The 50,888-nt window shown below is 54.1% G+C and carries 44 protein-coding genes (1 of these 44 cut by a window edge); 19 read left to right on the top strand and 25 right to left on the bottom strand.

The window, feature by feature from the left end; genetic code table 11:
* Positions 1-116, top strand: a 116-nt coding sequence (locus tag EP166_RS13615; protein ID WP_164743938.1) for a transposase, incomplete at its 5' end; no start/stop codon positions are given.
* 357 nt (positions 117-473) lie between these two features.
* Positions 474-1,976, top strand: a complete 1,503-nt coding sequence (locus EP166_RS13610; protein ID WP_164743937.1) for a putative Ig domain-containing protein — start codon at positions 474-476, stop codon at positions 1,974-1,976.
* 133 nt (positions 1,977-2,109) lie between these two features.
* Here EP166_RS13610 and EP166_RS13605 read toward each other — a convergent pair whose 3' ends face one another.
* From EP166_RS13605 to EP166_RS13580, 6 genes are all read right to left on the bottom strand, one after another.
* On the bottom strand, positions 2,110-3,048 hold the full coding sequence (locus tag EP166_RS13605; RefSeq protein ID WP_127557837.1) for a hypothetical protein: 939 nt from the start codon (positions 3,046-3,048) through the stop codon (positions 2,110-2,112).
* 221 nt (positions 3,049-3,269) lie between these two features.
* The gene (locus tag EP166_RS13600) at positions 3,270-4,193 is read right to left on the bottom strand and encodes a ParB N-terminal domain-containing protein (RefSeq protein WP_127557835.1); all 924 of its coding nucleotides are present in this window, start codon (positions 4,191-4,193) and stop codon (positions 3,270-3,272) included.
* A 109-nt stretch (positions 4,194-4,302) separates the two neighbouring features.
* Positions 4,303-6,117, bottom strand: a complete 1,815-nt coding sequence (locus tag EP166_RS13595) for an ABC transporter ATP-binding protein (protein WP_127557833.1) — start codon at positions 6,115-6,117, stop codon at positions 4,303-4,305.
* Positions 6,117-7,277, bottom strand: a complete 1,161-nt coding sequence (locus EP166_RS13590; RefSeq protein WP_127557831.1) for a glycosyltransferase family 4 protein — start codon at positions 7,275-7,277, stop codon at positions 6,117-6,119. Before EP166_RS13590 ends, EP166_RS13595 begins: the two co-directional genes overlap by 1 nt.
* On the bottom strand, positions 7,274-8,221 hold the full coding sequence (locus tag EP166_RS13585; RefSeq protein ID WP_127557829.1) for a glycosyltransferase family 2 protein: 948 nt from the start codon (positions 8,219-8,221) through the stop codon (positions 7,274-7,276). Before EP166_RS13585 ends, EP166_RS13590 begins: the two co-directional genes overlap by 4 nt.
* Positions 8,214-9,311, bottom strand: a complete 1,098-nt coding sequence (locus EP166_RS13580) for a glycosyltransferase (RefSeq protein WP_164743936.1) — start codon at positions 9,309-9,311, stop codon at positions 8,214-8,216. The genes EP166_RS13585 and EP166_RS13580 overlap by 8 nt, the downstream gene beginning before the upstream one ends.
* A gap of 119 nt (positions 9,312-9,430) precedes the next feature.
* On the opposite strand from EP166_RS13580, the gene EP166_RS13575 reads away from it, so the two are divergent.
* Both EP166_RS13575 and EP166_RS13570 read left to right on the top strand, forming a co-directional pair.
* A complete protein-coding gene (locus EP166_RS13575) occupies positions 9,431-10,579 on the top strand; it encodes a glycosyltransferase family 2 protein (protein WP_127557825.1) in 1,149 nt (382 codons plus the stop codon).
* Complete coding sequence (locus EP166_RS13570) at positions 10,576-11,709, top strand: DegT/DnrJ/EryC1/StrS family aminotransferase (RefSeq protein ID WP_127557824.1); 1,134 nt, start codon at positions 10,576-10,578, stop codon at positions 11,707-11,709. The genes EP166_RS13575 and EP166_RS13570 overlap by 4 nt, the downstream gene beginning before the upstream one ends.
* 25 nt (positions 11,710-11,734) lie before the next feature.
* Here the strand turns inward: EP166_RS13570 and EP166_RS13565 are convergent, their stop codons facing one another.
* The 6 genes from EP166_RS13565 to EP166_RS13540 form a co-directional block, all read right to left on the bottom strand.
* Positions 11,735-14,401 carry a tetratricopeptide repeat protein gene (locus tag EP166_RS13565; protein WP_127557823.1) on the bottom strand — a complete coding sequence of 889 codons (2,667 nt, stop codon included), beginning with the start codon at positions 14,399-14,401 and terminating at the stop codon, positions 11,735-11,737.
* Positions 14,402-14,466: 65 nt separating this feature from the next.
* Positions 14,467-15,849 (bottom strand): PEP-CTERM-box response regulator transcription factor, encoded by a 1,383-nt coding sequence (gene prsR / locus EP166_RS13560; RefSeq protein WP_127557821.1) that lies wholly within the window; start codon positions 15,847-15,849, stop codon positions 14,467-14,469.
* A 16-nt stretch (positions 15,850-15,865) separates the two neighbouring features.
* On the bottom strand, positions 15,866-17,902 hold the full coding sequence (gene prsK / locus EP166_RS13555) for an XrtA/PEP-CTERM system histidine kinase PrsK (protein WP_127557819.1): 2,037 nt from the start codon (positions 17,900-17,902) through the stop codon (positions 15,866-15,868).
* A gap of 179 nt (positions 17,903-18,081) precedes the next feature.
* On the bottom strand, positions 18,082-18,456 hold the full coding sequence (locus EP166_RS13550) for a hypothetical protein (RefSeq protein WP_127557817.1): 375 nt from the start codon (positions 18,454-18,456) through the stop codon (positions 18,082-18,084).
* Between the two features lie 114 nt (positions 18,457-18,570).
* Positions 18,571-19,353 (bottom strand): PEP-CTERM sorting domain-containing protein, encoded by a 783-nt coding sequence (locus EP166_RS13545; RefSeq protein WP_164743935.1) that lies wholly within the window; start codon positions 19,351-19,353, stop codon positions 18,571-18,573.
* 504 nt (positions 19,354-19,857) lie between these two features.
* Complete coding sequence (locus tag EP166_RS13540) at positions 19,858-20,283, bottom strand: hypothetical protein (protein WP_127557813.1); 426 nt, start codon at positions 20,281-20,283, stop codon at positions 19,858-19,860.
* A 457-nt stretch (positions 20,284-20,740) separates the two neighbouring features.
* On the opposite strand from EP166_RS13540, the gene glmU reads away from it, so the two are divergent.
* The 4 genes from glmU (at position 20,741) to EP166_RS13520 (ending at position 26,454) form a co-directional block, all read left to right on the top strand.
* A complete protein-coding gene (glmU, locus tag EP166_RS13535; protein WP_127557811.1) occupies positions 20,741-22,099 on the top strand; it encodes a bifunctional UDP-N-acetylglucosamine diphosphorylase/glucosamine-1-phosphate N-acetyltransferase GlmU in 1,359 nt (452 codons plus the stop codon).
* A gap of 142 nt (positions 22,100-22,241) precedes the next feature.
* The gene (glmS, locus tag EP166_RS13530; protein WP_127557809.1) at positions 22,242-24,071 is read left to right on the top strand and encodes a glutamine--fructose-6-phosphate transaminase (isomerizing); all 1,830 of its coding nucleotides are present in this window, start codon (positions 22,242-22,244) and stop codon (positions 24,069-24,071) included.
* A gap of 153 nt (positions 24,072-24,224) precedes the next feature.
* Complete coding sequence (locus EP166_RS13525) at positions 24,225-25,289, top strand: DUF7151 family protein (RefSeq protein WP_127557807.1); 1,065 nt, start codon at positions 24,225-24,227, stop codon at positions 25,287-25,289.
* Positions 25,290-25,380: 91 nt separating this feature from the next.
* Complete coding sequence (locus EP166_RS13520) at positions 25,381-26,454, top strand: acyltransferase family protein (protein WP_127557805.1); 1,074 nt, start codon at positions 25,381-25,383, stop codon at positions 26,452-26,454.
* A gap of 66 nt (positions 26,455-26,520) precedes the next feature.
* Here the strand turns inward: EP166_RS13520 and EP166_RS13515 are convergent, their stop codons facing one another.
* From EP166_RS13515 to dinB, 10 genes are all read right to left on the bottom strand, one after another.
* A complete protein-coding gene (locus EP166_RS13515; RefSeq protein ID WP_127557803.1) occupies positions 26,521-26,931 on the bottom strand; it encodes an acyl-CoA thioesterase in 411 nt (136 codons plus the stop codon).
* Positions 26,928-27,959 carry a histone deacetylase family protein gene (locus EP166_RS13510; RefSeq protein WP_127557801.1) on the bottom strand — a complete coding sequence of 344 codons (1,032 nt, stop codon included), beginning with the start codon at positions 27,957-27,959 and terminating at the stop codon, positions 26,928-26,930. Before EP166_RS13510 ends, EP166_RS13515 begins: the two co-directional genes overlap by 4 nt.
* A gap of 143 nt (positions 27,960-28,102) precedes the next feature.
* Positions 28,103-28,612 (bottom strand): PEP-CTERM sorting domain-containing protein, encoded by a 510-nt coding sequence (locus EP166_RS13505; protein WP_127557800.1) that lies wholly within the window; start codon positions 28,610-28,612, stop codon positions 28,103-28,105.
* Between the two features lie 156 nt (positions 28,613-28,768).
* Positions 28,769-29,026, bottom strand: coding sequence for a DUF2061 domain-containing protein (locus EP166_RS13500; protein ID WP_342775634.1), 258 nt, complete (start codon positions 29,024-29,026; stop codon positions 28,769-28,771).
* 100 nt (positions 29,027-29,126) lie between these two features.
* On the bottom strand, positions 29,127-30,329 hold the full coding sequence (locus EP166_RS13495) for a DUF418 domain-containing protein (protein ID WP_127557798.1): 1,203 nt from the start codon (positions 30,327-30,329) through the stop codon (positions 29,127-29,129).
* Between the two features lie 56 nt (positions 30,330-30,385).
* A complete protein-coding gene (locus EP166_RS13490; protein WP_127557796.1) occupies positions 30,386-31,090 on the bottom strand; it encodes a DUF6064 family protein in 705 nt (234 codons plus the stop codon).
* Positions 31,090-32,025 (bottom strand): aldo/keto reductase, encoded by a 936-nt coding sequence (locus tag EP166_RS13485; protein WP_246026293.1) that lies wholly within the window; start codon positions 32,023-32,025, stop codon positions 31,090-31,092. The genes EP166_RS13490 and EP166_RS13485 overlap by 1 nt, the downstream gene beginning before the upstream one ends.
* Positions 32,026-32,139: 114 nt before the next feature.
* The gene (locus EP166_RS13480; protein WP_127557794.1) at positions 32,140-34,302 is read right to left on the bottom strand and encodes a TonB-dependent receptor; all 2,163 of its coding nucleotides are present in this window, start codon (positions 34,300-34,302) and stop codon (positions 32,140-32,142) included.
* A gap of 160 nt (positions 34,303-34,462) precedes the next feature.
* On the bottom strand, positions 34,463-35,077 hold the full coding sequence (locus EP166_RS13475) for a substrate-binding periplasmic protein (protein ID WP_164743934.1): 615 nt from the start codon (positions 35,075-35,077) through the stop codon (positions 34,463-34,465).
* A 222-nt stretch (positions 35,078-35,299) separates the two neighbouring features.
* Positions 35,300-36,352 (bottom strand): DNA polymerase IV, encoded by a 1,053-nt coding sequence (dinB, locus tag EP166_RS13470; RefSeq protein ID WP_127557790.1) that lies wholly within the window; start codon positions 36,350-36,352, stop codon positions 35,300-35,302.
* Between the two features lie 241 nt (positions 36,353-36,593).
* Between dinB and EP166_RS13465 the strand changes: the two genes are divergently transcribed.
* The 3 genes from EP166_RS13465 (at position 36,594) to EP166_RS13455 (ending at position 40,020) form a co-directional block, all read left to right on the top strand.
* Positions 36,594-37,076, top strand: coding sequence for a DUF3015 family protein (locus EP166_RS13465; protein WP_127557788.1), 483 nt, complete (start codon positions 36,594-36,596; stop codon positions 37,074-37,076).
* Positions 37,077-37,152: 76 nt separating this feature from the next.
* Positions 37,153-39,042 carry an Lnb N-terminal periplasmic domain-containing protein gene (locus EP166_RS13460; RefSeq protein WP_127557786.1) on the top strand — a complete coding sequence of 630 codons (1,890 nt, stop codon included), beginning with the start codon at positions 37,153-37,155 and terminating at the stop codon, positions 39,040-39,042.
* 93 nt (positions 39,043-39,135) lie between these two features.
* A complete protein-coding gene (locus EP166_RS13455; protein WP_220432560.1) occupies positions 39,136-40,020 on the top strand; it encodes a patatin-like phospholipase family protein in 885 nt (294 codons plus the stop codon).
* A gap of 5 nt (positions 40,021-40,025) precedes the next feature.
* Here EP166_RS13455 and EP166_RS13450 read toward each other — a convergent pair whose 3' ends face one another.
* The gene (locus EP166_RS13450) at positions 40,026-41,915 is read right to left on the bottom strand and encodes a monovalent cation:proton antiporter-2 (CPA2) family protein (protein ID WP_127557784.1); all 1,890 of its coding nucleotides are present in this window, start codon (positions 41,913-41,915) and stop codon (positions 40,026-40,028) included.
* 58 nt (positions 41,916-41,973) lie between these two features.
* Positions 41,974-42,153: a PLDc N-terminal domain-containing protein gene (locus EP166_RS13445; RefSeq protein WP_127557782.1), complete on the bottom strand. Its 180-nt coding sequence runs from the start codon at positions 42,151-42,153 to the stop codon at positions 41,974-41,976.
* A 467-nt stretch (positions 42,154-42,620) separates the two neighbouring features.
* Between EP166_RS13445 and rsgA the strand changes: the two genes are divergently transcribed.
* From rsgA to EP166_RS13410, 7 genes are all read left to right on the top strand, one after another.
* A complete protein-coding gene (gene rsgA, locus EP166_RS13440) occupies positions 42,621-43,679 on the top strand; it encodes a ribosome small subunit-dependent GTPase A (protein WP_127557780.1) in 1,059 nt (352 codons plus the stop codon).
* A gap of 342 nt (positions 43,680-44,021) precedes the next feature.
* A complete protein-coding gene (locus EP166_RS13435) occupies positions 44,022-45,881 on the top strand; it encodes a right-handed parallel beta-helix repeat-containing protein (RefSeq protein WP_164743933.1) in 1,860 nt (619 codons plus the stop codon).
* Positions 45,882-45,991: 110 nt separating this feature from the next.
* The gene (locus tag EP166_RS13430; protein ID WP_127557775.1) at positions 45,992-47,524 is read left to right on the top strand and encodes a glutamate synthase-related protein; all 1,533 of its coding nucleotides are present in this window, start codon (positions 45,992-45,994) and stop codon (positions 47,522-47,524) included.
* Positions 47,525-47,788: 264 nt separating this feature from the next.
* Positions 47,789-48,190: a GerW family sporulation protein gene (locus tag EP166_RS13425; RefSeq protein WP_127557773.1), complete on the top strand. Its 402-nt coding sequence runs from the start codon at positions 47,789-47,791 to the stop codon at positions 48,188-48,190.
* A gap of 54 nt (positions 48,191-48,244) precedes the next feature.
* Positions 48,245-48,508: a hypothetical protein gene (locus EP166_RS13420; protein WP_127557771.1), complete on the top strand. Its 264-nt coding sequence runs from the start codon at positions 48,245-48,247 to the stop codon at positions 48,506-48,508.
* A gap of 144 nt (positions 48,509-48,652) precedes the next feature.
* Entirely contained in the window at positions 48,653-49,105 is a 453-nt protein-coding gene (locus EP166_RS13415; protein WP_127557769.1) for a GerW family sporulation protein, read from the top strand.
* Positions 49,105-49,707 carry a DUF2953 domain-containing protein gene (locus EP166_RS13410; RefSeq protein WP_127557768.1) on the top strand — a complete coding sequence of 201 codons (603 nt, stop codon included), beginning with the start codon at positions 49,105-49,107 and terminating at the stop codon, positions 49,705-49,707. Before EP166_RS13415 ends, EP166_RS13410 begins: the two co-directional genes overlap by 1 nt.
* A 126-nt stretch (positions 49,708-49,833) precedes the next feature.
* On the opposite strand, the gene EP166_RS13405 is transcribed toward EP166_RS13410, so the two are convergent.
* On the bottom strand, positions 49,834-50,619 hold the full coding sequence (locus tag EP166_RS13405) for a helix-turn-helix transcriptional regulator (protein WP_127557766.1): 786 nt from the start codon (positions 50,617-50,619) through the stop codon (positions 49,834-49,836).
* Between the two features lie 200 nt (positions 50,620-50,819).
* On the opposite strand from EP166_RS13405, the gene EP166_RS13400 reads away from it, so the two are divergent.
* Positions 50,820-50,888: the beginning of a chitobiase/beta-hexosaminidase C-terminal domain-containing protein gene (locus EP166_RS13400; RefSeq protein WP_127557764.1), read on the top strand. Its footprint extends 2,379 nt past the window's final position; only the first 69 of its 2,448 coding nucleotides appear in the window; it begins with the start codon at positions 50,820-50,822; its stop codon lies off the right edge, out of view.

Below are 50,888 nucleotides of genomic sequence, written 5' to 3'. Positions count from 1 at the left end.
CCTGGATGACGGAATACAACGATGAGCGTCCCCACGATTCACTGGAAGACCTGACACCATGGGAATACTTGGCTAGACATCAACGGGCAGAGAACTCTAATTTACAGTGCAACTAAAACAGGGGTGTTTACAACTAAAACATGCATTAATTGTCTACAATTAGAGCGCTAGTGTCGGTTCTTAATCCAAATTCCAAGTCAAACGATGGTAGGGTACAAATTCCGAAACCAAACGATGGTAGGGTACAAGTTCCCCAATCAAACAATGGTAGGGTTGTGACGTAAGTAGCTACTTAGCAGTAAAAGAGTGATATTTGTCATATCTCAGCGAGGCTTTGATATTTAAGTTCAACCAAGTGATGTAGGATAGCTTTATTCCATTAATTAGACACTTAATATGAAGTCTGAGGTGGTTTAAAGTTACGAATTGTAACTAAATATTAGTACTATTGAATTCAATGCGGGGTAGTAACCATGGCGGTCGTCAATTCTATTGGTAACATATGTTGTAGCATTGCAGTAAGCCTGCTGTGTTTGGTTCCGATTACTGGGGTTGCAGGTAATTTACCTTTTGAAATTGTTCAACCTCAAGAAGGTCTTGATACAAATAGCCGATTCTATAAGGCATACCCAGGGCTAGAGTATAGGGTCAGGCTAGCTGTAATGGGAGGATCCTACCCATACGCGTACGAGCTACAAGAGAACCCTGATGGAATGACTATCAATAGACTAGGGGAAATTGTTTGGCCAGAGCCTAGTGCAAGAACGAATCCATACGCCATTTCGGTATTAGTGACAGACACTGAAGGGCTCACGGAAGAAGTTAGTTGGCAAGTCACAGTTACAAAAGCTGGTTTCTTCTTTGTTGATGCTGAGAATGGTAGGTCGACTAGTAGCGGGGGACGTGGAACATTGGAGAACCCATGGCGCTCTATGGGCGATGTTTATGGAGATGGTGGGAAGTTTCAAGCGAATAATCCAGACGGTTTTGTTTATTGGAGAAACGGAGAGTATAGCCTTGAAGGTGAGTTTGAGGACTGTAATTCAAGCGAAGGGTGCCGCCTTGCTTGGTATGCTGGGAAAAAACCATCAGTATGGCTGGCCTATCCAGGTGAGCGACCAACGATCAACTTCAATAGGAACGGTGTAGACGGGTATATATTATTTGATCAAGGTACGGACAACCTATACATAGACGGCTTTAGATTAGATAATAACAGCAATACTCGGGGTAAAAGTCTTTCGATTGTCAATAATGGAAATATTACGATCCGGAATAATATTTTCGAAGGTCTGACGAACTGTGAGTCAGGTGGTAACAACTCACACCTATTTTTTCCCGGCGGTGATGGCAGGTATTTGGCTGTACAAGACAATTTGGTCTCGGACTCATGTGGCTATTGGTTACTAGGTTATTCCTCTCCATATGCAGTTGTAGAGAGCAATGACATATATTCAGATATTCCCCTACCAATTGGTCCAAAATCTAATATCGAGAATTGGACTATAAGAGCCAATCACATTAAAGGCCAAACATCACTAGGCGCGATTTGGAATCAGGAGTATGGATATTCTGGCAGTATAGAAATTAACTACAACCTAATTGAAATGGAAAATTCCAATGGTGTAGCTGTTAAATTATTGTCATCAAACCCTGGAGGTGAAATATTCGTTAATAGAAACACACTGATAGGTCATGTAGTAGTGCAATCCCTTCAAAGTACAAAAGGGCCGTGGTACTTTGAAGAAAATATAATAATTAACGATAGCTCTAATTCCGATAAAATATCAAGGTCAAGTACTGTAGATGAAAGTAGACTGATAGTTAATAATAACTTAGTGGGTAACGGAGCTGACGGTATTATTGGTGATAATGGACAGCTAACTGAAGAGTATAGTGAGTATTTAGGTCAGCGTGGACATCAGCTTGGAACCGAGCCTAGAGGTCCTGCTCCAGCAAGAGCTGTTTATCAATAAGGTAATAGCTTAACTGGAATTATAGAATTGGATTTACGTCGCTACTTATAAGCTAGCGACGTAAACAATTCTTATGTTTGGTATTATACATTAATTAGTCTTTGCTTGGTAAAATATAATAATCTTATTATGACTACCTGCTATTATCTACCTCATGATTTTGAGTTTGATTTAAAATTCTATGCGACTGCATGGCTGGACTATTTACGAGCATTAGCATTGCATTATAGCACGAATTAGCCAATCTTTTTATTAGGGATATTTTGCGTTTTAAAGGGCTCATTTTATTTTTTGCCATCAACTGCCTGACTTTATAATAGTTATGTTCAATTGGTGTCGGGTTGCCTGAATTACCGATTTTAGATTCAAAGTAGAGGTCTTTAAAGAGCCATTCATCTAAATCAACTATTTTGTAAGTTGTCAAATTTGCTTTTTTTGCAGCCAACCCTATAGCTCTGCCTTCTCCCCAGCTGAAACCTCTTAGTTGAAAAAAGTTTGCGAGCCTATCCCAAGACCTAAGAAATTGATACGCGTCTCTCTCATTTGAGTTAACTATTATAGCCACCTCCTGGATATACATAGCATCGTTAATGCTGACTTTTTCCTGTCTAGCTGCTAGATTTGTAATGTTTCTAATTCTTTTTGCTGAATTGAAGCTGATTAAGGCTGTATCGCTTTGCTCTGAAATATCTTCTTCTAATTTTTTTTTCATGGAATACATCCAAAACCCATGGATTCCTGGATTTAAATTTTCCCAAAAGGTGATGGGCGGTGGACATATAATTCTACAGTCAGCATCAACATAAATGCAATTAGTATTCCTTTTTAAAGCACAAGCAATCGCAAACCTTTTGTCATGGAAGCAATGATATATACCTCTATTCTTATGTAGTACCGGAATTACATTTTTAAAATCTTTAAATGCCTCTACATTATCTGTTAATACAATTAGCTCCATGTTTGGACAGTTAACCATAATGTCATTGGCTAAGAGTTTTGCTAGTTCTTGATATTGAGAGCCTAACGCAAGTGTGGTAAAGCAATATTGAGTCTTGAAATTCTTAGCTGGCATTGCCCTTTACCTTATAGTTGATATTATTTTGTTCAAGTCTACTTAATAATTTGAGCTTATCTGTCTACTTTTGAAGATGCCTTTATTATCCGTAAGCTAGATTAAGCGGCCATAAGTAGCCGGTTATCCGATCTGACCAGCTATGGAATATAAAGAAAAATCTTGATTAGCGTCTCCTTGATGTAATTGAAGTTAGTATGTAGATGCTAGAGGCTTGAGTTTCATAAAGAAAATATATCCGGCTTTTGCTTACTAAGATCTAATGTTAGTTGCATTTCTTTTGCCCAATCAGAGCTACAAAATGAGAATAAATGGTGTACATAATTTTTAGCTTGGCTTTCAGTCCAGAGTCCATTTCGAACTTGAGGCCAATATTGAGCGTCATCTATGTTTACGGTAGATATTCTATGATGGGTTGCGGGAATCTCTTTATAGCCAAGCGCACTAAGTACTGCTGTTCGATGATAACCGCCACCTCCAATTAGGTATATGCTACTACTGTTTATTTTCAGTTGTGTAACTCCGATATAGCCTAACTGAGTATTATAGCCGTTGGCCTTGATATTTTTATATAGCCTAATTATTCGATCAAATTCCAGTTTGCCTTTTTCATGATGTGTTGGTCCCGAATAAGCCCAGCCGTGTGTTGGATAACTCAGATCGCTTCTACCATGTTCTGTGTTATCTTTTTGATTCCACCATTTAACGTCTATGTCTATTTCTTTCGCTGTTAATGAAGACCAAGGTGATAAAAATAGGTAGTGTGGAGGGTATGATCTGAATGCTTTTGGAGAGTCCTTGAAGCCTGGGATTGCTTCTGCCGCATTACTTGGAGTCCATCTAGAATAGAAGAGTTTTAGAACTGATTCATCATATGATAAAAGAGGGTTTGCGCGATATTGCTTAATAGTTTCTACAAAAGGGTGCCAGTCTGAACTTGAAAACCCAATTCCATTTTGGTGAGTGCATATTTCGATTGGGCATGGGAATGCAGATTTTTTTCCTCCTTGGTTGTAAAGCAAAGCTTCATACTCATCTTTAAAGAAGGCGATATCCTCAGCTTCTGCTCCTGTGCGCCTAACATCTACACCTACTGAAGTTAGAGCATTTTTAACAAACTGTTTGCATTTTTCTTGGATCTTCAAGAAGATACCCCCAGAAATTCCTAAACCTTATAAATAGAGCTAGCTAACAATAGAAATACTAAAAGCATGGCATCTTTTCATGTATGCTTTAGTCGTACTTCATGTTGATTCAAAGCTCTACAGCTTCTATTGAAGAGCTGGCTCCAGCGGTCAATAGAGCCTGAAATTCCTTTGAAGAATTAGCTAACTCTTCATATGACCCTTGAGCTTCGACCTTACCATTTTTGAATAGTAGAATGCTGTCTGCTTTTTCTACCGTCGTTAGCCTGTGAGCTATCATAACAATTGTTCGAGAACTGGCGAGGCTTAGAATATCTTTCATAATTAACCTTTCAGTAACGTTATCAAGTGCGCTTGTTGCCTCATCAAATACAAGAATAGAAGGGTCTTTATACAATGCCCTTGCTATACCTATACGTTGTTTCTGACCCCCACTTAATTTAGCTCCTCGCTCTCCAACTTTAAACTGGAACTCACCCTCACACTGGGTTATAAAATCATAAATGTTTGCCATCTTTGCAGCTAATATCAATTGATCTATGTTAACTTCCTCTTTGGGAATTCCAAAGGCTATATTCTCCTCAATAGATGCATCTAATATAAAAATATCTTGGGCTACATACCCTATTCTTTGGCGCCAAGACTTGATGTTTCTTTGGTCTAGAAGTTTATTTCCAACTGCAATTTTTCCGTGTTGAGGAAGCATCAAGCCAAGAACCAAATCTACGGCTGTGCTTTTCCCAGCTCCAGACTCCCCGATAAATGCAGTTATTTTGTTAGAAAGAATTGAAAAGCTACACTCTTGAAGAGCTGGTGTTACTGTGCCGGGATAGGTAAATGAAACGTTATCAAACGTAACATCTCCCTCTGGAGCGGGTTCATTACCAAGAGTCTTAAGTGGGCTTATATGATTTCTACTTTCTTCAATTTCGTTATCTAAGTCAGTTACCACTGATCCGTTTGCTTTGATTTGTGAATAGGCTTTGTATATTGCTTGTGCTGCAGGAAGCAATTTATAACCGGCCATGGCATATAAACTTATGATGCCTAAAGCTTCACTTGCTGTCCCTGATGTCAATAGTATGAATATTGACAAGCCAAGTATCGAAGAAAAAATAACAGTTTCCACTACATACCTAGGCAGGTCACCTGCAAGCGAAATATATGCAGTGGCTGAAAGTCCTTGTTTAGTTACTTGGTCAACCTCCGAACAGTAGAAGGATTCATTTCCTTTAAGCTTAACCTCTTTGATCCCTGCGATGCTTTCATCAAGAAGCTTTAGTTTGGTTTGGTTCAACTTGGTAAGTAGCTTGCCATACTCGACTACCTTAGCCCTGATAATTTTGAAAATTAAGAAGTAAACGGCCAATACAATTGCCGTTGCTATCAAAGCGATTTTTATATCTATTAGAAGAAGTCCAATGATAATAAGCGTGGCGATAAATAGTTGAGAAATTAAGTTTAGCAAAGGCTGAACAACCATATAGACCATTCTAGGAATCTCTTGGGTTATTTGAGATATGAGCCTGTTGCTATTGTTCATTGCAAAAAAAGTATAGTCATTGTTGAGATAGCTATCATATGCATTTTTTTGAACGTAAGCGCCCAAGCGAACAGATACCTGAAACAGCTTCCAAGTACTAAAGGATGATATAGCGTTGCCAATAAGTAGTAGAAATACTACGCCAATTGCATATGTTATCATAAATTGAGTGTTTGATTGAAAGTCATAAGCATTGAAAAGTATACTCAAAATTCTATTGTTATTAATCGCATTTGTATCACTGACCATTGCAATAAATGGAGCAATTGATGCGATACCCGCAACTTGGAAGAGTGCGGTTACTAGAAATATAATCTGGAGGAGTGCCAATTTTACTTTGTTTTCTCTTCCAATTATTCTAAAGAGTGATCTATATAACATCAGGGGTGGCCTTTTTTCATAAGCTTTTTGGTTTTTTTCTCGAGATGATGAGGAATTAGATGTTGGCTAATATTTTCTATCTGTTTTTTAAGAGAGAAATTCTCCTCGGCTCTTAGCCTAGCACTTCTTCTATGAGCATTGTATTTTTCTGGGCTGTTCAAATACTCAAGTGCATACTTTGCCAATGCTTCCGAGCTACCGGGCTCTATTAATTCACCACAATACCCTGGCAGAATTGTTTCCTTCAATCCTTGCAAGTTCGAAACAATTAGAGGTAATCCGGAAGCGAGCATTTCTACGCTAGACATTGTAAAAGAGTCCCACCCAGTAGATGCAATCGTGCCTATAAAAGAAGCCTGCATAAGTTGTGGAATGTCATCTCTATACCCAGCAAACGTAATATGCTCGCCCACGCTGCTGTTAGAAATTAGTGCTTCGTAAGGAGTGCTCTCATTGTCCTTGTTACCACATATAAGCAAATGAAACTCTTCAAGTTTGTTAAGCCGATATAGGAGATTAATAGCTTCGATAAGTACTCTTATTCCTTTTCTTTCTTCCATGTGTCCAGAATAAAATATTATTTTACGATTCTCCGGGATCCCCAGTTTCCGGTGAGCATAGTTGGAGTCCTTAACGGGCTTGAATTGTTCTAAATTAACACCTAGTGGTATGACGACTGTGCGACTTTTGGGAACCCCTCTTCCCTGTGTAGCAGTTAGTCTCATTGCTTCGGATTCGAATATGAAACGAGTTGGAGCTGAAGCTCTTCTAAGAGCCCATTCAGTTTTCTTGGCTAGCCATTTGAACCCGCTATTAATAGAGCTCATACTGGCACCCCAGTAAGAGACTATATTTTTTATACCGAGTCTGTGAGCTTGCCGCCCCACACTGGTTGGGTATGGCATGTCAAATGCTAGTATGGTTTCTATTTTGTGTAGCTTATGGATTCTATCGAGTTTATCTGCATCTTCATTTGTGTGATAACCAAGTTCGAATATGTTCTTTGATGGCGCTATAACTTTACTGTAAGACCATAAGATCTGACTCGGCTGGTACCCTGCTAGAAGTGCAGCAGATTCAAATGCTTTTTCGAGCGGGCCGATCGCGTAGCCAGTATCTTGTTCGCAATGCAACATTATCAAAATAGAATTCTGTCTCATGGTGTCATTGTCCACAACCAAATCATCCGAACAGACCGTTTGAGTTGTAAAGTCTGGTAAAAGGCCTCACGTTTTGCCTTTTTGGTCATCGGTACTATGGAAATCGGAATTAGTAGCAATGACTTAACAGTGTTTTTAATCGCCATTTTCAAGGGGTACGTCGGTCGTCCGAGGACGTAATTATTTGAAAAGCACTGCGCAATTCGCAGAGAAGAACTGGCACCATCGACAAATTTTTTCTCTATATTTCGAGAAGTGTATTCAATGGGCTTTAGCCTATGGCCAACTATCGCATCGGGGAAGTAAGTAACTTTAGCGCTCATGGCTACGAGGCGCCTGTAAATTATGGTTTCTTCACCAGCAGCAAGTGACGTTCCATTGCGCCCCAGTTTTTCATCAAAGCCGCCCATCGCAGCGAGAACAGGTTTTCTGCAACAAAAATTCTTACCAAAGAATTCGTGGTGTATATCGGTAATCTCCATTGGCGAGTCGCCATAGTCCAGTTGCACAAAATAGGGGTTATAGCGCTGGTCAAACCACCAGGGAGGTGTTCTGTCCCAATTCACTTCTATTTTGCTGAACAGGCAGTCAGCCTGTGTCGACTCTATTTTTTGCAGATAGCTTGAGAGCCAGTTGGTAGGTATATCGGCGTCGTCGTCTGTAAAGAGCAGGTACTCGCCTCTGGCTTTTTCCACACCCAGGTTTCTGGCGATTGAAAGCCCTTGCTTCTGTTCAAAATAGTACTGAAGCTGTGCTTCAGAAGACTCGGATACTTTGCGTACAACCTCTTCTGTGTTGTCTGGCGAATTGTTGTCGACAACGAGAATCTCGACATCGCTCCACCTCTCCACTTCACATTGAACGAGTTGACCAAGCGTAACGGCGAGAGAGTCGGCGTTGTTGTAGGTACAAAGAATAACGCTGAGCGTAGGTGTGTTACTCATAGCTGTAAATACCCAGTGTTTTTTGTGCGCATATGGTGCTCGTAAGGCTAAACCGTGATGCGGTTGTGTTTTTTGAAGTCGATGGATTGCCCTGCAGGCTTAGAAGCGCAGTGGATAGTCCAGCTGGCGTTTGGGGAGCAGGGTCGAAGCCCGGGTCTATGCCATTCTGGAAGAGCCGCACGGTGTCGGTTGAAATCAACGGTTTTGAAAGCGCCAGTGTCTCCAGGGCAACCATTGGCATGCCTTCATGGTCTGAACACAGCACTACGGCATCGCATGCTTTAATAATAGCGGGAATGTCGTTTCGGTGGCCATGGAATTGAACCTGAGGTTCGGCGAGGTTAAGTGTGTCGGCCTGAGCTTTCAGGGTGGCTTCTAGCGGGCCATTGCCCACAATGTGAAAGCGGTATTGATTTGATTGATCCAGAACAAGCCTGGCGGCTTCCAGGAACAGGTCTACTCGTTTTACTTGCACCAGGCGGCCAATGATGGCGATGTGGGTGCAGCCGGGTTCAAACACCAGGTCGGTGCCGGCGGTGGCCTTTTCGGTCAGCTCTTCCAGGTCGACGCCGTTGGGTACGCAATAGAGGCGTTGCGCGCCGTACTGGCCCTTGAGCTTGTCCATCAGTTCCCGGGAAACAACGATAACGCCGTCTTGCAGCCAGCGGCCGCAGGCGTGGTCTACCCAGCGTTGAATGCCAGTTTTCAGGCCGCCATTGAATTCGCTGGCGCCGTGTACGGTGCGCACGCATCGGGCGCGCCGGGTGGTCAGGTTGGCCAGGCTGCCGAGAATGTTCTCTTTTTGGCGGTGGGTGTGAATAACGGTGGGTTTGAATGCCTTTATGGCCCGGCGAATGCCCTGGAACAGTTGCCAGGCGGAACAGCGTGTTTCGTCTAATACGGTAATCGGAATGTCGATGGCGCGCAGGCGGGAGGCTAATTCGCCTTCGTTCATCAGAACGGCGGCTACAGTGCAGTCTTTATTGAGCTGTTTGATCAGGGCATAGGCCTGGGCTTCGGCGCCCGCCCAAAGGTCTCCTGAAACAATATGCAGGACCCGGATCTTTTCTGTGGATCGGGAAATCGACATGTACTCAACATCCGTGTTGGTTATACTGTGTTGCATTATGCATCAGGGAGGGCTGTGTTTAAAGCGCCTTTCCCGGTCTTTATGGCTAATCGTTACCACCCTGGTCCAAGGAGTTGACCATGTTACCTGCCCTGTTCTGGATTCTGGCGGTCTGCGCCGTTTACAGCTACTTTCTCTACCCGCTGGCGCTGATCGCGCTGCGCGCCATTACCCGCCCCGAAGCCATAGCGCCGCCCGAAAGTCACACCGGCGAACCCCCATTTCTGAGCCTTATCGTCACCGTTTACAATGAAAAACACCGCATCGAGCAGAAAATTCAGAATGTGCTAACGCTGGATTACCCGGCCGATCGGTTGGAGCTCATTGTCGCGTCCGATTGCAGCGATGATGGTACCGATGAACTCGTGCAAGGCTATGCCGAACAGGGCATCCGGCTGGTGCGTGCCGAGCAGCGTCTGGGTAAGGAAAACGCCCAGCTCGCAGCCATTCAGGCTGCGAAAGGCGAGGTGCTGGTTTTTTCAGACGTCGCCACTCAGATGGACCCGGAAGCCTTGCAGAACCTGAGCCTGTATTTCGCCGATGCCCGAGTCGGCGCCGTCTCCAGTGAAGACCGCTTCATCAGTAAAGATGGCAAGGTGGCCGGTGAAGGCGCCTACGTTAAATATGAAATGTGGTTGCGCCAGCAAGAGAGTCAGCTGGGTGGCCTGGTAGGGCTGAGTGGCTCGTTCTTTGCCGCCCGGGCAGAGGTGTGTGAACAATGGGACATCCATTCCCCGAGTGATTTTAACACCGCCCTGAATTGCGCACGCCTGGGGCTGCGCTCGGTCACCGCGCCCAATGTTCTTGGCTATTACGAAGACTTGAAAGATGCCTCCCGAGAGTACGCCCGCAAAGTTCGCACTGTATTGCGGGGTATGACTGGCCTGGCACGCCACCCGGACGTATTGAACCCCGTTCGGTTTGGCTTGTTTTCATTCCAGGTGTTCAGCCACAAGCTAATGCGCTGGGGCGTGCCCTGGTTTTTGCTGGCGTTGCTCGTTGTTACCCTGGTGCTGGCGAATGATGGCTGGATATACACCCTGGCTCTGGTGGCGCAAGCGGTATTCTATGGTATTGCAGCCTGGGGGCATTGGGGGCGTGGTGGGCGCAAAAATGGCGCTGTGCGCTTGGTGTACTTTTTTGTTCAGGTCAACCTGGCCCTGGCTGATTCCGCCATTCAGTACTTCAAAGGCACGCGCATGACCACCTGGAAGCCATCAGCCCGATGAGTTGGGTCGTGTATCCGCCAGCCGGTAATCCCGTTGTGTTGCGGTCGTCGGGCATTGACGTTGCCAGCCTGTTTCCCGCGCATCATCTGGTTTGGTTGCAATCGGGAACCGCGGCACTGGCGTGGTGTTTGTGTCAGCACCGGTTGCGGCACCCCGAGGTTACACAACCAGAAGTATTGATACCGGGCTATGGCTGCCCCGATCTTGTCGCCGCCGCCGATTACGCGGGCTACACCCCCCGCTTGGTGGACCTGGCAGAAAGCACCAGTGAATACGATGCGGCTGCCCTGTTGGCCGCGGTCAATGAAAACACCCTGGCGATACTGGCTGTCAACTTTTTGGGGCTGGCAGCCAACGTGAGCGCTATTCGGGCGCTGCTGCCCGAAGCCTCGTCAATTGCAATTATTGAAGACAACGCTCAGTGGTTTCCAGAGCCGGATCGGCCTGCAACAACCGAGGCCGATTACCTCACCTTCTCGTTTGGTCGTGGCAAGGCCATCGGGCTACTGGGCGGCGGGCTGGTTGCTGCCCGGGCTCAGCCGGTGCCGATGGATGCATTGGCGTCCTCTACCGACAAACGCTGGCCGATAAAAGCCCGGCTCTATAACGCCTTGTTGCACCCGGCTTTGTACGGTTTGGTGACGCGGCTGCCTGGCTTGTCGTTGGGCCAGACTCGTTATCACGCACTGGAAGCGCTGCAGGAAATGGGTCCGCAACCGAAGCGTGTTCTAGCGGCGAATGTTGAATGTTACCAGCAGTTCGATACCTGGCGGGAAGCCTGTTTCGACGAGGCTTTTACTAACATCAGTGCAGTTCAGGTGCCAGGGCTGACAACCCAGGGAAGGCACACCGCTAACCGGGGGCGCTTGTTGCGTTACCCGGTGTTGCTGGCGAACCGTGAACAGCGGGATGCAGCGCTGGCTTCACTGACCCAGGCAGGGCTGGGCGCTACGGCCATGTACCGGCACGCTTTGCCAGACATAGCCGGTTTGGAAGGGCGTTTCGAGCGATCGTTGGTGCCCAATGCCCGGCAATTTGCCGACCGGTTGGTGACCTTGCCGGTTCACTCAGGTATTACCCGGCCGGTTATCGAGCGCATTGTAAACACGCTGTCCCGGGCGTTGGAGTAACCAGCCCGGACAGTTCTGTCTGGCCTTAGGCCGGCGCCGCGTTACTCGCCTCGGCTTCTTGCAGGTGTTGTTCAATGTCGGCATTGTTCGGTGCCAGCTGACGCGCCCGCGTCAGTACGGTAACCGCTTGCTGATGCTCCCCGTTCAGGTGCAGTAACCAGCCATAGGTATCCAGAATGCCTGGGTTTTCAGGGGCGATGTCTGCAGCCCGGGCGGCAAGATCTAACGCTTCCGTCGGGCTATCTTCGCGCAGCAGCCAGGCCAGGTTGTTTAATGCGGCAACGTGGCTTGCATCCCGCCGAACGGTTTCGCGATAGGCGCTGATGGCTTCGGCATGGGCCTGCTGATTCAAGTAATGGTTTCCTTTCATGAACCAGGGGGCAGCTGCGTTGGCATCGACCTGATGCCATTGCTCCAGTGCAACGACCAGTCGTTCTGGTTCCAGATCACTGATCAGCGCTGTATAGATGGCGGCTAACTCGCGGCTGGGGGAACGAGTCCAGTAGGGGCGTACAAAATCGAGCGCGTCGGCGCGATTATTGTTAGCGGCCATCAATCGGGCTTTCTGCGCCACTATGTTGAGATTGTCGGGTCGGCTGGCCAGCAAGGTGTCGAGCCGGGCCTGGGCGTCTTGGCTGTTGCCCTGGCTGTTATCGATTTGCGCAGCGAGAAACTGCGTCGGCAAGTCGTTCGGCTGGCGCAGTTCAGCCTGTTTTATCCAGCGATTGGCATCGGCCCAGTTACCCTGACTGGCGGCTTGTTGCGCTCTGGCCTGAAAGTACTGGCCGGTCATGGCACGCGCTCTTGGTTGCTCTGAATCCTGATACTGGCTCGCCAGTTCTCCTGCCTGGTTCCATTCACCCAGCGCGAGTAACCGGTTCATGGCAACCGAGTTTAACTCCAGTGCAACGTCTTGTGGGCTGGCGGCGGCTTGCTCCCTTAGCCAAGCCAGGGTATCGGTAGCCGAGGTGGCATCGGTACGCCATTGCAACGCGGCTTCCAGCAAGTCGGGCCGCTCAGGAATAGCCTGATAGCCGCGCATCAGCAAGTCGGTTGCAGCCAGCGTTTGACCTTGCTGGCGCATCAGTTGTGCGGTGGTCGGGTAGGCTTCGGTGAATTCAGGGTGGTCTTCCAGCAGTGAGGTCATTTGCACCAGGGCCCGGTTGGCGTTGCCTGCACGATAGTCAAGCATGCTGCTTATCCAATAGGGGTTAGGCTCTTCGGGATAAGCCCCGGTGAGTTCACTGGCAATGCGCTGAGCCTCCTCAATTTCGTCTTCAGCCACAAGGGTGGATACATAGAACTGCGTGGTCAGCCAGTCGGCAGGATTAATGGAGTAGGCTTTGCGCAGGTGGCCAAGGGCAAGCTGGGGTTGATCGCGGTCGGCATAATATTGCGCCAGCATGAGCATCAGTCGGGTGCGGTCTGGCTCCAGCTCGAGCGCTTTACTCAGTGTCTGAATACCCAGTTGGCTGCGCCCATCGCGCAACAGCAGGGCGCCGTATAACGCCAGCAGGTCAGCATCGTCTGGGCGGGCCAGTAACGCGGTGCTGAGTACATCGAGTGCTTCCTGGCTGCGGCCGAGTTCGACCTGTGCCAGTGCAGCAGCTTGCACAAAGGTTGCCGGTGCGGTTTCAGGGTCTAGGTGCTCCGAAAGCAGCTGTTCGCCTTCGGTGACTTCGCCGTCTTGCAGGGTCAGCAGGCCCAGCATCATGCCGGCGTTCCGGTTAGCCGGGAACTGGTTCAGAATATCCTGAAAGGCGTTTTTGGCGCTCAGCACGTCACCGCGGCTGGCGGCGGTGATGGCTTCCCGGTACTGCTGCTGGGCGGAATAGGCTTCGGGATTCGCCTCACGCACGATGTTGTTGTAGGCCGTCGCCTCTACCGGGCGGCCCAGTTCTGTCAGCACCGACGACAACAACTCCAACACCTGTATCCGCTCCTGAAGCATCATGTCGGTGGAGGGCAGGTCGATCAGCGCCTGGGTGAGGTGCGCTTCGGCCTGAGTCAGTTGGTTGTTCTGGTAGTCCACCCGTGCTGCCAGGTAATTAACCTCGGGCAAGTCTTTTTGAGCTTCAGGCAACCGGTCGATCAGTGCATTGGCTTGCTGGTAGCGGCCGGTATCGGTCAGAGTGGTAATCAGGTCCAGAGTTATGTCGGAATTTTCCGGGTAGTCTTCATGCAATTGAGTCAGGCGTTGCACGGCTGCCTGGGTGCGGCCATTCTGGAAATCGACAAGCGCCAGCAGCCGGCCCTGGGTCGCCGGGTTTTCATCGGGTGATTCCACGCTGGCCAGCACGGTTTCTGCAGAAACAAACTTGCCTTGTTTTAAATACGCCTGTGCCAGTAACTGCCGGGTTTCATCGGTGTGTCGGTCGCTGACTGATTCCAGCAGCGTCTGGGCACTGCTCGGGCTGCCAATGGTCAGCAGTAAGCGGGCATAGCGATGGGTCTGTGCAAGGTCGCCGGGATTAGCCTGTATGGCGTTGCGTTGCTCAATCATCGCTGCGCGGTATTGGCCTTGCTCTTCATAAGATTGGCTGCGTTGCACATGAGTGCTGCTGACTTCGTTGCCGGGCGTATCGTTGCAGCCGGCCATCAGCAGGGCAACGGTGAAGCCCGCAATCCACCATAGGGGCCGTTGTATCACCACGGGTGTTACCGGGTTTTCAGATTGGGAAATCCTGTTCATGGTGTTGCTGTCCTTGTTTTTTTTGTGGCAGACGGATGCGCCGGTGTCAATCGGTGTCGCGGTATTCACAGCGAATCTTCCTCTGTTTTTTTGTCGGTGCTCAGAGAATATTTCCGGATCAGGTCGTAGAGTGTCGGGCGGGTAATGCCCAGCATTTTAGCGGCCATGGAGACATTGTATTCACTCAGTGCCAGCGCCTGTTCTATGGCTTCCACTTCTGCTGACTGACGAATTTTTCGAAGGTTAAGGTTTAAAACACCGTCCCCGTCGCTTTTCAGGTCGAGGTCTTCGGCATTCAGAATGTGGTTGTCGGCCAGCACCACCGCGCGTTTGACTTTGTTTTCCACTTCCCGAATGTTGCCAGGCCATTCGTAGGCGTCAATGCCGGCCAGGGCATCGTCGGAAAAGCGCAGGCTGCGTTGTTTCATTGAGCGACTGTATTTTTGCAGGAAGAAATTAGCCAGTAAGCGCGCGTCGGTTCCGCGGCTGCGTAAGGGTGGTATGTCTACAACGATCTCGCATATCCGATAATACAAATCTTCCCGGAATTCGCCGTTGCTGACCATGGTTTTAAGATCTTTGTTGGTTGCGCAGATCACCCGGGCATCGATACTAATGGCCTTGCGTCCGCCGACCCGTTCTATCACCCGCTCCTGCAGAAAGCGCAACAATTTGGCTTGCAGTGGCAGTGGCATGTCGCCAATTTCATCAAGAAACAGGGTGCCACTGTTGGCTTGTTCAATGCGGCCCTCGGTGGTTTTTCCCGCTCCGGTAAAGGCCCCTTTTTCATAACCAAACAGTTCACTCTCAATCAGGTTTTCAGGCACCGCTGCGCAATTGATGGCCACAAAAGGGCGATCTTTGCGGTCGCTCATGGTGTGGATGGCGCGCGCCAGTACTTCCTTGCCGGTGCCACTTTCGCCCAGCAAGGTTGAGGTGACTGGCGACTGGGCAATCTTTTCCGCCATGCGGCAGACCCGTTTCATGGTCGAATCGGCCGTTACCAGGCCGGCTATGGGTTCAAAAAAGGCTTGTTGGGTGCGGTTTTCGTGTTCAAGCCGGGCTATGCGGAAGGCTTGGTCTACCACCAGGCTCAGCCGTTCCGGGTCGACTGGTTTCAGATAAAAGTCGAACGCCCCGGCGGCAATGGAATCGAGCGCGTTCTTGTGATCGTTTTTTCCAGTCATCACAATAATCTTGCTGTCTGGCGCAATGGTAAGGATGTCGCGTATGCAGGCAAAGCCTTCACTGACGCCTTCGTCATCCGGCGGCAAACCCAGGTCCTGAATGATGATGCTGGGGCTATACATGCGCACGGCATTCAAGGCTTCGGTTCGGTCTTTCGCGGTAATCAGCGTCGACTCGAAGTCATCGAAGTGCCATTTCAACTGGCTTTGCAGGCCTTCATCGTCTTCTACGATCAGTATGGTCCGATCGAGCGCTTCCATGGGCTCTCCTCCTGGTTTACTGGCCATTGTCACTGAACACAATGGCAAATTCGGTACCCTGAAATGGCTCACTGTTAACACGTACGTGGGCACCAATATGTTCAAGATACGTTTTGGTCAGGTAGGCGCCAATGCCTACGCCGGTATCGGTTTTGGTGGTGCTGAAGGGTTTGAACAGATGGTCCTGTATAAACTCGAGCGGCATGCCGGTGCCGGTGTCTTTAATGCTGAGCATGGGCGCACCGGTTGGCGATAGCCCGACCGACAGCGTGATGCGACCATCTGGCAGGGTGGCATCCTGGGCGTTGCGAATCAGGTTTTTGATCGCCAGCATGAACTTCTGCCGGTCGGCATCGATGGAGAAGTCTTCGTCCGTCAGTAGCTCGGGTTTCGGGTCCCGGTCGCTGCATTCGCTGACCAGCTCGCGCAGCAACTCATGAACCTGCAGTTGGCGGCGGTCTTCTTTTCCGGTCGGGTTGAACTTTGACATCAGGCCTTGCATGCGTCGTACTGAGCTGGCGACGGTCTTGATCATGTCGTCAATGAAGGCCGGATTGGCTTTATGACGTTCGGCGTTGCGGTGCAGCAAGTCGAGCTGGGCCACTACGTTGTTCACATCGTGCATGATGAACGCCGACAGCCGGTGGTAGGTTTCCATTTGCTGGCCCTCACTGATCAGTTTTTCCTGCTCGTGCAAACGGATGTGGCTGGCGATCTGGGTGCAAACGTTGGTCAACAAATCCAGGTCTTCAAAGGTGATGTTAGGAGCGGCGATGGGTTGCTCCAGAATCACAAAGCCGGTCATCTTCATCTGGTTAAGCAGTGGCGCCATGATCCAGATGCGTGAATCGTCCCGCACCCAGTCTGGTAAGGTGTCGTTGTACATGGCCAGACTGGGGTTGTCGGTATGGGGAACGAAGATCCAGGCGTGTTTGACCATGGTACGAACAAAGGGCTCGCCCAACGAAAGCTCCCGTGGCAGTGATTCCCGCCGCATGGTCGAGGCTTTGAAAGACAGTGTTGGGCCTGTGTTGATCCACAAGGCACCGGCGTTCGACTTTACCGCCGTGCAGATTACCGACAACAGCTGTTGGTGGTAATGCCGGTGCGAGGGATCAAGTTCTGAAAGCCGGCGAATAAGGGTTAGCCACTCTTGGCGGTAATCGTATTTCTGATTAAAAAAGTGCTTGCTGGCCATGACTTCGAAGCGCTGTCTCAGCTCTTTGGAGATGAACAGCGCGGCGGCCAGCAAGAGTACGATCAGGGTGAAGAGGGTGTAGATATAACCGCTCCAGAACCCCCCCAGTATTTTAACGTAAGACCCGCCAATGGCCGCCAGTGCCATGAACCCCAGCGTAAACACAACCGAGGCGGAATAGAAGAACACCGGACGCGACAGCTGCAATTGCGGCCGGTGGTTCTGGTAGTCCCGAAACAACAGGGTGCCGATCAGCAACACCACCGCCAGTAACCAGGCAGCGGCGGTGCGCGTTTGCCAGGCCAGGGTGGAGATGCTGCCGGAGAACAGTTGCTGGCCATACACCAGTACATCGGCCGCCAGGGAAAGAGAGAGACAAACGGCAAGCAGTTTGATCAGCCGGTGCGGCCGAACGTTACGCACCGTTTGTTCCGTCATGATCAGAATTGAAATGGCCATGGCGATATACAGCGAGGCCGTCAGCCAGGTGGCGCCGCTGAACCGCCAGATCACCAGCAATGCCGTTATCACCAGCGCAATAAACACCAGAGCAAGCCCGAGTGTGGCGCGTGGCCATTGCGACCATTGGGCGTGCCGTTGCAACAGCCAGCCCATGGCGGCAAACCAGCCTGCGAAACGCAGCACTTCAGCGGATAATAACCAGGTGGTGACGTTACTGGAGAGGGAATAACTGCCCAGCAGGGCGATCAGCCAGGCAAGTTGTGCCGCGACGCCAAGTGACAACGACCATTGCCAGCGTTGGGTGCGAGACCGATAGGCCATAGCCATGAGCAAACAGGCCGTAATAAGAGTGGCCGTGCTGATGACCGTATAGGTGACCGAGAGGTAGTTCATAGTCCGTTATAGCATTCCCTGAGCGGTTCTTGGCAGAACACTGTTCATCCTTGATAAGGCGACAGTATAGCGCTAAGTCGGGTCAGGGTCAGGCAGGTAGACGAAAAACTTTACAATTTGGGGCGATTGTGCAAAAGGAGAGGGCAGATTGGCGTGGGCAGGGAGAGCCATTGCGCTTTTCAGCGTGCCCGAACCCAGTTGCTGTAGATGCCTTCGTGGTCAAATGCGGCGACTTCAATAATGGCCGACTCGGGGTTTCTGATGTCTTTCAGTAAATACTGGTCGATGCCATTGTCGCGAATCAGCACGACGGTAAACCGGTTGTCGTTGGCCTGACGGTATCGAATCTCAAAGCCACCGAGTTCTTCTGGCGGAAGCGGGTCACCATTGGTGCGTTCTTGCGGGGTTTCCCAATACAGCATGACGTCGCCCTGGCTGAACCCCTGGGGCGACATGCAGCCGGCTAGAGATAACGCCAACGCAAACAGGCCCAGGTGCAATACCCCGGGCCGTCGGTTCAGTACAGCATGTTTCAATGGGTCGGTTACTGCCATTACTGCTTCCGGAGGAGGGCTGGCACACCACACGGTAAATGCCAGCTCTGAACAGGATTAACTCCCGGATCTGTCTAAGCGCTGGTCTTGTTCAGACCAAACCGCCAAACACCTTTATTGGTGGCGCAGCCGACGACGCGCTGCTCCAACACCAATCAGGCCGAGGCTCAACAGTGCCAGCGTGGCTGGCTCCGGTACCGGAAGCGAGCCGACGGTGATGGTATCGATACCCCAGCCATCGTTCTTGTTGGTTCCGTTGTCGAACAGCAAGGAAGCGCTGCTGATCGCGACATCGGCCATCAAGGAAACGTACATCAGATTGCCATTACTGAGCGAGCTGTTCAACTGTGTTGTGTGCTCGGTACCGTCATCGAACACCAGTTTGAGCGATGCGCCCTGGTCGTTGACGTCTGACAGGTAGAAACCAAGGCTGTCAAAAAAGCCGACACCTGAGATATCCCAGCTGACGATATCCGCATCGTTGCTGTCGAGCCAGTTGGTCGCGTGTGAGGGAGAACGTCCGAATTCGCCGGTGCTGCTGTTTTCAATCATCAGCAAGTCTGGGCGAACATCGCTGCGGTTGGCGGCGCCGTCCGATTTCACCATGGTGAAGGTACCAACCGCCGTGCTGAACTGTTCAGAGGCCATCACCCAGCTGCTTTGCTGGTTGCCGGTTTGCACCGCACCAAGAGACGTAGCTCCAATAGCGGATACCGTGCCCAGATTATCGAAGGTTTCCTGCTGATAGCTGGCCAGGCTGCTGAGGTAGTCGGCTTCGGCCTGCGTTGCTTGTACCGACCCGTAGCTGACGTTGGAGTAGATGATGGCAGCCTGAGCGCTGGAAGCGGCAACCAGAGAGGCTATGACAACCGTAAGTGAGATCGTTGATTTACGCATATTCATTCCCTGAGACAAGACCGACTGAAGACACTTCAGCGCTCTTACGGCGTAGCCAATAGACACCAAATGGTTGACTACGCCCGGTCATGGTCGCCTTGCAGCGACGTATGGCAGACTCATAGCGATTATCGTGCCAGACTTTAATGGTGGTCTTAAACCGGTAGGGAGACAGAGGCGTTCGCGACTGTTTGCCGATGTCTCAACGGACTGGTTGGTTGTCGCCAGGCCTTATTGTATGGGAACAATCCTGTGGTGCAGCGGGCACAGACCGGGCATTGTAAAAACCTCTGCCATTGCTCAGGCTGAGAATGCATTGCCTTAGGTAAACAGCGGTGTGTTAAGAATATCGACACACCGGTTTCTTGGTTGTGCAGGTATTAGGCTGGCTGGGACAGAGCAGGAGTGGCGGGGCAACGCTGGCTCGGTTTAGGTGACCAGGTCCCTGGTCCTGTGATGAATTAATGCCTTTTAAATCGGGTCATTCCCCACAAGCAGAATCGGTTAACTGCCCTGGGCAACGACAAACTCGCTATAGATGCCGTTAGCATCAAAAACGGCCACTTCGAACACCAGATCATTCACATTGGTCAGCGCATCGAATGAGTATTGCTCAACCGCGGGGTTGTCGATCACGATGTTGGTATAGTCGTTAGAGTTCATGGCGCGATAGCGGATTTCATAACCCCCGATGTCTGTGAAATCCATCGGCTCGCCGTTAAGGCGCTCTACCGGGGCCGACCAGTACAGTGTCAGTGCGCGGGCGACTGAGTCGTCACTGTCATCTCCGCCACCACCAGAACCGGCATTGTCGCTGTTAGAGCTTCCATTGTTGGCTGTGGTATCGGGAGAGCCAAAGTCGGCGGGTTCAATCTGGCAACCGTACAGCGCCAGCAATGTGGTGCAGATAATGAGCAGTCGTGCCGTCATATAGAGGAAGCCTCTGACCTGGTGCAGTGAGTAAATTGCAGTGAGAGCACTATACGGAGTCTTGATGGTCCCGCCTGTGACGGAGTTCATAAGCTGCATAACGCTGACAAAAGTACTGATGTCTGTAACAAAAATGGCGCGTTTTCGAGGTTTTTCCGTGGTTAATTTGACGTAGTCGATGATATTTAGGGAACCAGTTCACGTTACTCGGGGAACAAATACCGCCTGTCGGAAAACTGACGGTATCGCATTGCGATCCGGCGGCCTTAAACCGAGTAGTTGGGCTCATAGCCCGGTGTGTTGGTGGTGCAGTGCGGGGCGGTGGCAGGCGGGCTTGTCGTGTGGTTGCGGGGGTGAATTGCCTGTCAGGAAAATCCTGACAATTGCTCACTTGCGACCTGAAGACTTGGCGCTAGAATGCAGCGAATCGTTAATGATCGGGTAACAGGAGAAAGAAATGGATGTCAGCGTAGTTATTTTAGCGGCGGGTCAGGGCTCAAGGATGAAATCCCGCCTGCCCAAGGTGTTGCACCGAGTTGCCGGCGTGCCCATGGCCCGCCACGTCTATCAGACTGCATGTCAATTCAGCAGTGACATTCACCTGGTCGTTGGCCATGGCGCCGACCAGGTTCGGCACGAGTTCAGTGACACCAATGCCCGGTTCTGGCTGCAGGCAGAACAACTCGGAACCGGCCATGCGGTCGCCCAGGCAATGCCGGGCGTGCCGGAGACCGGCGCCGTGCTGGTGTTATACGGCGACGTGCCGCTAACCCGCGCCGAGACACTCAAAACCCTTATTGACCAAGTCACCGAACACACCATGGGGCTGCTGACCGTGCAGTTGGAAGACCCGGCAGGCTATGGTCGTATCGTGCGCGATGCGAACGGGCAAGTGGCTGCCATCGTTGAACACAAAGACGCCTCTGCCGAGCAACTGGCCATCACCGAAGTCAACAGCGGCATTATGGCGTTGCCCGCCTGGATGCTTCATGCCTGGCTGCCCCGGCTGCAAAACAACAATGCTCAGGGCGAATACTACCTGACCGATCTGATCAGCATGGCAGTGAGCGAGGGGATAGCGGTTCAGGCGGTACAGCCACTGGACGTCGAAGAAACGCTGGGGGTGAATAATCGGCAGCAACTGGCAGTGCTGGAGCGCTGGTTCCAGCAGCGGGCGGCGAATGCACTGATGGCGGAAGGCGCGACCCTGATGGACCCGGGCCGGGTAGACATTCGTGGCACCGTGCGGATCGGCCAGGATTGCCTGATCGACGTTAACGTAGTGTTTGAAGGCGAGGTCGAACTGGGCACCGGTGTGCGCATCGGGCCGAACTGCGTGATTCGCAATGCCCGGCTGGGCGACGACGTTGTGGTTGAGGCCAACACCCTGATCGATGGCGCCCAACTGGGTGCTAACGCCACGGTCGGCCCTTTTGCCCGGCTACGCCCGGGCACCGAGCTGGATGAGGGCGCCAAGGTGGGTAACTTTGTTGAAACCAAGAAAGCGCGCCTCGGTGCCGGTAGCAAGGTGAACCACCTCAGTTACATTGGCGATGCGGTGATTGGCGAAGGGGCCAACATTGGCGCTGGCACCATTACCTGCAATTACGACGGCGTGAACAAGTTCGTAACCGAGATTGGCGCCGGTGCCTTTGTTGGCTCCAACAGCACCCTGGTTGCGCCGGTTACTATTGAAGCCGGTGCCTTTGTCGGTGCCGGGTCGGTACTGACCAAAACCGCACCGGCCGACCAGTTGACGGTTGGCCGGGCCCGCCAGGTGACGGTGAAAGGCTGGACGCGTCCGGCCAAGCAGTAGCGGCAACGCACAACGAATTTGTACGCAGAAGAGACCGACTAACTTTGAATTCAGCCTGGGCGGTGCCATCACGGCCCGGGCACTCACAACCGATTCATGACGGCCCAAAAGAAAAGGGCGACGAATCACAAGGAGCAAAACTATGTGTGGCATTGTAGGCGCAGTAGCACAACGGGACGTGGCAGAAATTCTGGTCGAAGGCTTGCGTCGTCTCGAATACCGGGGCTATGACTCGGCGGGCGTGGCGATCATTAGCGACGAGCAAATGCACCGGGTGCGTCGTGTCGGTAAGGTCAGTGAATTGGCGGCGGCGCTTGACGAGTCACCACTTACCGGCGGTACCGGCATCGCCCACACCCGCTGGGCCACGCACGGCCAGCCAAACGAGCGTAACGCTCATCCGCATGTGTCTGGTGACAACGTGGCCGTGGTGCACAACGGCATTATTGAAAACCACGCCCGTTTGCGTCGTGAACTGGAGCAGGAGGGGTTTGTTTTTGCCTCGGAAACCGATACCGAAGTCATCGCCCACCTGATCGAAAAAGAACTGCGCACCGCCGACTCCCTGTTACAAGCCGTGCAGCGCGCGCGCAAACAACTGGTCGGCGCTTATGGCACGGTGGTGATGGACCGGCGTGACCCGTCTCGCCTGATCGTCGCTCGCTCCGGCTCGCCGCTGGTGATTGGCCTGGGCATTGGTGAGAACTTCATTGCGTCTGACCAACTGGCCTTGCTGCCGGTAACGCAGCAGTTTATTTTCCTGGAAGAAGGTGACGTTGCCGAGATTACCCGGCGCAGCGTGCACATTGTGGATGCAGACGACCAGGTGGTCGAACGCGCCAGCCAGACCAGCGACATCACGCACGATGCCGGCGACAAGGGCCCGTTCAAGCATTTCATGCTGAAAGAAATTCATGAACAGCCCGACGCCATCAACAACACCCTGGAAGGCCGCATTACCGATACCGATGTGGTTACCGAAGCCTTTGGCGCGGGGTCCAACGACATTCTCGCCGGTGTTGAAAACGTTCAGATCGTCGCCTGTGGTACGTCTTATCATGCTGGCCTGGTGGCGCGTTACTGGTTTGAAGAAGTCGCCGGTGTGCCTTGCCAGGTTGAGATCGCCTCTGAGTTTCGGTATCGCAAATCGGTTGTCGCGAAGAACGCCCTGTTTGTCACCATTTCCCAGTCGGGCGAAACCGCCGACACCCTGGCCGCGTTGCGGTTGGCGAAAGACCTGGGTTACACCTCTACGCTGGCCATTTGCAATGTGCCGGGTTCATCGCTGGTGCGCGAGTCGGACCTGGCGTACATGATGCGGGCCGGTGCTGAAATTGGCGTCGCCTCCACCAAAGCCTTCACCGTTCAGTTGATTGGCTTGATGTTGCTGGTGCTGAGTGTTGCCAAGCACCGGGGTGTGGACCAGACCGTGATCGGCCGAATCGTTCAGGGCTTGCGTGGCTTGCCCGCCCAAATGAAGCAGGCGCTGACTCTGGCGGAGACCATTGAAGACCTCGCCGAAGACTTTGCCGATAAACACCATGCGCTGTTTCTGGGGCGCAGTACACAATACCCGATTGCGATGGAAGGTGCGCTGAAGCTGAAAGAGATCAGCTACATTCACGCCGAAGCCTATGCCGCCGGCGAATTGAAGCATGGCCCGCTGGCGCTGATCGACAGCGACATGCCGGTGATCGTAGTTGCGCCGAATAACGACCTGCTGGAAAAACTGCACAGCAATATGGAAGAAGTGCGCGCCCGGGGCGGCCAGCTCTATGTGTTTGCTGACAAGGGCGCGCATTTTACCGCGGGCGAAGGGCTCAAACTGATCGAACTGGAACCGATCGACGACATACTGGCCCCGGTTCTGTATACCGTGCCACTGCAGTTGTTGAGCTATTACGTTGCCATCATCAAGGGTACCGATGTCGACCAGCCCCGTAACCTCGCCAAGTCAGTCACCGTCGAGTAGGGCAATCAGCCATCGCCCCTTTTGGGGTGATGGCTGGTCAGTTGTGTAAATAGATGGTATAAACCGGGGCCAGAAAGGGAATCTGGGTTGAGTGGTAGGAAACATCGTTACCACCGCCCCGGTAGACTGTTTGAATCAAAAAGGAATTTGATAATGCTTCCTGCTGTATTTTTTTCACGGTTAGTGTTTCTTGCCCAGCGCGTAACCACCAAAGCTCCCTCTGTTTTATTCGCCATCTGTGGCCTGGTTCTGCTCGCCACCGGCTGTGCAGGAGGCTCCGGCTCCGATTCTGGCGGCAGCGTCAACAACCAGTCCCAATCGCCCGGCACTGCCCTGCGTACCTCCTCGTTTGAGTCGTCGACACTGTGTCCGAGCGGTGGTGTGTTGCTGGAGCTCGGTTTCGACACCAACAAAAACGACATCCTCGATGAGGACGAAGTGCAGACCACACAGGAAGTGTGCCATGGCACAAATGGTACCGATGGGTCCAATGGCACTGACGGTGCGGATGGTGAAGATGGAACCGACGGCGTAAATGGAACTGATGGCGTAGATGGTACACCCGGGCTGGTAAATCTGGTCGAACTGAATGTTGAATTACCTGGCCCGAATTGTCCCTATGGCGGAACCCGTATTGACAGTGGCCTGGATGCTGACGGTAACGGCAGCCTGTCAGAAACTGAAATTGGCAGCCTGACCCAATATGTATGCGAGCAACAAAGCTGCCTGTGGACAGACAACGACGATGGCACAACAACCATCAGTTGTGATGGTGAAGATGACCGGGTGGTGTTGAACCCGGATGCGCTCGGTTTTACCTCTCGTACCAGCTGTGGCGTGTCTATTGATCACCCAGAGGTTGATGACGCTACGATCCCATTGATTTATACGATTGATGCCATTGGCGATTACCTGAAATTCGCTACGCTGAATGTTCTGGATGGTGATCGACAGGTCTCCAATTCCCGACTGCTCACAGCAACGATGGCTAATCCAGCCGAATTCACGTTTGGTGCCATTACGGTGTACTTCGATACGTATGGTATGGCAACCGGTGGCCGATACCAGGCATCGCTGAACAGTACAGAAAATGAGTTTTCCATTCTTTATTTTGACAGCGAACTTTCTGGCGGAGGCCCGGTTGGCGCAATTTTCAAAGCGTTTACTGACGAAGGTGGACCCGGCGTATGCAACCGGGTGTTATCGGTCGCCGATTAAACGTTGAAATTTGGCTAACAAAACTTGTTAGCAAGGACGAACACAATACCGGGTAACTGGTATTAACCACAACCGTTACCCAGGGACGTGTATGAACAATCTAGGCCGTAGCTTGCATATCGATGTTGCAAAAGGCATTTCCATCATTTTGGTGGCCTTGTCGCACAGCAACTTCATTTATTTTGCTCCCAAATTTTCATCTGCCCTGGCCTTGTTCCGGATGCCGTTGTTTTTTTTCCTGTCGGGCATTTTCTTCACCACGGCGGTCAGTTTCAGGCCGTTTCTCCTGAAGAAAGCGGATGCCCTGTTAAAACCTTACGCCATTACCATGCTGCTGGTGTTGCTTGTGCTCTTCATGGCGGACTCCGGAGCCATGCTGTACAAAATAAAGGTCGTTCTTTATGGCAATGGCCAGATCACCAAGTGGGAACCCTTATGGTTTTTGACACACCTGTTTGCGTTGCATGTCTTGATGTATCTGAGCTTCCGGCTCATGCGAATCAGTGCCTGGCCCTCCTACCTGAAAGTCGTGTTCGTGGTCGCTTTGCTGGCGGCAGGTAGCCTGCTGATCGATGTGTTCTGGAACAAAACGATCTCGATTCTGGGTCAGTCGGTTGAATTTCCTGGCTTGCCTTTTAGTCTGGATCTGGTGCTGATCAGCAGCGCCTTTTTCTCGATGGGGTTCTTTTTGAAAGACAGGGTCGTTGAATTCAGGCCCGTGCTGCCAGCGCTGGTGTTTGCAACGCTTGTACTGGTGGGTGTTGCCTACTTTACCCAGGCAGAACTGGTGTTGTTCAAGCGCATACTGAATGAACCGGTATTCGCCTTGCTCGGTGCATTCAGTGGCATATACATCGTCTTGTGTGTGTCCTGGATGTTATTAAAAACCGACAGAGTCAGCCGGTTGCTGATTCTGTATGGCCAGAAGAGCCTGTTTATTCTGATCTTTCATATGTTCATTGGGCGAAGCCTGTTCGAGGCCATGATGCGCTATTGGGGTGACCAATATGAGCTGTATTATGCGTTGCTGTCTTTCGTGGTGAGTATCGTTGTACCAATCTACATCGCCAGACTGGTAGTACTCAATAAAGTGCTGACGTTTCTGTACCTGCCACATACCGGTATTAACCCCACCGGACCGGCATTAAAAAGCAAGGTCGTCTGAGCCAACCACACAGGATGAGACTTGTGTCACAACTGAAGGTTCAGACTGTAAAGTAATTCGACACGACTATTGCTCTGGCCGGTGTGACAACTGCGCAATCAGGCCCCCGGGTATCGAGGGCCGACCGCGCTGATTGAGCGCCGTTGCGATTATTTTTGCATCCAGGCAGAGGGCATTGTCCGACTGCCGGATCACACTTTGTTCAAAGACAAACCGAATTCTGTCCATCATGCTGAAATTCAGGCCAATGTAGAACTCATCCTGGCTGGTGAGAGAGCGTTTGTAATCCAATTCGGCCCGCACGACCACCAGGTTGATGCCCTCGCGGGCCAGGGCGGCGAAGTCGACCCCCCGGGCCAGCAGGAACTCGTGCCGGCAATGCTCCAGGTAGTTCTGGTAGACCGCGTTGTTGACGATGCCCTGCAGGTCGCATTCATAATCACGGACTTTGAAGTCGAGTCTGTACTGATAGCTCATTGGTTCGATTCAAACCCTTCCAGCACATTAACGGCGTTAATGCCGATGGCGTCGACATCGTAACCGCCCTCCATGGTGAACAGTGTCGGGAGGTTCAGGTTGGCGATGCGCTGCCCCATGGTCAGGTAGTCGGCCGAGGTCAGTTTAAAGAAGGAGATCGGGTCGCCTTCAAAGGTATCGACCCCCAGCGCCACGATAACGGCATCCGGCGCGTACCGTTCAATTTCCCGACAGGCCTTCTCCAGCCCTTCCTGCCAGACGCTAAATGGGGTGTTGGGTGGGTAGGCAATGTTCAGGTTATACCCCTCGCCTTCGCCCTCACCGGTTTCGTCTTCAAAACCGAGGAAATGCGGGAAGGCAAAGTCCGGGTCGCCGTGCAGGCTGATGGTGAGCACATCGTTGCGGTCGTAAAAGATGCTTTGAGTGCCATTGCCGTGGTGGAAATCGACATCGAGAATCGCCACGCGCTGTGCGCCCTGGTCCAGAAACGCCTGGGCAGAGATGGCGGCGTTGTTGAAAAAGCAGTAGCCGCCGTACATATCAGAGGCGGCATGATGGCCGGGCGGGCGACACAGGGCGAATGCTGCCCGGTCGCCGCTGGCGACACGCTTCTGCGCCGTTAACGCCACCTGAGCGGAGGCATAGGCGGCATCCCAGGTGCCTTCGGTAATGGACGACTCGGCTGAGAAGCTGAAGTAACCAAGGCGGCCATCAATGTCTTTGGGTTCGCGGTGTCTCATACCCCGCCCGGCCCAAATGGCAGGTATGGCCTCGCCGGGCTTGCCAGCGGCGGTCCATTCATCCCAGCATTGCTTGAGAAAGTCGACATAGTCGGCGCCGTGAATGCGCAGGATCGGGTCGAGACCGAATTCTTCGGGCTCGATGACATCACCCAGCTTCTGATGAATCACTCGCGCCAGTATGGTCTCGGCCCGGGAGGGTTTTTCGTAGGGGTCGACCAGAATGCCGCCATCGAGTTCAGACTTGACCGTACGGCGATGATGCAGGGGCGAGAAAACGGTTTTCATGGCGGTTGAGATCCGTGAATTTGGGAAAGCGCACTTTCTCACAGCAGAGCGGATCTCTCAATGCTTTGGCGCGGCGTGGGGCCTGAATGTCAGGCATAAAAAAACCCACCAAAAGGTGGGTTTCTTCACGACTGCCAGTTGGATCAGGCGTTGGCGTCTTTACGACGACGAGCAACAAACAGACCGAACAGGCCAGCACCTACAAGGGCAATGGTACCTGGCTCAGGCACTTCGGTGATGACCGACAGCACTGAGTTGCCAACGTAGAAATCGCCCAGCAAGGACTTTACAGTTACGTCCAGCATGCCGTCGGCGTTCAGAGAGGCCAGGGCTTGGAGCTGCAGTTCACTGTTGAAATCGTTGGCGAGAAAAGTAACACCGCCAGTGTCGAAGTCGAAATCTTCAACGGTCACCAGAGTCCACTCAAAGCTGTTCCACCACTTGTCTTTATCGTCACGGATATCGATGCTCAGGGTACCGCTTACGGCTGTGCCCAGAGTGAACGCATCGTCGTTCAGATCGTGTGTGTAGGAGAATGTCTGCGAGGTAGACAGATACTGGTTCTGTTCGACGGTGTCAACGATCAGGCCAGCGTGAGCAATGGAGACGCTCGCTACCAGACCGATCAGAGTCAAACCTATTTTTTTTAACATGAAAGAACCCCTTCCTTTGTGAGATGTAACATTTCCATTTTCATGGCTGTCGTTACTATAGCAAGGGTCGGGCCAACCCTGCGGAAGCCCGCTATTCAGGGGTTTGGTGCTGGTTGAGCCGGCTGATCGGTTGAACTCTGTAAAACTTGCCGACACTCAGGCGCGAAGTGTCTCAAGGTCTGCGTTGCTGCCCTCAGGGTTTTTAATTCGGCGCCAGACTTTTTCATGAAAATAAAACGCCACGGTGTTGATGGCCGGTTCCACCATGGCCACCAGGCTGCCGATCAGTATGTCGCCGGTCAGTGCCCAGGTCACCAGGAAGGCAACGGTGAAGTGCATGACGGCGAAGGTAACGGTTTTGACCAGATCGCGATTCCGGGTCAGGGCTTTGGTTTTTTGCAGTGCTAGGTACATGAGAGCGATTGCCTGTTATGTTCGGTAATACCGCAAATGATAAACACTTTCATTTGATAATTAAGACTATCGATTTTATACGTTTGATAGTCTTGGTATATCAGTTGCTATTCATCCGCCGGAAGGCCAGCCAGCGCCACAGGCGTTCCAGTGGCCCCTGGCCAATGCGGGTAATCCAGACGTGGGCAATGCCTATCTGTAATACCGTGATCACAGCGACGATCAGTAGGGTTTCGAGCCGGTTCAGGGTACCCCAGAGGCCGGGTGCAATTTGTGAGAAGAACAACACCGTCAGTGTCGACTGGCTGAGATACAGCGTAAAAGCCATCTTGCCGGTGTTTCTGAGCGCGGTGATCAGCCAGTGCCCTGATTTTGCCAGGGGCACCAGCAGCGACGCATAACCGATCGCCATGGGCGGGCCCGCTATCATCATCAGGCTGATGGTCGATTGTGCCGCGCTGGATTCCGGCCCCCACCAATACCGCAACCCCGTAACCCCGGCCCCCCAAAGGAACCCGAGCGCCCACAACGGCAGCGCCCAGCGCCAGGCATTCGGGTTGTTAAAAAAGCCGACACGGTACAGTGCGATACCGATCATCATCAGCCCGGTACTGAACCAGAAGGTGATGAACGGCATCACCATCAACATGAAGGCGTTTTCCGTGATGTTGTTTAAGGTTCGTTCGCCCAGATCACTGTTGGCCGCGCGCAGTTCTGCGAGCGCTTCCTGGCTAAAGGGCAGGTCGGGTACCTGCATCAGGTTCTCGCCAGTCATCAATGAGCCAAAGAGGGTATAACCGAGGAGCAACTGGCCGATCAGCAGAAACACAATGCCGGTGCTGACCAGACGGCGCACGGAGTCTCCGATGTGGCGAATCACGAAGAACCCACAGAGTGCATACAACGCCAGCACATCGCCAAACCAGATGAAAAATCCGTGCAGCAGGCCAATGACCAGCAACCAGCCAAGCCGACGCTTGACCCAAGGTTTGGGTGCGGTTCCGCGTTGCGCCATTCGGTCCCATTGCACCGCCAGGCCAACGCCGAACAATAGGCTGAACAGGCTCATGAACCGGGATTCAACAAACAGCGACTGAAACAGATACACCCAGTCGTCGACCGGGCCACTCGCCTCATGCCAGCGCGGCACCGAGTAGGCGATGTCTGGCGCGGTCATCGAGTAGATGTTCATGATGTAGATGCCGAGAATGGCAACACCGCGTATCAGGTCGAGGCTGTCGATCCGGTTCTGTGCGCTGGTCGGTTGCATGGCGGGCGGTCGGCCAAATTGGGAAGTTGCCATGCAGTTTGCCAGAAAAACCACGGGCGGGTTACCGCCGTCAGTCACGGAAAAGCGTTTCAGGGGCGGGCGGGTGGTGCCGTGTTAGTGGCGTCGGCCAGGGGTTTGGTTGAAAACAGCGTTGCCAGGGTAACCAAAAGTGCAATCGGAATAACCCAGGCCTCCGGTGTGCCCAGGGTATACAGTGTTAACCCGCTTAAGGCCAAAGCGATTACAGAAATGGGCAGCAGTAACCAGAGGGCTTTGTTGCTGGCAACCATCAGCGCGTACCCCAGAGTGGCCAGTGCCGTTGCATCGGGTGCCAGGCCGACAAACTCTGCACTGCCCAGCGGGCGGCCAAACATCAGGCTGGTAAAGGGGTGAGCAATAACGGCATAAACCAACATCACAAACCCCACTGACCCTCTTGCATCCCACCGGGTCAGAGGCCGATTCAATTGAGGGTTAATACCGACCAGCAGGATCAAACCCGCTTCCAGCAAAAAGAACGGTACCGCGTACCGCGCTGCCCAGTTCACCGGTGCGTAATGAAGCCACAGAAATAGACAGGCACTGCTGATCCAGAACGCAGCGAGCAGCAGGGCCGTCGCGATTTGAACCGCCCGGTGGCGCGACCAGACGCCCACCAACAGCAAACACCCCAGTGCAATTACCGCAGGCAGAAACGCACCGACCAGTGAATTAATCTGATCAAACAGGCGCCAGTAAACCCGTTCTGAGAACAGCATAAAATCACTCAGGTGGTAGCTGAGCCAAGTGTCCATTACAGATCTCGCACGTAAGCGGCCATGCGCTCGCGCTGTGTGGCATCGGGCAGGGGCCCGGCGGCGCAGGCCATGTTTTCCCGCACGTGATCGACCCGGGTGGTTGCCGGTATGGCGCAGGTGATGGCCGGGTGGGATATCACGTATTTCAACAGGAACTGGGACCAGCTTGTGGCGTCGAATTCCTGGGCCCAGGGTGGCAGGGGTTTGCCTTCCAAGTGGTGGATTAACCGCCTTTGCTGAAACGGGCGGTTGGCGATGACCGCAATGCCCTTGTCCATTGCCAGTGGCAGAATGCGGTTTTCGCTATCGCGGTTGAGTATGTTGTAGGAAACCTGAATAAAATCGAGCGGCTGTCCATGCATGACGTTTTCAAATTCGGCATGACGGCGGCTTTCCGAGGTGGTAATGCCAATGTAACGGACCTCGCCCGCGGCTTTCATCCGTCGCAGCAAACGCAGGTGCGATTCCCAGTTCACCAGGTTATGCACTTGCAATAAATCGAAACGCGGCACGCCCCAGCGTTGTTCAGAGGTTTCTATTTGGCTGGCGCCGTTATTGGCGTTGGATGTCCAGACTTTATCGGCCGAAAAAACCGGCGTCGACTCGCCGAGTTTGTTGAGCCCGAAACCCAGGGTGTTCTGAGACGAGCCGTACATGGGTGATGAATCGATCATGCGACCGCCCGCTTCAAAGAATGCCGCCATTACAGCGGCGCTCTCGTTCAGCAAGGTGGTGTCGTTACCGACGTTAAAGGTGATCCAGGTACCCAGACCAACGATGGGCATGGCCTCGCCAGAGGAAGGAATGGCTCGGCTTCGCACGGCGGGCGCAACATCCGCCCAACCACCGAGCGGCAGCATCGATGCCCCGGCCAGTGCCAGGCTTTGCTGTAACAGGTGGCGGCGGGTGAGAGTCGGTGTTATGTCGGTCACGGCTTACCCCGGCGATTAAACAATGGCAGGGGTAAGGGTAGTAGAACTTCAGGTGCTGTGGCGCCCTGGCGAATGCGAGCTCCTCCCGGCGGCTGGCCGGGAGGGAGGGAGTCATTAGAAACTCAGGTCGACTGAGAGGGCTGCTGTTCTTGGCTGACCCTGGGTTAAATACCCGCCTGCCGCTGACGCCCAGTACTGCTCAGCGGTCAGGTTTTCGATGTCGGCGCGCCAGGTGATGCCGACGTTGGTCAGTGTCATGCGGTAGCGAGCGCCCAGGTCCAGTTGCGTCCAGGCATCCACTTCGAGGGTGTTGGCGATGTCGGCGTATTGCGGCCCGTTGTGTTGCACATTGGCCCGCGCAGTCAGGCCATTTACGACCGGAAGATCCCACTCGACACTGGCGACATAGCGGTACGCAGGTACGCCGACGGCCTGGTTGCCTTTATCGGCCGGGTCTGCGGTGTCCAGCAGTTCGGCACTGACCCAGGTGGCACTGCCCAGCAGACGCACGGCAGGGGTGGGTTCACCGTACAGGCTCAGCTCCAGGCCCCGGTTCTGCTGTTCGCCGTAGTTGCCGTAGAGGGTGGTGTCCGGGTCGATGTAAGCCGTCGGCTTGTCGATCTGGTAGAGGCTGACGCTGCCACCAAGGGTGCCCAAATCCACTTTGGTACCCACTTCTATTTGCCGGCTGGTGAAGATTCCGGTGACTTCACCTGCGTTGCCGGCATTGAAAGGCGCAACCGCACCGGGTTGCAGCGCTTCCATATGGTTGGCAAACATCGATACCGCTGGCCGGGGCTTGAACACCACGCCGAAAGCGGGCGACACCTGCTCTTCGGTGAACCGGTTGCTTTCGTTGCCATCGTAATCGAAGTTGGTGACATCAATGCTCTGGTAGCGAGCGCCAAGCGTCACCAGTAGACGGTCGTTGATCAGTCCAAGGGTGTCGGAAACGGCAACACCGGCGTTTTCCGTTCGGCTGTTTACCTTGGGCGAGTCCATGTCGCCCCCGGCAAAAACAGTGGCCGGATACGCCGGGTCGGCCGGGTCGTAAAGGTTGGTCGCGAAAGCCGGTGAAGACATGGTGTAGGCCGACCGGGTCTTGCGCGATAGATCCGAAACGGCGAGGTTTAACTGGTGACTGACCGGACCGGTGATCAGACGACCGCGCATGCCAGCCAGAGCCGACAAGGTGTTGGATTCGAAGGGGACCGTTAACCGCGAAGCCGTGGCGTCACCGTCGGTATTGCTGACTTCCGGTGAGGCGTATTCACCGAACTCATCGGTCCGGTTGCCGCCCAGGGCAGCGAAGACCGTCCAGTCGTCACCTATGTCGTATTCACCACGGGTCATGGCAAACAGCGATTCCATGGTCGACGTCACCCAGGAAGGGGTGTAGTTAGCGCTATTTTCGGGCGCATCGGGAATGGCCGTCAGGCCGCTGCCAATGTAGACCACCGACCGGCCCTCATCGACCTCCTGGTTCTGATAACCGATGTTGACCAGAGCCCGTGCCCGGTTGCCTTCATAGTCTAGCGCCAGTGTAGCGGCGGTGGACTCCCGGCGTTCTGCGTCGATGGCAGTGTCACCCTGGCCGTGGTTTAAAACCAGCCGGCTGCCCCATTGTTGTTGGCGGCCAAAGCGACGACCGACATCGGCGCTGGCATCAAAATAGCTTGCGGATCGATAGCCCAGGCTTATGCCCGTTGTCGGTTCGTAGTCCGCTTGTTTGGGCTCAATGTTAACCGCACCACCAACACCGGTGCCGCCCGGCGCAACCCCCTGAGTAAAGGCATTGGCCCCTTTGAACAATTCAACCCGGCTGGCCATGCTGGTGTCGATGATTTGCCGTGGCAATACGCCGTAGAGGCCGCCATAGGCAACGTCGTCGCCGTAGAGCGTAAAGCCCCGCACCATGAAGGTTTCGGCGTAGTTGCCATAACCGAAACCGGTTTGCACGGCGGCATCGTTGCGGAGCACATCGGCGAGCGTGTTGGCTTGCTGGTCTTTGATCAGTTGCTCGGTGAATCCAATAATCTGAAACGGTACATCTTCGGCTTTTTGCTGGCCAAGAACGCCGATGCGTCCGCCCGGTGCGACCTGGCCGCCGGCATAAGGCAATGCTTGCAAGTCACCTTCAACCGGAACCGAGTCGGTGATTTCCAGCGTATCCAGCGTGACGCTGTCTTCAGCCCAGGCCGGGGTAAAAGCCGGTAGCACTGCGATCAGGGCGATGCTAAGTGAACGTACCCGTGTTGGATTCGGGTGTAGTGGCATGTTGGTGTATTCCTTGGAAAAAGGGTTGGCGTTCAAGAGACGCGATAGGCGATGAGCAGGTGTGATTACATTTAATAATCTAAATAATAACAATTATCATATGTGATTATGAAGAGAAGCGGAAGTGGGACGCAGAGTTTCAGGTATGTCTGGAGGCTGGCTATCGGGCGGGCAGACCCAGTTGCTGCCGGTAGGCATTGTGGCGGGCGAGCAATGAACCGTCCTGCTCCATCTGCAGTAGAATGCGGGTGAGGTCGGGGAGTAAGTGCTGGTGGTCGCGGTGGATATAGTGATAAACGTTGATGCTGGCCAGGGGTGTTTTGAGCCGGTGAATATCCGATAGACCCATGTCGATGACGAAATACTGGGCCGACAATTCCGGGGAAATGGCGGCGTCGATTCGGCCCTGGTTCAACAATTGAATCAGTTGTCGGGTCTGGTTGACCTCAACCCACTGCACGTTTTCAGGCCAGGTCAAACCAAAAGTCAGGCTGCGCAGTCGGCCCAGCCGCACGGTTTCCCGGTTCAGTAACGCTTCCCGGGTTGTTGGCTCGCCTTTTACGAAGGCGGTGATGTATATCTGGGTCAGCGGCACCGGCACTTGAATGAGATCGGGGTTTCGTTGCTGGTGGCCGTCTATCTGAGCCATGACGGCATCGATATCTCCGGCGGCGATCATGCGGCTTTCGCGTGCCGTCGGGATTCCGACGAAAGTGACGGCCTGCCCCAGTTGTTCATACACCTCGGTAAACAACGGCATACCAACCTGATTCACAGCATTACCGGGAATTGCGGATACGACGAGAGGCCTGGTGTCAGAAAGGCACGTTGATTGTAACCCCGACACCAGCAACAAGGCCCAAAGGCCGTTACGAACGAGTGTTGTCCGGTGCAGTAAGACCCCAATAGGCATAGGCTGACTACGTTGACTGCGTCTATGAAAGGTAGCACAAGCTATACGGAGGGTTCTTTGATCGGGGTTTCTTTACCTGAAAAGTTACCACAGTGGCAATTGTGCCGGAGCGTCCTGGTGTGGCACCTGGCTCAGCCGGTACCCTACGCCCAGCAAGCGCACCGGGGCGCTGCGCCGGTGCCAGGCTTCGTCCAGCAGGGCGTTGAAAACAGACGCATCCGGGGCGGTATGGCTGTGTTCTGCCGTGGTTTGCTGAAAATCATTGAACTTGACCTTTACCACGGCCCCTTCAATGCGATAGCCGGTCAGCCGCGCAAAGCGCCGCTCCAGGTCGTCGATCAGATCGGGCAGGGCGTTGCGGCAATGCTCCAGGTCGGGCAAGTCCTGAGCGAAGGTGTTTTCGGTACTGACCGACTTTCGCTGACGCGTCACCTTAACACTGCGCTCGTCGCGCCCATGGGCGAGGTCCCACAGCCGTTGCCCGAAGCTGCCGTTGCGTTCCAGCAGGGTGCGCAGCGATTGCTGGCGTACATCGCCGCAGGTGTAAAGCCCCTGGGCGTGCAGCCGCTCGGCGGTGCGTTGCCCGACACCGTGGAGTTTGGTGACCGGCAAGTCGAGCACGAAGGCGTCTATTTCATTGGGCAGAATGACTTTCAGGCCGTCCGGCTTGTTCCAGTCGCTGGCAATTTTGGCGAGAAATTTGTTGGGTGCCACGCCGATCGATACGGTTAGCCCCACCTCCTTTTGGACCGCTTCCCGAATTGCCTCTGCCATGCGGGTGGCGCTGCCCTGGCAAGCCGGGCTGTTGCTGACATCCATATAGGCTTCGTCGAGTGATAACGGCTCGATCAGATCGGTATAGCGCCGGTAGATATCGAAGATCTGGGTGGAAACCTCCTTGTATACCTCCATGCGGCCGCGCACCAGGGTCAGGTGCGGGCACTTTTTCAGCGCCATGGCGGTCGACATGGCCGAGCGAACGCCAAAAGCGCGCGCCTCGTAGTTGCAGGTTGCAATAACCCCGCGCCGGTCCACCGCACCCCCGACGGCGATGGGGATGCCGCGCAATGCCGGGTTATCGCGCATTTCAACGGCCGCGTAGAAGCAATCGGCATCGCTGTGGAGGATTTTTCGCATGGTGTGGCGTCGGGTGATTACAACAGAACGGAAAGTATGGTCAGCAACTGTATGGATGTCCAGTCAGTCGGGCTGGTTATTCTGTAATCAGTCGGGCAACCAAGCCGGTCTTTTTTATGATTTCGATCACAAATGCCAGCGGCGGCAAGCGACCCGAAAGTAGGCCTTGGTTACACTCCGCGCGCCTCGGAATGAGGTGTTAGTTTCTTTTATTAAGGATATTTCGTTAAGGAGAAGTACCATGAAAAAGTTGTTGCTTACCGCTGGTTTGACCGTTGCATTGTCGGGCACCGCCATGGCCGGAAGTGGCCCGGGTTGTGGTTTGGGGTCGATGATTTTTGCGGAAAAAACCGGAACCTTTAACCATGTTCTGGCCAGCATCACCAACGGCATTTATTCCAACCAGGCCTTCGGTATGTCTACCGGCACCCTGGGTTGCGATTCAAGCCAGTCGATCGAATACACTCAGGTTGCGGCCTATCTCGACACGAACCTGGATCAGGTAGCGGTCGATATGGCGCGTGGCGAAGGCGAAGCACTGGACGGTCTGGCAACCCTGCTCGACGTACAGGCAAGCGACCGCGCTGCCTTTTCTGCCGCCGCACAAGCCAACTTCACTCGCATTTTCCCGTCTGCAGACACAACGCGCGAAACCGCGGTTGATTCACTGATGGCGGTGCTGCGTGAAGACCAGAACCTGGCCGTGTACGCACTGAACGCCTAAACCCGGCGTTGTTACGGGGAGTCGTCGGCTCCCCGGTTTCCCCTTCCCTGTATTTGTTATTCAAGGCTTTCTTACCGTGAAAACCGGAGTTGCCCGCACCCTCGGTGGTGCGCTGGTGTTGCTGCTACTTGGTTCAGCTGCAACCGCTACCAGTACCTCATTTAACACCAGCTGGATCCATTGGGTTGAACAGAACCGCTTGTACCATGACGATGGCTGGTACAAGGTCATGCATTACCGGCACATATCGGGCGGTGCGCGCAGCGATGTGGAAGATGCCGACTTTTTCTTTGCCCCGGCCGGCCGGTTCGACCCGGTTGCGGAGCTGTTTTCAAGCGTGCGCGCCTTCATGACCGACACGCCCGAACTGGGCGATGACGCTGCTCAGTGCCGGTACCCGCGCCGCTTTGAATGGGTGCTCGAAAATTTTCCCGAAGACATTGTTTTCCCGCAGGTTGAGTGCCCGGCTCTGTCTGCGTTTATTGAACAGTCGGCGCCCTCGGGCATGACGTTAGTTTACCCCAACGCCTATCTGAACAACCCGGCGTCCATGTTTGGCCACACCTTTGTGCGCATCGACGGGCACAGCGGGGGCGAAACCCGCAACGCTCTGCTGGCATTAACCGTCAGCTACGGCGCCGATGTGCAGCCGAATGAAAACGGCTTTGTTTATGCGTTTAAAGGGCTTACCGGGTTGTACCCGGGGTCGGTGCGTTCCCACCCCTATTATCGACAGGTGCAGAATTACAACGAACTGGAATCCCGGGATATCTGGGAGTATCCGATGAACGTCTCGCCGGCCCAGGCCGAAACCTTTATTAAGGCGGGCTGGGATTTAAAAGACATCAACATCAATTACGCCTACCTGCTGGAAAACTGCTCCTACCGGTTGCTCAGTTTATTGGAAGCGGCATTTCCCCAGTACGATCTGGTCGACGACTTTGATGTGTATGCCGTGCCCGTCGATACCCTGCGAACTTTGGGGCGTGCCGGCCTGCTCGAAGCGCCACGGTTCCGCCCTGCCATTGCTAGCCGCATTCATTTTCTGGCCGGTGAACTGGCACAGGCACAGGTTGAACTGGCGCAACGCCTGGTCGATGACGCCGTCGCCCCGGCCGATACGGAAGCACTGGCACAATTGCCTGCAAAGCAGCAGCGGTTGGTGGTCGATCTGGCGTACGAGTATTCGCGCTTTAAAGCCAAAAAAGAAAGCTCGGGCATGGCAGAGGTATCCTATGGCCTGTTGCGCTTGCGCGCGCAACAACCTGCTGGTCAGTTAACGCCGCCTCCGGAGGCCTGGCCATCGGAACCCATGCAAGGGCATGGTGTTCGCCGTGCTGGCGTTGGCCTGGGGTACGGGGCCGATAACACCGTGCATGCCCGGTTCCGGTTTCGCCCGGCCTACCACGACAACTACGATCGGCAGGCAGGCTTTCTCGAGAACGCTCAGGTGAATGCCTTGCAAGCCGAAGTGCGGTTATCGGTCGACGAAGGCGACGCGGCCGATCTGGCACTCGACCGGCTCGACCTGGTCGATTTTCGCTCGCTGAATCCCTATCACGCCATGACGCCCTCGCTGGCCTGGGCGGGTCGTTTGGGCTGGTTGCGCCAGGGCCCGCAGGAAAAAGCCCTGCCGTTCGGGGCCGACATTGGCCTGGGAAGAGCGGTAAGCACGGGAAGCAACAGCCTGGGCTTTCTGCTGGCGACGGCCGAAGCCACAACCGCTCCGCAACTATTGGCCGGGCTGCACGCGGGCTGGCTGGTCGACGTTGCCGCTCACGATCGCTTCGGCCTCGAGGCGCGCATAGCCCATGATGTGTTGGCGGAAGAACCCTCGGCCACCCTGACCGCAACCTATAACCGCGTGCTCTCAACCCACCGCGCCGTTCGCTTTCAGCTGGCGGCGAAAACCCAGGGCCAGACACTGGAAAGCAGCGCCACACTGGACTTCAACTGGTACTTTTAACCGGGCTGCGTTGAGCCTGTGGTCATACTTCTGTGCTAGGCTCGTTGCAAAGGCTGCTAATGCAGGCCGTGATTTCATGCCGAGGAACACAGAGTGAAGAAAACGTCCATGGCGCTTGGCAGTGGTGGTGCCCGCGGTCTGGCCCACATCGGTATCCTTCGGGCGCTGCAAGACAGCGGTGACTACCAGATCAGTTCCATCGCCGGTTCATCCATTGGTGCGCTGGTTGGCGGCCTGTATGCGGCTGGCAAGATGGACGACTACGCCGACTGGGTCAGTGAGCTGTCGCTGGGCGAAATCTGGAAGCTGCTCGACTTTTCCTATTCCCGGGTCGGCCTGTTCAAGGGCGACCGCATTATGGATCGCCTGGCCGAACTGGTGGGCGACACTCAGATCGATGACCTCAACATGCCGTTCAGTGCGGTGGCGACCGATATTCAGAAACGGGAAGAAGTCTGGATCACTCAGGGGTCCATGTTCGAGGCCATTCGTGCCTCCATCGCCATCCCCGGTTTCTTTACCCCGGTACGCCGGAACGGCCGGTTGCTGGTCGATGGTGGCTTGCTGAGCCCGCTGCCGATGACACCGCTGTTGTATCACGATGCCGAATTCAACGTCGTCGTCTCCCTGAACGGTAACGCGCACCAGCCTGAGCCGAAAAAGCCCGTGCCGGACGAAGCGGCGGACCCGCAGGATGAGCCGTCCAACAAACTGCTGCAATGGTTTCAGCAAACCCGTCAATCGCTGGGGTTTGAAAACGAAAACCAAAGCAACTCGAACTCGGTTGTCGATATTTTTGCCCAGTCGGTAGAAGCCATGCAGGACCGGATTGCCCGCTACCAGCTGGCGGCGTTCGAGCCGGATCTGCTGATTGAAGTGCCGGTCGATGCCTGCGGCATTCTGGATTTTCACCGCGGTAAAGAGATGATCGATCTGGGGTACGAGTTAACCCAGCAGGCGTTGAAAAACAAAGGCTAGTGCGCTCAGTTGGACCGGGATAAATCAGGGGGTTCATCCTCAAGGTCGTCTTCCGTGGCGTCCGGGTCCGGTTTGCGCAACTGGTGTTCCCATTCTTCCATCAATGATTTCACGCGTTCTACATAAGCCTTGTTCTGTGCAATCGGCGTGTTGATGTCGTACAGGCTGGCCAACTCAACCATCGAAGCACGATCAATCGCTTCGAAATCAGCGGCCATTGTCTGAGCTCTGGCTGCATCGTACCCCAGCGCCTCGAAAGCAGATCGGCCCATGCGAATGGAGCTGTCGTAGGTTTCCCGAATGATGTCGCGGCAGCCAATCGACCAGAGGTCATACACATGCATGCGGTCGCGCGCACGGGCCAGCACATGAACGTTCGGGTAAGTGGTAATGATGTAGCGCGCCAGTTCGGTGATTTTTTCTTTGTCGTCAATGGTGATCACCACCAGTTTCACATCGTCTATGTGAGCGGCTTCGAGCAAATCTGGCCGGGTACCGTCACCAAAGAATACCCGCAGGCCGAAAGCGCGCAGCATCTCCAACTGGGATGAACTGTAATCGACGACGGTGGTTGTGACGCCACCGGCGCGCAGCATCCGGTTAACCATGCCACCCACCCGCCCGTGGCCGATGATTAACACCTCGCCATGGTCGGTAATGTCATCCATCTTCTCTTCCTGGCCGTGTTCAAAACGCGGCACGATGAAACGGTCGTAGACGATGAACAGCGCTGGGGTGATCACCATCGAGAGCGCTACCACCAGCAACAGCGGGTCGGCGATGGCTTGCGGTATGACCGAATTGGCCACGGTAAACGACAACAAGACAAACCCGAATTCACCGGCCTGCGCCAACCCCAGTGCCAGCAACCAGCGATCGGCGCCGTTCACGTTGAACAACCGGCCAAGCACGACTAACACACTGGCTTTCACGGCAATCAGCAGTGCCGTTAAACCCAGCAGCGCGAGCCAGTGCTCGCCCAGTAAATCGAAATTGATGCCTGCGCCAACGGTCATGAAGAACAGACCCAGTAGCAAGCCTTTAAAGGGCGCAATGTCCGATTCCAGCTCGTGGCGATATTCGCTGTTGGCCAATACAACGCCGGCCAGAAACGTGCCAAGCGCTGGCGACAACCCCACCAGCGACATCAGCAGCGCGATGCCAATCACAATCAGCAGTGCCGCTGCGGTAAACAGTTCGCGTAACCGTGCCAGGGCAATGAAATTAAACAGCGGCCGGGTCAGGTAGTTGCCGGCCACCACGACCAGGGCGATTGCCGTCAGTGTTACCAGGGCGGTTTGCCAGCCATTCAAGCCAGCCACTAGGCTCAGCGTTGCGCCGTGGTCGTCGGCTGCTGCGTGGGCGGCACCCCCGTCGAGACCCGCAATGGCGAGCAGGGGCAGCAAGGCCAGCATGGGGATGACGGCAATATCCTGAAACAGCAACACCGAGAAGCTCGACTGACCGCCGTCGCTTTTAAACAGGCCCTTTTCGTTCAGTGTCTGCAACACGATGGCGGTGGACGACAGCGACAGCACCAGGCCGATCGCCAGCGCCACCGTCCAGGGTTGCCCGAGCAGCAAGGCAATACCGGCGACAGCCAGCGTTGAGAGGGTGACCTGCAACCCACCCAGCCCGATCAGGCGGTGACGCATGGCCCAGAGCTTTTTAGGCTGCAGTTCCAGACCGACCAGGAACAGCATCATCACCACGCCAAATTCGGCAAAGTGTTGCAGCGAAATGACATCAACATGCAGCAGGGTCAGCAGCGGGCTGATCACGATACCCGCAATCAGGTAACCCAACACCGAGCCCAGCCCCAAACGAGTGGCCAGCGGCACTGCCACGGCGCCTGCACACAGAAATACGAACGCCATCAACAGGAAACTGGTCATCAGCCTGATCTCTCAGCAGTAGGGTTAGGGTTGGGTCGGTTTGCAGCCTGACCTGTGGTCAGCGTTTGGGGCCGAGCAAAAACCACAAAATAAAGCCTACAAACGGAATCAGCAGCATAATGAGTATCCACAGCACCTTGCTGCCCGTTCCGGCGCTGCTTTGCGCCGTCTTTAGAATGCCGTAAATCACACAGATCAGTAGAATCAGGCCAAAAAAGCCGCCGACTTCAATAGACATGGTTGTCTCCGTTAATGAGGGGTCCATAAGTTTGCCGTTACTGCGGGCATTTAATGAGCCCACAATAAACGAGGAGGCAACGGACTGGAAGGCAAAGCTGGGTAAGGGCCGGAAAAGAGCGGGCTCCAGTCACCGGGTGTCAGCGGAACCGGAAAATGTCTTTTGCCACCGCGCGCTTTGTGGCAATATTCAGGGCTCGGGCCAACGCCCGACGATTCATTATCAACAGGAGGATTTCATGTCTCATACTCTGGCAATTGCCTGCCCGGCGATTCGGGCCTGATTCGACTGATAACCGCCTGATGGTGTCTTAATACGTGCTGGGGGTCTTTCCCGTGCACGTGTCGATTTCCCGATTCGCCCAACGTTACCCCGGTAGCGCAGCCTGATGGTTGCGTATTGGATTGTTATTGCCTGATGTGTCGGATCGCCGGCGCGTGCCAGGCTGAACGAAGGCATGGAAATCGATGAATACTCCTATTTCGCTGGCCGAACTGGGCTGGCGTCCCTTATTTCAACAAGCCCTTACTCTGGACCAACTGGACAGTGGCGTTATTGCGCGCGTCCTGGGTGTCGACCGGGACCGCCTGCTGCTGCGCGGTGAACAGTCCCAGTGGCACGAGCCGCTGGAAAAACGCTGGCACGATGTGGCGATTGATGAGCGCCCCACCGTGGGCGACTGGGTCTGGTTGCAGCCAGACATACCCGGTACCCTGACGTTGCTGCCGCGCCAGACGCTGTTGCAACGGGTTGCCTCAGGGACGGAACCTAAACCGCAACTGTTAGCGGCCAACATCGATACGCTGTTGATTGTGTCGTCCTGTAACGCCGACTTTAACCCGGCGCGGCTTGAACGCTATCTGGCACTGGCGATGGAGGCGGGTGCCATGCCCGTCTTCGTGCTGACCAAAGCCGACTTGAGCCGCGAGGTCGACCATTACCGGGAGGCAGCGCAAACGCTGCATGCCTCGACGCCGGTGGTGGTGTTGAACGCACTCGATCGCAGTGCGGTTGATCAGTTGAAACCCTGGTTGGCTCCCGGACAGACGGTGGCCATACTCGGCTCCTCTGGCGTGGGGAAAACCACGCTGACCAACACCCTGCTCGGTGAAGGACGCTTCAGCACCGCCGGTATTCGCGAACAGGATGCCAAAGGGCGGCATACCACCACCGCCCGCCAAATGGTGCACCTGCCCGACGGCGGATGGATCGTCGACACACCCGGCATGCGAGAGCTGCGACTGGGTGATGCCAGCGACGGCATTGATCGCGTCTTTGATGACATCGTCGAACTGACCCGACACTGCCGGTTTGCGGATTGCCAGCATCAGGGTGATCAGGGGTGTGCATTGGCAGCGGCGTTAGAGCAGGGAACGTTGGATCCGGATCGACTGCAGCGGTTCCTGAAACTCAAACGGGAAAGCCAACACGCCCAGCAAACGGTGTGGGAACGACGCAAACGCTACAAGGCATTTGGGAAGATGGCTCGAAGCGTGCAAAAGGCCAAGAACGAGAAAAAACGGTGAGATTGTGTCAGTGTAAATAATGAATCTCACCCTTACAGGCCGGCAAGGATGTCGGCCTTTCTTACACCTACCAGTGGTTGTTTTTTCAACCGGATTTTCCATACCGGTAATGCATTGATTTTATTGGAAACGCTAGCAGCTGGCTTGGGAATTGCTGGGTCCCAACGAATGTGTATGCTCGTTGTAGCCCGTGGTATCTGCTTGTTGTGAGAAGGGTTGAAAGTACATTCATATTAACCCGATGAATGACAGGAAGTAGACCTCATGGTGTTTCGAAAAATAACGCATGCACTTTTTTTGGTAATGCTCCCCCTAGCCGTTGCTCACGGGGCAACCCTGACAGTGACGACCACCAGCGATACCACGGCCAATGACGGTGTGTGCTCGTTGCGCGAAGCCATCAGCTCGGCGAACAGTAATGCGGCCTCGGGCGCCGCCAACGGTGAATGCCCGGCAGGGGATTCAGCCACCACCGATCGTGTTGTCCTGCCCGCCGGCACCTTTAATCTGAGCAGTACGCTCACGATTGCCGAAGACCTCGTTCTGCAAGGCGTGAGTAAAACGGACACTGTGCTGGATGGGGGTAACTCAGTCCGTGTACTGAACCTGGCCAGCGGTGCGGATTTGGAAGTCGTTCAGCTGCGAGTTGCCAATGGCAGCACAGCCAGTCCGGGGGCGGGTTTATACGCGACCACCAACTCCGTCGTGACGATTCGGGACAGTCAATTCAGCGGCAATGCCTCCACAGGCACTGGCGGTGCCATATTTTCGAACTACGCATTTTTAAACGTCTACGACAGCACATTCACCAACAATTCCGGATCCAGTGGTGGCGCAATCTATGGTGATTACAGCACGGTCACGATAAGAGGCAGTTCATTTTCCGGTAACTCGGCATCGAATAGCGGTGGCGCCATTTACAATGAGTATGGGCTACTCGACATTAAAGCATCCAGTCTCACCAGTAACTCGGCATCCTCAGAAGGTGGTGCCCTTTTTTGTTATGACTACGGTGTGATTGAACTTGAAGATGTGACACTGACCAGCAATACAGCGGGCGGTGATGCGGGTGCTATCTATATGGAATATTACAGCTTGCTGACGGTACGCAACAGTCAGCTCGATAACAATTCGGCAGGGTCAGATGGCGGTGCAATCTACGCCTATTATTCAGCGACGGTAGATCTGGTCAATACCCGTGTGTCCGGCAATGAAGCGTCGTCCGATGGCGGTGGCTTATACATTGACGAAGGCACGCTGAACGCTCTGGACAGCCAGATAGACAACAACATCAGTGGTGACCAAGGCGGTGGGTTCTACCTGGATTATCCTGGCAGTGCATCGCTCACAGGTACGTCATTGATGGGTAATACCGCTGCCAATGATGGAGGGGGGGGTTACCTCTATTATGCGCCACTGACGCTCTTTAACGTCAGTATTGGCGACAACACAGCAACATCGGGCGAGGGCGGCGGAATACACAGCGAAGCAGGGCCGATGCGAATTGAACAGTCGATTCTCAGAGACAATGTCGCCAACTCCGGAGGTGGTGGCATCTATGCGGATGACCAAGTCTCAATGACACTGACCAACACCACGGTCAGTGGCAACAGTGTCAGCAATGGCGACGGTGGCGGGCTTTACCTGGACTCGAGCATTCAAGCAGAACTGCGCAGCGTTACTCTCGTTGATAATGCGGCTTCCGGGTCAGGAGGCGGTATTCACAAGGAAGATACCGGCTCACTGCTCGCCTACAACAACAGCATTATCGCCGGCAATACAGCAACCTCGGATGCCGATTGTGCAATTGAACAAAATACGCTGTCACGCGGTTTCAATGTGCTTGGCAATGGCACCGGCTGCCCCACTCAGGCGACCGACCAATCCATTAACGCACCGGCGGTATTTGACGACCTGCTTGCGCCATTGGCTGGCAACGGCGGACCTACCCTGACACACGCCCTGGTCGCAGGAAGCATTGGCGACAACGCGGGCGATAACGACAACTGCCCCGACGTGGATCAGCGCGGTACACAGCGCCAGCAAAACGGTCGCAGCTGCGACGTTGGCGCCTATGAGCGGGTCAACGCAGCCAGCAGTTCCGGTGGCGGTGGTGGCAGCATGGGGGGGTGGCTGGCTCTGCTGGGTGTTTTACTCTTGCTCGGCCGAAAGGCTGGCTTGCGCTCTGCTGTTCAACACTAAGCGGGCCGGAGTCGTAAAAACGGTATCACTCCTGGGGCCAACCCAGGCAAGAGTCGGAACCAGCGTCTAACCTTGTGAGGCGTTGATCCGACCTTTGCATTGGAGGCCCCATGGCTGAGCAACCCCTTATTGCCGCTAAAAAACCCGCGAAAGTAGAATTGGAGCAGGGTGAATCTTACACCTGGTGCCGTTGTGGGCGCTCTTCCAACCAACCGTTTTGCGACGGTTCCCACAAGGGTACCGGCATTACGCCCGTTACCTTCAAGGCCGAATCCTCCGGTGATGCCTGGCTGTGCCAGTGCAAAGCCACGGGTGATGCGCCGTTCTGTGACGGTACCCATAAAAAGTTGACTGACTATAGCGAGGGCGACCCCTCTCCCTCGATGATTCAATCCGGCGCACCGAAAGCCGAGGCGACGCCGGAAGAGCCCACCGTGGCCCGCATTCACGAACTGGCTCGCGATGGTCTGAGCAAGCTTGGCCACCACGGTGAAATGGGTGCCATGGGCGTGCCGCGCAAAGACCTGCCGCACTGGGATGACCTGCAAATACTACCCGCCCAACTGGCCCGCAAACCCCTGCTGGACGATGCAGAGGTGGATACCCGCACCGTCATCGGGCCCCGTGCAAAGAACCCGCTTGTGCTCGACATTCCGCTGTTTGTGTCCGATATGAGCTTTGGCGCCCTCTCAGAGGAAGCCAAAGTCGCTCTGGCCAAAGGCGCCGAGCTGGCGGGCACCGGTATTTGTTCGGGCGAGGGTGGCATGCTGCCCGAAGAGCAGGCTGCCAATTCCCGGTATTTCTATGAACTGGCTTCGGCCCGTTTTGGCTGGGACATCGAGACCGCGGCCCGGGTTCAGGCCTTTCATTTTAAGGGTGGCCAGGGTGCCAAAACCGGAACGGGCGGGCATTTGCCCGGTAATAAAGTCACCGACAAAATCGCCGAAGTCCGTGGCCTGAAAAAAGGAGAAGACGCCATTTCTCCGGCCACCTTCACCGACCTGGTGACACCGGCAGATTTCAAAGCCCTGGGCGATGAAGTGCGTGAACGCTCGGGGGGTATTCCCATTGGTTTTAAGCTATCGGCCAATCACATAGAAGCCGACATCGACTTCGCGCTTGAGGCGGGTGCCGATTACATCATTCTCGATGGCCGGGGCGGGGGAACCGGTGCTGCTCCGCTGATATTCCGCAATCATATTTCAATCCCCAGCATGGCGGCTCTTGCTCGCGCGCGGCGACACCTCGACCGTACGGTCGGGCGGGATGTCACCCTGGTGATCACCGGCGGTTTGCGCATGCCAGAAGACTTCGTAAAAGCCCTGGCGCTCGGTGCCGATGCTGTGGCGATCGCGAACTCAGCCATTCAGGCAGTGGGCTGTGTGGCCGCGCGAATGTGCAACACCAACAATTGCCCCGCTGGCATCGCCACCCAAAAACCCGAATTACGGGCGAGGTTAAACGTTGATGACGGTGCTGAACGTCTGGCCCGCTATTTAGGCGCCAGTGTCGAATTGATGCAGGTGCTCGCCCGTGCCTGCGGCCACGCACGCCTGGCCGATTTCGACTCCGAAGACCTGACCAGTTGGAAGCGGGATATCGCGGAACTCACCGGCGTTCGCTATGCCGGCGTAGGGTATTAAGGCGACAAACAGAACGTCAGGCGCGTAGGTCGGGGCCGTACCGGCCCTGCGCCGTTGTTGGAGCGTCAGCTTGCCACACGGGCTCGTAGAGCAGCCATGTTCGAGACACTGGTTTATGTAGGTCCATTACCGTAAAGTGACTTTTTACAGGGGCGCTTCAGGTTAGGTTCCGTCACGCTGGGACAATCGCTGTCGTGATGTGCTTGAGGGCAGTTTGAGCGAACACTGGCTTAGTTTCATTGAATAGCGCGCAGGGAACACAGTATGCAAAATGTAGACGATTTATTGAAATCAACCATGACTGAGATCGAGCGGGTGCTTGATGCCAAGACAGTGGTCGGTCCGCCCGTCACGCACGGAGACACCACCGTTGTCCCACTGGTCAGTGTTGGGTTCGGCTTTGCCGCCGGTGGCGGCACGGGTAATTCTGCCTCAGGCGACAAGGCCTCCGGAAAGGCCGAAGGTGGCGGCGGTTTGGGTGCCGGCGGCGGCGGGGGCGTAAAGCCCGTGGCCGTTGTCATCATTGAAAAAGACTCGGTACGCCTGGAGTCCATCAAGGGAACCGCGATCACCGTGATGGAAAAAGTCGTTGACGTTGTTGACAAGGTGGCTACCAGGAGCCAGAACAAGCGCAATAAAGACAGCGACGATGAAACGGCTGACTGAAGAGCGAAGCACTGCTCCAGTGTTGTGCATACACGTTACGACCGCATGAAGCCAATGACTGGAATCAGAGTCGGCAAACCGGTCGTCGTGGGTGATGTCACCATCATTCCGCTCGTCAATGTTCGCATTCAGAGTCTGGCGCAGGCGGGTCGCTACTGGTTTCATGGGTCGGCCGACCCGTTTGCCGTCGTTGTTGTGTGTCAGGGAGTTGTCAGTGCTGTCGATATTGAGTCGGGGGAGTTCCCGATTGACGAACTGATGACGACAGTACCCGACCTCTCGGCCGTAATTCAATCATCACAAGATGCCCGTAGCTGAATGCCAGGTTTTGCTCGGGGTTCCGGCACCAGGAAACTGACTGTTTAAACCGTTGATCCATGCAACTCGCAGGTGTCGGATGAGCCAAACGAGGTCGGGTCGACACAAACTGTGGAGCACAAAGTGAAAAACCTTGATGACCTTATGAAAACAGCCGTAGGTGAGATGGAGCGCCTTCTTAACGCCAAAACGGTCGTAGGCGAGCCCATCACTCACGGCGAAACAACCATAGTCCCGCTGACGAGCGTGGGGTTTGGATTTGGCGTTGGCAGTGGTTTCGGTGCCTCAACATCGAGTGATTCGGGCGAAGGCTCCGGCACAGGGGTTGGCGGCGGTGGAGGCATTAAACCCGTTGCGGTGGTTATGATCGAGAAAGACACGGTCAGGCTCGAGAACATCAAAGGCAGCACGGTATCCGTTGCTGAGAAAGTGGTTGATCTGGCAGATAAAGTAGCAACCAACAAGCTAAAAGCCGACGATCAGGCAACGGACGACAGTTCAGAGAGCAAGCCAGCATCCAGTAAGGCTAAGCCCCGCAAACCAGCGTCAAAAGCCCCCTCCCGAGCGAGAAGCAGCAGTCGTAGCAAAAGCGACTGATGGATTGGGTGCTGTTGTTTGTTTGGGTGTTGCTGTCGATACTGATCACCCTGGTGGTGCTGTTGGCCGTGCCATTGGAATGGCGGTTCACTGTGGAACTCGATGAAGATCACCGCAGCGCAGACAGCCACATCCGATGGCTGTTTGGTCTGGTGATCATTCGCACAAGCAATGAACCCAAGTCTGACACCCGCGAAAAACCCGCCAAGCCTAAAAAACGCAAGCCTAAGCGAAACCGGCAATCGCTCCGGCGCGTGTTATCGGTCGATGGGTTTGTTGGTCGCCTGCTAACACTGATTCGGCGTATCGTGTCGGCCATTCATATTGAACACCTCTCTGTACAGGCTCGACTTGGGCTGGGAGATCCGGCCGACACAGGCCAGTTGTGGGGCGTGATCGGGCCTGTGGCTGGCTTATTGTCTATTCCCAAAGCCACTCGAATTAACATAGAACCCGATTTCTTCAACGAAGTACTGGCATTACAGAGCAACGGTCGTCTTCGGGTAATCCCACTTCGATTGGTTGGTCTATTGTTGGGCTTTTTACTGTCATTGAACACATGGCGAGCCTTTCGTGCCATCAAAGCAGGCGCCCGTGCATAGTTTTCAGGTTTAGCCTCTAATGAGCGTGTGAGAGCGGTTGAGTCAGAGCGTTGCGGTGTGATGTCTGGGTTTCTTTGTCGCTGCTCCAACTACCTGCGTTGGTGAGGTTCTGTCACATCCGGCCCGCTAGTGTGTCTGACCGTTCAACCACAACCCCAATAACCCACTGCGCCCGCGCACGTTCAGCTTTCTGCATAAGCGGGCACAATAGGTGTGAACGGTCGATTGGGTGAGCCCTAACTGGTCAGCGATTGCTTGCTCGGTTTCCGTGCTGAGCAGGGCTTCCAATACCCGGCGTTCCGCAGGGGTCAACGGTGACTCAGCCACTTTGAGGCCGTATAGCGTTGCAACGCGCTGATGAAACCAGGCCATCGGCCGAACGGCGGTTTCAACCAGTTTGATGTCGTTGCTGGAAAAACCAGGCAGCGCTGGGTCCATTCGGTGAAAGGACATCCAGGATTCAATGTCGTCACTGAGAGGGGTTGTGACGTAAAGGCCATCCACGATGCCGTGTTTTGCGAGCAGAGACTGGTAAGACGATCCGTACCGATCATCGGAAACGATACCGGCTTGCAAGGTGCCGATCCGAAACGTCCCGGCCTGGCTCATGGCAGAACCTACCGTTGACGCCGGGTCGAGCGATTCCATCAACCGGTATTGGTCCATTTTTACCTGTTCCATCAGGTTTTGCTGGCTGGTGCTGTAAAAACCGGCGGAGCGCCAACCGGCCATCGGGTTGCCCGGTTCGTGTCGGTGCATGCGCACAATGCCGCACCACCCTGCCACCTGCGCATTGAGTAATACCGACAGTTCATCCAATGCCCAATGCAAGGCTTCGCTGGTTTGGCGGGCGTCAAACCGGTGCAAGCGATCCCAAAGGTGGTGAATGCTTGCCTGATGAATCGGCATCATGTCGGTGTCTCGTCGTGAGGGGATAAACCAGCGTTAGGTTGCATCATATACCACCCCACCCGACCAGTCTCTGTTTAGGGACTGTTCGGCCAGGGCGGCTGCCGATAGTGTGGGAGCGTCTGCAACTGAAGCCATTCCGGCTTGTTGTCTGTTGGTGGTGCCCGGGTTGAGTTCGGGCCTGTAAACCGGAGCTCTCCCTCATGATTAACCGTTTTTCCCTTGCGTCTGGCCAACTGGTACGGGCGTTAGTGGTCGGTATTGCCGCGTTA

Source organism: Saccharospirillum alexandrii, from assembly GCF_004000275.1.
Lineage (GTDB): Bacteria > Pseudomonadota > Gammaproteobacteria > Pseudomonadales > Natronospirillaceae > Saccharospirillum > Saccharospirillum alexandrii.
The sequence above is the reverse complement of the archived record's forward strand: the minus strand, read 5'-3'. Positions and strand labels throughout refer to the sequence as shown.

What these genes read in the sequence shown, in the direction of transcription:
- EP166_RS13610 (WP_164743937.1), top strand. Translation starts at nt 474, where the DNA reads ATGGCGGTCGTCAATTCTATTGGTAACATATGTTGTAGCATTGCAGTA.
- EP166_RS13605 (WP_127557837.1), bottom strand. Translation starts at nt 3,048, where the DNA reads ATGCCAGCTAAGAATTTCAAGACTCAATATTGCTTTACCACACTTGCG.
- EP166_RS13595 (WP_127557833.1), bottom strand. Translation starts at nt 6,117, where the DNA reads ATGTTATATAGATCACTCTTTAGAATAATTGGAAGAGAAAACAAAGTA.
- EP166_RS13590 (WP_127557831.1), bottom strand. Translation starts at nt 7,277, where the DNA reads ATGAGACAGAATTCTATTTTGATAATGTTGCATTGCGAACAAGATACT.
- EP166_RS13585 (WP_127557829.1), bottom strand. Translation starts at nt 8,221, where the DNA reads ATGAGTAACACACCTACGCTCAGCGTTATTCTTTGTACCTACAACAAC.
- EP166_RS13580 (WP_164743936.1), bottom strand. Translation starts at nt 9,311, where the DNA reads ATGTCGATTTCCCGATCCACAGAAAAGATCCGGGTCCTGCATATTGTT.
- EP166_RS13575 (WP_127557825.1), top strand. Translation starts at nt 9,431, where the DNA reads ATGTTACCTGCCCTGTTCTGGATTCTGGCGGTCTGCGCCGTTTACAGC.
- EP166_RS13570 (WP_127557824.1), top strand. Translation starts at nt 10,576, where the DNA reads ATGAGTTGGGTCGTGTATCCGCCAGCCGGTAATCCCGTTGTGTTGCGG.
- EP166_RS13565 (WP_127557823.1), bottom strand. Translation starts at nt 14,401, where the DNA reads ATGAACAGGATTTCCCAATCTGAAAACCCGGTAACACCCGTGGTGATA.
- prsR (WP_127557821.1), bottom strand. Translation starts at nt 15,849, where the DNA reads ATGGAAGCGCTCGATCGGACCATACTGATCGTAGAAGACGATGAAGGC.
- prsK (WP_127557819.1), bottom strand. Translation starts at nt 17,902, where the DNA reads ATGAACTACCTCTCGGTCACCTATACGGTCATCAGCACGGCCACTCTT.
- EP166_RS13550 (WP_127557817.1), bottom strand. Translation starts at nt 18,456, where the DNA reads ATGGCAGTAACCGACCCATTGAAACATGCTGTACTGAACCGACGGCCC.
- EP166_RS13545 (WP_164743935.1), bottom strand. Translation starts at nt 19,353, where the DNA reads ATGCGTAAATCAACGATCTCACTTACGGTTGTCATAGCCTCTCTGGTT.
- EP166_RS13540 (WP_127557813.1), bottom strand. Translation starts at nt 20,283, where the DNA reads ATGACGGCACGACTGCTCATTATCTGCACCACATTGCTGGCGCTGTAC.
- glmU (WP_127557811.1), top strand. Translation starts at nt 20,741, where the DNA reads ATGGATGTCAGCGTAGTTATTTTAGCGGCGGGTCAGGGCTCAAGGATG.
- glmS (WP_127557809.1), top strand. Translation starts at nt 22,242, where the DNA reads ATGTGTGGCATTGTAGGCGCAGTAGCACAACGGGACGTGGCAGAAATT.
- EP166_RS13525 (WP_127557807.1), top strand. Translation starts at nt 24,225, where the DNA reads ATGCTTCCTGCTGTATTTTTTTCACGGTTAGTGTTTCTTGCCCAGCGC.
- EP166_RS13520 (WP_127557805.1), top strand. Translation starts at nt 25,381, where the DNA reads ATGAACAATCTAGGCCGTAGCTTGCATATCGATGTTGCAAAAGGCATT.
- EP166_RS13515 (WP_127557803.1), bottom strand. Translation starts at nt 26,931, where the DNA reads ATGAGCTATCAGTACAGACTCGACTTCAAAGTCCGTGATTATGAATGC.
- EP166_RS13510 (WP_127557801.1), bottom strand. Translation starts at nt 27,959, where the DNA reads ATGAAAACCGTTTTCTCGCCCCTGCATCATCGCCGTACGGTCAAGTCT.
- EP166_RS13505 (WP_127557800.1), bottom strand. Translation starts at nt 28,612, where the DNA reads ATGTTAAAAAAAATAGGTTTGACTCTGATCGGTCTGGTAGCGAGCGTC.
- EP166_RS13500 (WP_342775634.1), bottom strand. Translation starts at nt 29,026, where the DNA reads ATGTACCTAGCACTGCAAAAAACCAAAGCCCTGACCCGGAATCGCGAT.
- EP166_RS13495 (WP_127557798.1), bottom strand. Translation starts at nt 30,329, where the DNA reads ATGGCAACTTCCCAATTTGGCCGACCGCCCGCCATGCAACCGACCAGC.
- EP166_RS13490 (WP_127557796.1), bottom strand. Translation starts at nt 31,090, where the DNA reads ATGGACACTTGGCTCAGCTACCACCTGAGTGATTTTATGCTGTTCTCA.
- EP166_RS13480 (WP_127557794.1), bottom strand. Translation starts at nt 34,302, where the DNA reads ATGCCACTACACCCGAATCCAACACGGGTACGTTCACTTAGCATCGCC.
- dinB (WP_127557790.1), bottom strand. Translation starts at nt 36,352, where the DNA reads ATGCGAAAAATCCTCCACAGCGATGCCGATTGCTTCTACGCGGCCGTT.
- EP166_RS13465 (WP_127557788.1), top strand. Translation starts at nt 36,594, where the DNA reads ATGAAAAAGTTGTTGCTTACCGCTGGTTTGACCGTTGCATTGTCGGGC.
- EP166_RS13450 (WP_127557784.1), bottom strand. Translation starts at nt 41,915, where the DNA reads ATGACCAGTTTCCTGTTGATGGCGTTCGTATTTCTGTGTGCAGGCGCC.
- EP166_RS13445 (WP_127557782.1), bottom strand. Translation starts at nt 42,153, where the DNA reads ATGTCTATTGAAGTCGGCGGCTTTTTTGGCCTGATTCTACTGATCTGT.
- rsgA (WP_127557780.1), top strand. Translation starts at nt 42,621, where the DNA reads ATGAATACTCCTATTTCGCTGGCCGAACTGGGCTGGCGTCCCTTATTT.
- EP166_RS13430 (WP_127557775.1), top strand. Translation starts at nt 45,992, where the DNA reads ATGGCTGAGCAACCCCTTATTGCCGCTAAAAAACCCGCGAAAGTAGAA.
- EP166_RS13425 (WP_127557773.1), top strand. Translation starts at nt 47,789, where the DNA reads ATGCAAAATGTAGACGATTTATTGAAATCAACCATGACTGAGATCGAG.
- EP166_RS13420 (WP_127557771.1), top strand. Translation starts at nt 48,245, where the DNA reads ATGACTGGAATCAGAGTCGGCAAACCGGTCGTCGTGGGTGATGTCACC.
- EP166_RS13415 (WP_127557769.1), top strand. Translation starts at nt 48,653, where the DNA reads ATGAAAACAGCCGTAGGTGAGATGGAGCGCCTTCTTAACGCCAAAACG.
- EP166_RS13410 (WP_127557768.1), top strand. Translation starts at nt 49,105, where the DNA reads ATGGATTGGGTGCTGTTGTTTGTTTGGGTGTTGCTGTCGATACTGATC.
- EP166_RS13405 (WP_127557766.1), bottom strand. Translation starts at nt 50,619, where the DNA reads ATGATGCCGATTCATCAGGCAAGCATTCACCACCTTTGGGATCGCTTG.